The 57,671-nt window shown below is 31.3% G+C and carries 54 protein-coding genes (2 of these 54 only partly in view); 24 read left to right on the top strand and 30 right to left on the bottom strand.

The window, feature by feature from the left end:
* The 6 genes from BN3657_RS03670 to BN3657_RS03645 form a co-directional block, all read left to right on the top strand.
* Positions 1–225 carry the 3' portion of a DUF2232 domain-containing protein gene (locus BN3657_RS03670; protein ID WP_062551820.1) on the top strand. 693 nt of this gene lie to the left of the window's left edge, so the window shows 225 of its 918 coding nt (coding positions 694–918); the start codon falls outside the window, past its left edge; the stop codon is at positions 223–225.
* 11 nt (positions 226–236) lie between these two features.
* Entirely contained in the window at positions 237–2,234 is a 1,998-nt protein-coding gene (locus BN3657_RS03665) for a DHH family phosphoesterase (RefSeq protein WP_062551819.1), read from the top strand.
* A gap of 1 nt (position 2,235) precedes the next feature.
* Entirely contained in the window at positions 2,236–2,685 is a 450-nt protein-coding gene (rplI, locus tag BN3657_RS03660; RefSeq protein ID WP_062551818.1) for a 50S ribosomal protein L9, read from the top strand.
* A 5-nt stretch (positions 2,686–2,690) separates the two neighbouring features.
* A complete protein-coding gene (gene dnaB / locus BN3657_RS03655; RefSeq protein WP_062551891.1) occupies positions 2,691–4,052 on the top strand; it encodes a replicative DNA helicase in 1,362 nt (453 codons plus the stop codon).
* 89 nt (positions 4,053–4,141) lie between these two features.
* Positions 4,142–5,017, top strand: a complete 876-nt coding sequence (locus BN3657_RS03650) for an undecaprenyl-diphosphate phosphatase (RefSeq protein WP_062551817.1) — start codon at positions 4,142–4,144, stop codon at positions 5,015–5,017.
* 7 nt (positions 5,018–5,024) lie between these two features.
* Positions 5,025–5,819 carry a carbon-nitrogen hydrolase family protein gene (locus BN3657_RS03645; protein WP_062551816.1) on the top strand — a complete coding sequence of 265 codons (795 nt, stop codon included), beginning with the start codon at positions 5,025–5,027 and terminating at the stop codon, positions 5,817–5,819.
* 93 nt (positions 5,820–5,912) lie between these two features.
* Here the strand turns inward: BN3657_RS03645 and BN3657_RS03640 are convergent, their stop codons facing one another.
* Together BN3657_RS03640 and BN3657_RS03635 are read right to left on the bottom strand one after the other, a co-directional pair.
* A complete protein-coding gene (locus BN3657_RS03640; RefSeq protein WP_062551815.1) occupies positions 5,913–6,554 on the bottom strand; it encodes an SdpI family protein in 642 nt (213 codons plus the stop codon).
* The gene (locus BN3657_RS03635) at positions 6,544–6,822 is read right to left on the bottom strand and encodes an autorepressor SdpR family transcription factor (protein WP_062551814.1); all 279 of its coding nucleotides are present in this window, start codon (positions 6,820–6,822) and stop codon (positions 6,544–6,546) included. Before BN3657_RS03635 ends, BN3657_RS03640 begins: the two co-directional genes overlap by 11 nt.
* A 274-nt stretch (positions 6,823–7,096) precedes the next feature.
* Between BN3657_RS03635 and BN3657_RS03630 the strand changes: the two genes are divergently transcribed.
* From BN3657_RS03630 to BN3657_RS03620, 3 genes are all read left to right on the top strand, one after another.
* Complete coding sequence (locus BN3657_RS03630; RefSeq protein ID WP_019138995.1) at positions 7,097–7,846, top strand: IclR family transcriptional regulator; 750 nt, start codon at positions 7,097–7,099, stop codon at positions 7,844–7,846.
* Positions 7,847–8,138: 292 nt separating this feature from the next.
* Entirely contained in the window at positions 8,139–9,371 is a 1,233-nt protein-coding gene (locus tag BN3657_RS03625; RefSeq protein WP_062551813.1) for a Fic family protein, read from the top strand.
* Between the two features lie 94 nt (positions 9,372–9,465).
* A complete protein-coding gene (locus tag BN3657_RS03620) occupies positions 9,466–11,352 on the top strand; it encodes an ABC-F family ATP-binding cassette domain-containing protein (protein WP_062551812.1) in 1,887 nt (628 codons plus the stop codon).
* A gap of 316 nt (positions 11,353–11,668) precedes the next feature.
* Here the strand turns inward: BN3657_RS03620 and BN3657_RS03615 are convergent, their stop codons facing one another.
* Together BN3657_RS03615 and BN3657_RS03610 are read right to left on the bottom strand one after the other, a co-directional pair.
* Positions 11,669–12,307 (bottom strand): aspartate/glutamate racemase family protein, encoded by a 639-nt coding sequence (locus tag BN3657_RS03615; protein WP_062551811.1) that lies wholly within the window; start codon positions 12,305–12,307, stop codon positions 11,669–11,671.
* A 1-nt stretch (position 12,308) separates the two neighbouring features.
* Positions 12,309–13,190 (bottom strand): diacylglycerol/lipid kinase family protein, encoded by an 882-nt coding sequence (locus BN3657_RS03610; RefSeq protein ID WP_062551810.1) that lies wholly within the window; start codon positions 13,188–13,190, stop codon positions 12,309–12,311.
* A 92-nt stretch (positions 13,191–13,282) separates the two neighbouring features.
* Here BN3657_RS03610 and ypfJ point away from each other — a divergent pair, with 92 nt between their 5' ends.
* Both ypfJ and BN3657_RS03600 read left to right on the top strand, forming a co-directional pair.
* Positions 13,283–14,119: a KPN_02809 family neutral zinc metallopeptidase gene (ypfJ, locus tag BN3657_RS03605; protein WP_062551809.1), complete on the top strand. Its 837-nt coding sequence runs from the start codon at positions 13,283–13,285 to the stop codon at positions 14,117–14,119.
* Between the two features lie 96 nt (positions 14,120–14,215).
* Positions 14,216–16,045, top strand: a complete 1,830-nt coding sequence (locus BN3657_RS03600; protein ID WP_062551808.1) for an LTA synthase family protein — start codon at positions 14,216–14,218, stop codon at positions 16,043–16,045.
* Positions 16,046–16,048: 3 nt separating this feature from the next.
* Here the strand turns inward: BN3657_RS03600 and BN3657_RS03595 are convergent, their stop codons facing one another.
* On the bottom strand, positions 16,049–16,945 hold the full coding sequence (locus BN3657_RS03595) for a DUF368 domain-containing protein (RefSeq protein ID WP_062551807.1): 897 nt from the start codon (positions 16,943–16,945) through the stop codon (positions 16,049–16,051).
* Between the two features lie 119 nt (positions 16,946–17,064).
* Between BN3657_RS03595 and BN3657_RS03590 the strand changes: the two genes are divergently transcribed.
* Positions 17,065–18,414 (top strand): DUF438 domain-containing protein, encoded by a 1,350-nt coding sequence (locus BN3657_RS03590; protein ID WP_062551806.1) that lies wholly within the window; start codon positions 17,065–17,067, stop codon positions 18,412–18,414.
* A gap of 41 nt (positions 18,415–18,455) precedes the next feature.
* Here the strand turns inward: BN3657_RS03590 and BN3657_RS08490 are convergent, their stop codons facing one another.
* Entirely contained in the window at positions 18,456–18,599 is a 144-nt protein-coding gene (locus tag BN3657_RS08490) for a hypothetical protein (protein WP_154664285.1), read from the bottom strand.
* 201 nt (positions 18,600–18,800) lie between these two features.
* Here BN3657_RS08490 and BN3657_RS08485 point away from each other — a divergent pair, with 201 nt between their 5' ends.
* Positions 18,801–18,950, top strand: a complete 150-nt coding sequence (locus tag BN3657_RS08485; RefSeq protein WP_154664284.1) for a hypothetical protein — start codon at positions 18,801–18,803, stop codon at positions 18,948–18,950.
* 56 nt (positions 18,951–19,006) lie between these two features.
* Here the strand turns inward: BN3657_RS08485 and BN3657_RS03585 are convergent, their stop codons facing one another.
* Complete coding sequence (locus BN3657_RS03585) at positions 19,007–19,729, bottom strand: hypothetical protein (protein WP_062551805.1); 723 nt, start codon at positions 19,727–19,729, stop codon at positions 19,007–19,009.
* Positions 19,730–19,822: 93 nt separating this feature from the next.
* Entirely contained in the window at positions 19,823–20,554 is a 732-nt protein-coding gene (locus BN3657_RS03580) for a hypothetical protein (RefSeq protein WP_062551804.1), read from the bottom strand.
* 194 nt (positions 20,555–20,748) lie between these two features.
* Between BN3657_RS03580 and BN3657_RS03575 the strand changes: the two genes are divergently transcribed.
* On the top strand, positions 20,749–21,099 hold the full coding sequence (locus BN3657_RS03575; protein ID WP_019139008.1) for a phage holin family protein: 351 nt from the start codon (positions 20,749–20,751) through the stop codon (positions 21,097–21,099).
* A gap of 51 nt (positions 21,100–21,150) precedes the next feature.
* Here the strand turns inward: BN3657_RS03575 and BN3657_RS03570 are convergent, their stop codons facing one another.
* From BN3657_RS03570 to BN3657_RS03500, 15 genes are all read right to left on the bottom strand, one after another.
* The gene (locus BN3657_RS03570) at positions 21,151–21,330 is read right to left on the bottom strand and encodes a hypothetical protein (protein ID WP_062551803.1); all 180 of its coding nucleotides are present in this window, start codon (positions 21,328–21,330) and stop codon (positions 21,151–21,153) included.
* Positions 21,331–21,453: 123 nt separating this feature from the next.
* Positions 21,454–21,759 (bottom strand): DUF4298 domain-containing protein, encoded by a 306-nt coding sequence (locus tag BN3657_RS03565; RefSeq protein WP_019139010.1) that lies wholly within the window; start codon positions 21,757–21,759, stop codon positions 21,454–21,456.
* 113 nt (positions 21,760–21,872) lie between these two features.
* Complete coding sequence (locus tag BN3657_RS03560) at positions 21,873–22,268, bottom strand: pyridoxamine 5'-phosphate oxidase family protein (protein ID WP_062551802.1); 396 nt, start codon at positions 22,266–22,268, stop codon at positions 21,873–21,875.
* 113 nt (positions 22,269–22,381) lie between these two features.
* Complete coding sequence (locus tag BN3657_RS03555) at positions 22,382–26,050, bottom strand: phosphoribosylformylglycinamidine synthase (protein WP_062551801.1); 3,669 nt, start codon at positions 26,048–26,050, stop codon at positions 22,382–22,384.
* Complete coding sequence (gene purF / locus BN3657_RS03550) at positions 26,040–27,401, bottom strand: amidophosphoribosyltransferase (RefSeq protein ID WP_062551800.1); 1,362 nt, start codon at positions 27,399–27,401, stop codon at positions 26,040–26,042. Before purF ends, BN3657_RS03555 begins: the two co-directional genes overlap by 11 nt.
* 432 nt (positions 27,402–27,833) lie before the next feature.
* Complete coding sequence (locus BN3657_RS03545) at positions 27,834–30,476, bottom strand: S-layer homology domain-containing protein (protein ID WP_062551799.1); 2,643 nt, start codon at positions 30,474–30,476, stop codon at positions 27,834–27,836.
* Between the two features lie 158 nt (positions 30,477–30,634).
* A complete protein-coding gene (locus tag BN3657_RS03540; protein ID WP_062551798.1) occupies positions 30,635–31,954 on the bottom strand; it encodes a M18 family aminopeptidase in 1,320 nt (439 codons plus the stop codon).
* 18 nt (positions 31,955–31,972) lie between these two features.
* Complete coding sequence (locus tag BN3657_RS03535) at positions 31,973–33,409, bottom strand: APC family permease (protein WP_062551797.1); 1,437 nt, start codon at positions 33,407–33,409, stop codon at positions 31,973–31,975.
* Between the two features lie 543 nt (positions 33,410–33,952).
* A complete protein-coding gene (locus BN3657_RS03530; RefSeq protein WP_062551796.1) occupies positions 33,953–34,357 on the bottom strand; it encodes a hypothetical protein in 405 nt (134 codons plus the stop codon).
* Between the two features lie 19 nt (positions 34,358–34,376).
* On the bottom strand, positions 34,377–35,978 hold the full coding sequence (locus BN3657_RS03525) for a potassium/proton antiporter (RefSeq protein ID WP_062551795.1): 1,602 nt from the start codon (positions 35,976–35,978) through the stop codon (positions 34,377–34,379).
* Positions 35,979–36,102: 124 nt separating this feature from the next.
* Complete coding sequence (locus BN3657_RS03520; protein ID WP_019139026.1) at positions 36,103–36,384, bottom strand: hypothetical protein; 282 nt, start codon at positions 36,382–36,384, stop codon at positions 36,103–36,105.
* Positions 36,371–37,573, bottom strand: coding sequence for a pyridoxal phosphate-dependent aminotransferase (locus tag BN3657_RS03515; protein WP_062551794.1), 1,203 nt, complete (start codon positions 37,571–37,573; stop codon positions 36,371–36,373). Before BN3657_RS03515 ends, BN3657_RS03520 begins: the two co-directional genes overlap by 14 nt.
* 26 nt (positions 37,574–37,599) lie before the next feature.
* Positions 37,600–38,556 carry an ATP-binding protein gene (locus tag BN3657_RS03510; RefSeq protein WP_062551793.1) on the bottom strand — a complete coding sequence of 319 codons (957 nt, stop codon included), beginning with the start codon at positions 38,554–38,556 and terminating at the stop codon, positions 37,600–37,602.
* Positions 38,531–39,544 (bottom strand): DnaD domain protein, encoded by a 1,014-nt coding sequence (locus BN3657_RS03505; protein WP_062551792.1) that lies wholly within the window; start codon positions 39,542–39,544, stop codon positions 38,531–38,533. The genes BN3657_RS03510 and BN3657_RS03505 overlap by 26 nt, the downstream gene beginning before the upstream one ends.
* Positions 39,545–39,547: 3 nt before the next feature.
* Entirely contained in the window at positions 39,548–40,120 is a 573-nt protein-coding gene (locus BN3657_RS03500) for a GNAT family N-acetyltransferase (protein ID WP_082676817.1), read from the bottom strand.
* Between the two features lie 213 nt (positions 40,121–40,333).
* Here BN3657_RS03500 and BN3657_RS03495 point away from each other — a divergent pair, with 213 nt between their 5' ends.
* The 8 genes from BN3657_RS03495 (at position 40,334) to BN3657_RS03460 (ending at position 47,778) form a co-directional block, all read left to right on the top strand.
* Positions 40,334–40,816, top strand: coding sequence for an Lrp/AsnC family transcriptional regulator (locus BN3657_RS03495; RefSeq protein ID WP_019139031.1), 483 nt, complete (start codon positions 40,334–40,336; stop codon positions 40,814–40,816).
* Between the two features lie 29 nt (positions 40,817–40,845).
* A complete protein-coding gene (locus tag BN3657_RS03490; RefSeq protein WP_019139032.1) occupies positions 40,846–41,550 on the top strand; it encodes a response regulator in 705 nt (234 codons plus the stop codon).
* Complete coding sequence (locus BN3657_RS03485) at positions 41,550–43,358, top strand: HAMP domain-containing sensor histidine kinase (protein ID WP_062551790.1); 1,809 nt, start codon at positions 41,550–41,552, stop codon at positions 43,356–43,358. Before BN3657_RS03490 ends, BN3657_RS03485 begins: the two co-directional genes overlap by 1 nt.
* On the top strand, positions 43,339–44,679 hold the full coding sequence (locus tag BN3657_RS03480) for a hypothetical protein (protein WP_062551789.1): 1,341 nt from the start codon (positions 43,339–43,341) through the stop codon (positions 44,677–44,679). The genes BN3657_RS03485 and BN3657_RS03480 overlap by 20 nt, the downstream gene beginning before the upstream one ends.
* Positions 44,680–44,683: 4 nt before the next feature.
* Entirely contained in the window at positions 44,684–45,532 is an 849-nt protein-coding gene (locus tag BN3657_RS03475) for a two-component system regulatory protein YycI (protein WP_062551788.1), read from the top strand.
* Positions 45,533–45,579: 47 nt separating this feature from the next.
* On the top strand, positions 45,580–46,365 hold the full coding sequence (locus BN3657_RS03470) for an MBL fold metallo-hydrolase (RefSeq protein ID WP_062551787.1): 786 nt from the start codon (positions 45,580–45,582) through the stop codon (positions 46,363–46,365).
* A gap of 23 nt (positions 46,366–46,388) precedes the next feature.
* Complete coding sequence (surE, locus tag BN3657_RS03465; RefSeq protein ID WP_019139039.1) at positions 46,389–47,135, top strand: 5'/3'-nucleotidase SurE; 747 nt, start codon at positions 46,389–46,391, stop codon at positions 47,133–47,135.
* A gap of 163 nt (positions 47,136–47,298) precedes the next feature.
* The gene (locus BN3657_RS03460) at positions 47,299–47,778 is read left to right on the top strand and encodes a DUF4825 domain-containing protein (RefSeq protein ID WP_062551786.1); all 480 of its coding nucleotides are present in this window, start codon (positions 47,299–47,301) and stop codon (positions 47,776–47,778) included.
* Between the two features lie 79 nt (positions 47,779–47,857).
* Here the strand turns inward: BN3657_RS03460 and mgtE are convergent, their stop codons facing one another.
* The 4 genes from mgtE to BN3657_RS03440 form a co-directional block, all read right to left on the bottom strand.
* Positions 47,858–49,186, bottom strand: coding sequence for a magnesium transporter (gene mgtE, locus BN3657_RS03455; protein ID WP_062551785.1), 1,329 nt, complete (start codon positions 49,184–49,186; stop codon positions 47,858–47,860).
* A gap of 331 nt (positions 49,187–49,517) precedes the next feature.
* A complete protein-coding gene (gene tnpA, locus BN3657_RS03450; protein ID WP_062551533.1) occupies positions 49,518–49,973 on the bottom strand; it encodes an IS200/IS605 family transposase in 456 nt (151 codons plus the stop codon).
* Positions 49,974–50,128: 155 nt separating this feature from the next.
* Complete coding sequence (locus BN3657_RS03445) at positions 50,129–50,692, bottom strand: helix-turn-helix domain-containing protein (RefSeq protein ID WP_062551784.1); 564 nt, start codon at positions 50,690–50,692, stop codon at positions 50,129–50,131.
* 290 nt (positions 50,693–50,982) lie between these two features.
* Positions 50,983–52,227: a helix-turn-helix domain-containing protein gene (locus BN3657_RS03440; RefSeq protein ID WP_230204180.1), complete on the bottom strand. Its 1,245-nt coding sequence runs from the start codon at positions 52,225–52,227 to the stop codon at positions 50,983–50,985.
* A gap of 112 nt (positions 52,228–52,339) precedes the next feature.
* On the opposite strand from BN3657_RS03440, the gene BN3657_RS03435 reads away from it, so the two are divergent.
* Both BN3657_RS03435 and BN3657_RS03430 read left to right on the top strand, forming a co-directional pair.
* Positions 52,340–53,671 carry a YjiH family protein gene (locus tag BN3657_RS03435; RefSeq protein WP_062551782.1) on the top strand — a complete coding sequence of 444 codons (1,332 nt, stop codon included), beginning with the start codon at positions 52,340–52,342 and terminating at the stop codon, positions 53,669–53,671.
* Between the two features lie 48 nt (positions 53,672–53,719).
* A complete protein-coding gene (locus tag BN3657_RS03430; RefSeq protein WP_062551781.1) occupies positions 53,720–54,397 on the top strand; it encodes a flavin reductase family protein in 678 nt (225 codons plus the stop codon).
* A gap of 609 nt (positions 54,398–55,006) precedes the next feature.
* Here the strand turns inward: BN3657_RS03430 and BN3657_RS03425 are convergent.
* The 3 genes from BN3657_RS03425 to msrB all read right to left on the bottom strand — a co-directional run.
* Positions 55,007–56,410 carry an alanine/glycine:cation symporter family protein gene (locus BN3657_RS03425; RefSeq protein WP_062551780.1) on the bottom strand — a complete coding sequence of 468 codons (1,404 nt, stop codon included), beginning with the start codon at positions 56,408–56,410 and terminating at the stop codon, positions 55,007–55,009.
* Positions 56,411–56,421: 11 nt separating this feature from the next.
* Positions 56,422–57,354 (bottom strand): glutaminase A, encoded by a 933-nt coding sequence (glsA, locus tag BN3657_RS03420; RefSeq protein WP_230204179.1) that lies wholly within the window; start codon positions 57,352–57,354, stop codon positions 56,422–56,424.
* A gap of 276 nt (positions 57,355–57,630) precedes the next feature.
* On the bottom strand, positions 57,631–57,671 hold the 3' end of the coding sequence (msrB, locus tag BN3657_RS03415) for a peptide-methionine (R)-S-oxide reductase MsrB (RefSeq protein WP_062551779.1). Its footprint extends 901 nt past the window's final position; 41 of the gene's 942 nt are visible here — the last part of the coding sequence; its start codon lies beyond the right edge, outside the window; its stop codon occupies positions 57,631–57,633.

Below are 57,671 nucleotides of genomic sequence, written 5' to 3'. Positions count from 1 at the left end.
GGACCATCAGGATCTGTGTTTATAATTAATCTTATGAATCTAGTGTTTTTTATGCTCTATGTGTCTGGTCTTGCCATTGTAAAATATTACATGACAAGAATGGGACTAAAAAACTTTTTACAATATCTTTTAATAGGGCTAACTTTCACACTTTCATCACTACAAATTTTTGTAATAATCCTTGGTGGCATTGATCAAATTATTAACTTTAGGAAAATTAAATAAGTGAGAATACTATGAAAAACAATTATAAAATCAATGATTTCCTTCCTTATTTTATCTTCGGAATAATACTTGTTCTTGTACTTTTGTTTTTAAAACCTATAATTGGGATTATATCCTTCTTTGGTTTTAGCTATGTCACTTACTTGGCATATTCTAAGATAAATAAGAAAAATGAAGAAAATCTTAAAAATATTGAAAATTTAAATGAGAGATTTGACTCCCTGACTAAACAGGCAATCTTTGACATGCCCTTTCCCCTTGTCGTAACAGATGAAAAGGCAAAAATACTTTGGTATAACACTCCTTTCATTAATTTATTTAATGAAGAAACTGTCTTAGATGGTGACCTTGAAAATTTAGTTGACGATATAGATATATCAAATATCTTAAAAAGTGAGGGCAAAAGAACTATTCCTGTTGAAATAAATAAGAAGTTCTACAATGTATTCACAAATATCGTGGAAAACAAATCTGAAAAAAGAGATGGGAAATCTGTCCTACTTTATTTGGTGGACAACACTGCCTACCAAACTTTAAAAAATACCTATATCGATGAATTTGCCATTGTGGCAAAGGTGGAAGTTGATAACTTTAGTGAAGCTATAAGTTCTGCTCCATCAGAAATAAGACCCCTTCTCGTTGCAGAAATTGACTCAACTATTTCTTCTTATTTTGAAGAATACGATGCTCTTGTGAAAAAATCTGACGAAGATCTTTATCTTGTTGTAATGAATTACAAATCTCTAAGGGCAATAAAGGAAAAGAAATTTGATATACTTGACGATTTAAGGGACTTAAACAATGGAAATTCTATTCCAATTACCTTATCAATTGGTGTTTCATCTCAAGGACTTAATTTCAAAGATGCCTACATCGAATCAGATTCATCACTAGATTTGGCACTAGGTCGTGGCGGCGACCAAGCTGTCGTAAAGGTTGAGGACAATTACGAATTTTTCGGTGGAAAATCAAAGGCTGTTGAAAAGAGAAATAAGGTAAAGGCAAGAGTAATTGGAGAAGCCCTAAAACAATTAATAGATAGATCCGAAAATGTCTACATCATGGGGCACAAAAATCCAGATATGGATGCCATTGGTGCTGCTATTGGCTGCCTAAGAGCAACTTTAAATAGAAATAAGGAAGGCTTCATTGTCTTAGAAAAATCTAACCCTTCCATTGACAATTTAATTGACAGGATGAAAGATGAAGAGCCAGAAATTTATGAAAAAGTAATTTCTAGGGAAACTGCAATAAATAGGATAAAGCACTCTTCTCTTCTTGTACTTGTAGATAATCACAAGCCATCTTTTACTGAATGTCCAGAACTTTTGGAAAAGACAAATCAAATTGTAGTTATTGACCACCACAGAAGAGGAAAGGAATTTGTTGACAATCCAGTCTTATCCTATGTAGAACCCTATGCTTCTTCTACTTGTGAACTTATAACGGAAATGCTCACTTATATGTCTGATGATTTAAATCTAACTCATTTTGAGGCAGATGCCCTTATGAGTGGTGTTGTTGTAGATACTAAAAACTTCTCCTTCCAAACTGGAGTGAGAACCTTTGAAGCTGCATCAGTTTTAAAAAGAGCTGGAGCAAATATGATAAAAGTAAAGGCCCTTTTCCAAGATGACCTTGATACTATGGTTTACAGGGCAGAAGTAATTCACAACACAAAAATGATTCACGACAATATTGCTGTTTCAAGATTTGAAAAAGAAGCCAACAACTCAGTCCTTGTTGCTGCTCAAGCAGCTGATGCCCTACTTGATATAAATGGAATTGATGCATCCTTTGTTCTTACAATAAATGATGGCAAGACTCACATATCAGGTAGGTCTCGTGGAGAAGTTGTTTCAGTTCAACTTATCTTAGAAAAAATCGGTGGAGGTGGTCATTTAAATATGGCAGGTGCCCAACTTGAAACGACTGACTTAGATGAAGCTGAAAAGATTTTAACAGAAGCTATAGACGAATATTTAATTGAAAATAAAAGCGAGGAATAACATGAAAGTAATTTTAATCAAAGACGACAAAACTTTAGGTAAAAAAGGAAGTATAGTTAATGCAAAGACAGGCTATGCTAGAAACTTCTTAATTCCAAGAGGAGTTGCCATTGAAGCTACTCCAGAAAACATGGAAACTTGGGAAAAAAATAGAATTGAAGAAGAAAAATTAGAAAAAGAAAATCGCGCCAAGGCAAATGAAATCAAGAAAAAAATTAGTGAAATAACTTTAACTATTAAGGCTAAAGCTGGAGAAGGTGGAAGACTTTTTGGTGCCATCACTTCTGCTGACATTGCAAAAAAATTAAAACAAGAACACAAGATTGATGTTGACAAGAAAAAAATCGAGCTAAGCGAAAATATCAAGGAAGCTGGCATGAAAAACATTGACATCAAACTTTATCCAGATGTAGTTGCAACTCTAAAGGTTAATGTTAGACCGGAATCTTGATTGATATGGACGCTAATGGAGAATTAAATTTAAATTCTGTTTCAAATATAAAAATGCCTCCCCACAATTTAGAGGCAGAGGAGTCAGCTCTTGGATCTATGATGCTTTCAAAGGAAGCCATTACAACTTCTATTGAACTTTTAAAAATAGAAGACTTTTACCAAGAAGCTCACAGAAAAATTTATAATGCCATTTTAAATATCTACAACAGAAATGAAGCAGCTGATGTAATAACTATTGCAGAAGAACTTAAAAAAACTGACTCTCTCGATGAAGTTGGTGGTATAAGCTATCTAGCAGACCTCTCCTCTAACGTGACGGCAGTTTCAAATATTAAATACTACTGCAATATTATAAAAGAAAAGGGAATTTTAAGAGAGTTAATAGATTCATCTGATAAGGTCATTTCAGCTGCCTACTCTCCTGATGCCCGGGCAGATCTTATAATTGAGCTGGCAGAAAAATCTGTCTTTGATATAACTCAAGACTCGACAAAAAATGGACTTATAAATATAAAAAGTATTGCCCTTGACTCCTTTTCTGAAATGGAAAAAAAGGCACAAAATCCAAATGCCTTAACAGGACTTACAACTGGTTTTGTGGACCTAGATAGAAAAATCTCTGGACTTCAAAAGTCTGATCTAATTTTACTTGCGGCAAGACCTTCCATGGGTAAAACTGCCCTCATGGTAAATATTGCAACTAATGCCGCCCTAAGAGGTGGAGCATCTGTCGCTGTATTTTCTCTAGAAATGAGTAAAAACCAACTCTTCCAAAGAATTATCTCTTCCACTTCTCATGTGGATTTGCAAAAAGTAATAAGCGGTAATCTAAATGAAGAAGAGTGGACAAAAATTATAAACACAATGCCAATTGTATCAAATTTAAAAATAGAAATTGATGATACTGCAGGCATATCTCCTCTAGAATTAAAGGCAAAGTGCAGGAGAATGAAGGTGGAAAAGGGACTTGATTTAATAGTAATAGACTACTTGCAACTTATGCAAATGTCATCAAGATCAGAATCAAGACAGCAAGAAATTTCTGCCATATCAAGAAATTTAAAGGCCATTGCCAAGGAATTGGAAGTCCCTGTCATTGCCCTATCTCAACTTTCTCGTGCCCCAGAACTTAGAACTGATCACAGACCAATCTTATCAGACCTTCGTGAATCAGGTGCCATTGAACAAGATGCAGACATTGTAATGTTTTTATACAGAGATGAATACTACACAAAGGAAGAATCTGAAAAACCAAATGTCGGCGAAGTAATTATTGCTAAACACAGAAATGGTCCTACAGGAACTGTTGAGTTGATGTTTAAAAAAGAATTTACAAAATTTTTAAATTTACAGAGAACTGAATAAAATTTTAAGGCTCTTGTCATTGGCAAGAGCCTTTTATTTTTGTAGCCACAAATGTTATAATAGGCTTTGACAAAATAATGGAGGTAAATATGATAATAGACCTATTAAAAGTAATCTTCCTTGGAATAATCGAAGGACTTACAGAATTTTTGCCTGTATCATCAACAGGCCATTTAATAATAGCAGATAGTTTTATAAAACTTGAACCCAAGGCTTTTTCCAATGCCTTTAGTGTAATAATTCAGCTTGGAGCTATTTTAGCCGTAGTTTATTTATACTTCTATGACATAAATCCCATTGCTAGAGGAAAACTTGCTCCAGTAATTGGAGAAGAAAAGTATAATGAACTAAGTTTTAAAGAAAAATTTAAGTACAGAGATCTTGAAACTATGAGGTTAATAGCAAAAATAATTGTGGGATTTTTACCTGCCGCCTTCTTTGGATTTTTGCTAGACGACTTCATCGACAGCCATCTCTTTAACCCAATTACAGTTGCCATTGCCCTAATTTTTTACGGTATAATAATTATTATTATGGAAAAAAATAACAAGGACAAAGCCTTTAAATATGAAAGCCTAAATGATATTGGACTTAAAACAGCACTCTTAATTGGATTTTTCCAATGTCTTGCTATGGTTCCAGGAACATCTCGTTCAGCTGCAACTATAATTGGTGCAATGATCCTTGGCTGCTCAAGAACAAGTGCCGCAAAATTTTCCTTTTACCTTGCAGTCCCAACTATGCTTGGAGCAACTACTCTTAAAATTTTAAAAATGGGATTTTCCTTTACAGGATGGCAATGGTTTTTAATCCTAGTTGGCGGAGTAATTTCCTATATCGTAGCCCTTGTTGTAATCAAAAAATTCTTGGGATACATTCGTGAACACGACTTCATTCCCTTTGGCTATTACAGAATTGTGCTTGGCATAGTAGTTTTATGTCTTGCCTTTTTCAATATAATTTGAGGTGACTATGAAAGATTTTAATGTTGGAATAATTCAATTGCCTGCAAAAGGCGACAAAAAAGAAAATTTAAAAACTATGGAAGAATATGTATCTCGCGCAAAAGAAAAGAATGCCGATTTAGTTTGTCTTCCAGAAATGTGGAATTGTCCCTACCAAAATTCTTATTTCACAAAATTTGCAGAAGAAGACTTTGGCGAAACTTATGAAAAAATGAGTAAAGTCGCAAAAGAAAATGGGATATACCTAGTTGGTGGTTCTATACCAATTAAATCAGAAGGTAAAATATACAACAGATCCTATGTCTTTGACAAGTCTGGCAGAGAAATATACAGATATTCAAAAATAAATCTCTTCGACATTGAAGGCTACAAGGAATCTGACACAATTTCCGGTGGCAAATCCCTTGGAGTTTTTGAAACAGAATATGGAAACTTTGGACTCGCCATTTGTTTTGACTTGAGATTCCCAGAACTTTTCCAAACTTTCCGAGACTATGGAGCAGAAGTAATCTTTTCACCTTCAACTTTTATGAAAAAGACTGGAGAAGCTCACTTCCATCTATTAAATAGAGCTCGTGCAGTGGACACTCAGTGCTATATTGTCTCCCCTACTATAGCAAGAGATGATGAGCTTTCCAAAAATGCCTATGCCCACTCCCTTATAGTTGATCCAAGTGGAAAAATTGAAGTGGACCTTGGAGAAGAAAAAAATCTTGCAGTTTTAAAATTAGAAAAGGAAAAAGTAAAAAGAGAAAGAGAAAAACTTCCCCTAGAAGTATCAAGAAAAAATAGAAAGTTATAATTACAAATAAAATTTTATAAAAAAAGAAACTCTTGCAGAATTTTTGCAAGAGTTTTTTTACGCCTTAAAAATCTATAAAGACTTTTTTATTTTTTAAATTCCTTTAGTGTATAGATAGTAAGAGTATACTGCTGGAATTATTGCACCAAGAAAAAGTGGGACTAAAAATACAATTTCACTTTTTAAAAATACTGAAAGAATAAGACAAAGTCCAATTATTACAAAGCAAATTCCACCAAGCCTGTGAGTTCTTCTCCAGTTCTCGTCACTGTTGAGGGTCCAAGGGAGTTTTATTCCCATGGTGTAATTTCTCCTAGTCTTTGGAAGATAGTTGCCAATGGCAATAAATAATAGTCCAACAAAAACTGGAATTATCACTGACACATTTACATCCCTTCCCAGTCCAACCATGACTGTTATAGTGTAGACCACTAGCATTATAGCTGGCATGGCAAGCTTGCTAAGTGTCATTAAGAAGTTCTTTTGCTTCTTATTTCTTGGATCGTTGTCAAGCATAAAGCACATGAAGATATTCATGACTACAAGAAATCCATGTGTCAATACCATGGCATCAAACTTTGAGCTGTAGTCGTCAGCTTGTCCCCTAAAGTCCCAGTGAGTTGGAAGCTCTGCTGGCATTTTGTTATAAAACAAGAGATTAAAAATTACTAAAATTGCAAAAGATGCAATTATTGAAATTATGCTGCTTTTTCTAAATCTAAATTTATTTTTCATCTGCTCCTCCTTTGAAATTGGCAATCCATGTAAGTATTTCTTCGAAAACTGAAGTGTTTAGTTCATAATAAATATAATTTTTTTCCTTGTCCTCGTAAATTAAATCCTGGTCCTTTAAAATTTTTAAGTGGTGGGAGATTGTAGCCTTAGACAAGTCAAATTTTTCTGCAATTTCTCCTGCATTCATGCGACCAGACTTTCTCAAAATATTTAATATTTCTAATCTCACAGGGTCAGACAAGGCCTTAAAGGTGTTAGAAAATTTCACCTAATCCCTCCTTTTTTTAACCTATTTCGATAATTATCTAAATACTTAATTCAATTATATTAAAATAATTTTTATTGTCAATACTATTTTGTTATTTGTCTAAATAGTTTTTAATTCCAAAAATTTTTATATTTAAATAAATATTTTACTTTTATAATTTAGTTTTTGACTTATAATATTAAAAGACTTTTAATTATCTTATTTAAAAACAAATTATTTCTTTTAGTGAAATACTTTCCATTATGTGGTATAATTTTAGCTGGAAGGTGAAATTATGATTCAAAGTTTAGTTAAAGCAGCAAATGTTTTAGACATCTTAAAAAGTGAAAATAGAGAACTTACAATTGCAGAAATTTCTGAATTTTTAAATATACCACCAAGCACAGCTCACAGAATCTTATCCACATTAATAGATGTTGGATATGTATCAAAGGACGAGAGAACCCACTTATATGGTCTAGGACCTGCACTTATTCCCTTGGGGATAAAGGCATCCTCAAAGTTAGATCCACAAGCTGTAGGAAAATTAATCTTAGAAAAGTTATCTGATCTTACAAGGGAAGATTCTTATTTTATAATCAAATCAGGAGATAAGGGTCTACTTCTTTCCAAGGCTGAAGGCAAGCATTCCCTAAAGATTGTGGAAAATTTTGGCATAGAAATTGATCTTCACAAGGGTGCTATTAGAAAAACTATCCTCGCTTTTCAATCTGATGACTATATTAATTATTACTTAAAAAGGGATCTTTCAGATTATTTAAATTCGCCAGTTGATAAGGACCAATTAAAGAAAGAGTTAATGCAAATAAAAAATCAAAAAATTTCTGTATCGGATTCAGAATATATTGATTCAGTTATTGGAATCGGTGCTCCAGTCTTTAATTATAAGGACCAACTTGTGGGATCAATTGGGGTTGTAATACCAAAGGAGAGAATCACAGAAGAGTCTAAAAAAGAATATATGGAGGCAGTCAAGAGCTGCAGCGTTGAATTTTCCAAAAATTTAGGATATTCGGAAGCTTAAAGTTGTGTCAATCTGGCACAGCTTTTTTATTTGTTTAAATTTTTTATATTCTTAAAATTTTGTAATTTTTAATTTTTTTATGATGAATTTAGAATATAAAATTAAAATTCTCTTATTTTTTTATTTTATAATTTAAAGTTTTTAGAATAAAATCAAATTTTGGCATTTTTTTGATTTTATTTTTTATAAAATGCATAATAAAATCAAATTTTGATGTTTTTTTGATTTTATTTTGTTATAATTTATTGAAATAAATAAAATTTAATGTTTTTTTGATTTTATTGGAGGATTTATGGATTATTTATACACTTTATACTACAAAAATAAAAATGAATATGAAAAAATTTATAAATCTAGAGTGAATTTTAGTGAGACTTTAAATACTAATCTGTTTATAAAACCTTATAGGGAAAATTTATCTTTTCAACTTTATTATGTCTTCAATAGAGAAACGTCAAATCTAATAGACTTGATAAATCAAAATAATAATACTTTAGAAAAATTAAATGATGAACTGCCAATAATTGCTAAAAGTGCAAATTTATTGGATATCATATCAAGTGAATTGAAAAGCACTAATGATCTTGAAGGTGTAAAATCCGAGAAAAAAGAAATAATCGAAACTACAAGAAATATTTTAAATTCAAAAAATCCTAAAAAAATAAGACTCACTAGCATGATTAAATCCTATCTCTTGCTCTTAAATGAAAATTCTTTGAAAGTCCCATCAGATTTAAAGGATATTCGGAAAATTTATGACGAGATAACTAAGGGTGAAATTGAGGAAAAAGATGCGCCTGATGGTAAATTTTTTAGGTTGGACGCTGTCTACGTTCAAAAGAAAAATTCTGTTTCAGGTGAAATAATACACACAGGAATAATAGGCGAAAATAAAATAGAAGATTCTATGTCAAATCTTTTAAATTTTTTGTTAAACACTGATTTAGATTTACTCATAAGAGTTGCCATTTTTCACTATTATTTTGGATATATTCATCCCTTTTACGATGGAAATGGTCGCGTAAATAGATTTATTTCAAGTATCTTTATTAGGAGCAAGTATTCTTATTTAACTTCTATGTCACTTGCTCGTGGATGCTGGATAAACAAGAATTCTTATTACAAAAGTTTTCATATAACTAATTCAAAAATAAATAAGGGTGAACTAAATTATTTTATAGATGAATTTTTAAAAACTTTAATAGCTGGTCAAGAGGATATTATTTTTAATTTGTCTAATAAAATAGAAAATTTGAATATTGCTAGAAAGTGTATTGAAAATAATAGCTCAATTTTAAATAGTAAGTTAAAAGAATCCATCCTATTTCTACTCTGTCAAAATTATTATTTTGACAACAATAAGGGTCTCACACGAGATGAAATATTTGAATATACTGATGATTTTAAAAATAAAAACAAAAAAATAAGGGAATTAAAGGAACTTGAAAAAGATGGTTTTATAAAAGCTATAAAGGAAAGACCTTTAATTTATACTTTGAATCAAAATTTTATAGAAAATTTATAAATCTAAGACTTGCTGTTGCAGGTCTTTTTTTTATCAATAGCCTCTGTCTTTTAAAGGACTTAATAATTTGATAAAATGTAGCTAGGAGGTCATTATGCCAATACTTAGTTTAACAAATATAAAAAAATCCTACATTGATGAAGAAACTATTAAAGATGCAAACTTAATAGTTGAGGATAAGGATAAAATTGGCCTTATTGGAATCAACGGAAGTGGCAAGTCCACTCTTTTTAATATAATAACAGAAAATCTCTCCTACGATGATGGGGAAATTTTTAGAAAAAAAGATTTGAAAATCGCTTACTTAGAGCAACAATTAAGCCTTCACCAAGAAGGCTCTATTTATGATAATTGCCTTTCTATTTTTGAAGACTTAATTGAACTTGAAAAAAATCTTAGACAACAAGAACACATAATTGCAGAAAATCCAGATAACTTAGATGAAGAACTTATGAAGTACCAAAGACTTCAAGATGAGTTTCACAAAAGAGATGGATATTCTTACAATTCAAAAATTAGGGGAACTTTAATAGGTTTGGGTTTTTCAGAAGAAGACTTCTCCAAGGATATTTCCACTCTCTCTGGTGGACAAAAATCTCGTGTAGCTCTTGCCATGCTATTACTTCAAGATGCAGACCTACTTCTTTTAGACGAACCTACAAACCATCTTGATATTGATGCAATTTCTTGGCTAGAAAAATATTTAAAAGATATAGACAAGGCTATAATTGTCATAAGTCACGACAGATATTTTTTAAATAATATTGTATCTAAAATTGTCCTGCTGGAAAATGGGGCTACAAAAACTTATAAGGGCAACTACGATAACTATATAAGACAAAGAAAAAAGGATTTTGAAGTCTTAAAAAGACAATATGAAGATCAACAAAAAGAAATAAAAAGACAAGAAGAAATTATAAAGAGGTATATGAATCTTGGCCGTGACAGATTTATAAAACAAGGAAAAAGTCGAAAGAAAATGCTAGATAAGATGCAAAAAATCGATATGCCTTCCTCTAACAAGAGAACCAAACTTTCCTTCACACCTAAAAAAACTTCTGGCAGAGATGTTTTAGAAATTAAGGACCTCTCAAAATCTTTTGGCGATCACTTAGTATTTCACGATTTAAATGCCTTTGTCTACAAAAATGACAAAATCGGTTTAATCGGTCCCAATGGTGTGGGAAAATCCACCCTCTTTAAAATTATTGCAAAAGAAATTCAAGAAACTTCTGGCGAAGTAAAAATTGGATCTAATGTCGATATAGCTTTCTTCTACCAAGAATTGGACAACTTGAGTCTTGATAAAACTGTCATGGACGAAATATGGGACGAGTTTCCAAAGCTTGAGCATTTTCAAATAAGAAAATATTTAGCTGAATTTCTCTTTGTTGGCGACGACATTTTTAAAAGTGTAGAAGAACTTTCTGGTGGAGAACGTGGAAGATTATCTCTTTTAAAAATTATGTTAAAGGGAGCAAACTTCCTTGTCCTTGACGAACCTACTAACCACCTTGACATTGACTCAAAGGAAATCCTCGAAGATGCTCTCTTAAAATATGAGGGCACAGTTTTATCTATATCTCACGACAGATACTTTTTAAATAAAACTGTGGATAAAATTTTTGAAATGAAAGAAGATGGAATCAACACTTTTCTTGGCAACTACGACTACTATCTTGAAAAGACAAGTGAGAGTGAGCCTGAAGAGGAAAATTTCAAGACAAAAACTGAAATTGAAAGAGAAAAAAGAGAAGAGAGAGAAGAACGCAAAAAAAATAAGGTCCTTCGCAAGAAAAAAGAAAAAGTTGAAGAAGAAATTGCCACAATTGAAGAAAAGTTATCCACAATTGACTCTAAACTTGCAGACTCTAACACATACAGCGATTATCAACTAGCAAACGATTTATCAATAGAGCGTGAAAGCCTTGCAAATACACTAGATGAGCTTTATGAAATTTGGATGGAATTAGAAGACTAACTAAAAAGTTATAAAATTTTTCTCCACAAGCCTACTTGTGATATAGACTTTATCCCCAAACTTATACACATTATCCACAAGTATATAAACATTTGTCTTGAAAAGTTCTGCACAATTCATTCACATTTTGAAAAAATTATCATAAAACAAGAAATATTTGTAATTTTACAAGATTTTTAAGGAAATTTTATAAAAATTATACAATCTTATCCACAATTTCATAAAAGTTATCAACTTTTGTGGGTAAAAAAAGAAAGAGCTGTGTAAAAGCTCTTTTTTTGTTCCTTCTATTAAAGTTTGTGGATTTGTAATTATTTTAAATTCTCTTTATCATATCCTCAGCTGGATCCAGAATTTCTATATCAGTAAGATCTTGAAAAACATCTTTCATGTAGGGAAAATGAGTACAAGCGAGAATTATCCCATCTGCCTTATTTTCCATGCCATTAAAAAATCCAAAGAGGTCTTTAAGATTTAACTTATCCACAATTTTTTCTGGAGAAGTCTTCTTTTCGATTTCTTCCACAAGATTTAGAAATCCAAGAGAAATTGTGTCCCTAAAGTAATTTTCTGAAAGAATCCTGTCTATTTCATGGGCTGATTTTGAATTTGCTGAGAGGATTATTATCTTCTTATACTTTCTATCTAAATTTTTATAAAAATCCAAGGGACTTATAATTTGGATAGCTTGACGGCGAGATAGACTCTTAATATCAACAGAAGCAGAAAGAGAATTGCAATAAATAAAAATTTTTTCTGCACCCTTATTTTTGGCATCTTTTATTTTTTCTTCAACAATTTTTGTCAGCTCTTCTCTGGAATAATATTGAAGAAGAGATTGATCCTTTGGATTTTTTGAAATTGGATAAGCAATTGTTTCAAATCCTTTTGATTTCAAAAGTTCTTCACCCATTTTTGTGTCTGTAAAAGTGCCTGCAAATACTCCTATTTTCATTTTACACTCCTTTAAAATAAATCCACTTTAATTTTTTCTCCAAGATTTTATATTTAATTTCTCTTGACCTATAAATTTCTCCATCTATATTGTATAAAAATTCTCTATCTGATGAAATTGTTCCTTCTTTTGTGAGAATTTCCCTAATTCCACTTTTACCAAGATGATTTCCCTTTCTATAGGCTAAAAATAATTTTATAATTTTAAAAGCTGTCATCTCTTCTGCCAAAATTAAATTTAAAAGTCCATCATCTAATCTAGCATCAGGTGCTGGATTAAATCCATTGCCATAGTAAGACCCATTACAAAGGGCAGAAACCAAAAATTTACCTGAAATTTTTATCTCTTGGTCTTTTTCATTTAGGGCAGAAATTTTTAAATTTACATTTTCTAAATTTTTTACACTTTTTACCACTCCATAAAGGTAAGCAAGTTTGCCATATAGTTTCTTTCTTTTTATGACATGGTAGGTGTATTTTAAGACATTGGTGTCAAAACCAAGACTCGTCACATTTATGCAAATTTTATCGTTTACTTTTATTAGGTCAATTGGTGAAATTTCATAATCAAAAATATTTTCAATTTTAAAATTTTTATAATTAAAATTTCTAGAAAAATCATTTCCTGTTCCGCCAGGTATAAGACCAAGGGCAGTGTCGCTTCCAGCTAAAACTCCTGCAACTTCAGACAAGGCTCCATCACCAGATTTTATAAATAAAATATCGCCACCCCTATCTCTAAATTCTCTTGCAAAAGAAATAGTGTCGCCCTTTTTTCTAGTAATTTTGACTTCATCTTTATTAAAATAATTTAAAATATTTTTCTCAAATTCTCTGTCACGAGACCTTCCAGATTTGGAAGATATTATAAATAATTTTTTCATAATTTCACCACTTGTATTTTATTATATTAAATCTAAAAAAATTTTCCAATATTCTTACATAAATTTGGGTAAAATAGCTTTGGAGGGATATTATGAAATGGCAAGGAAGAAGACAAAGTTCAAATGTATCAAAATCTAAGGGTGGTGGCGTTGCCCTTGGTGGCGGAGGCCTTATTCTCGCTCTTATAGTTTTTTTAATCACAGGAAGTCCTAGAGATGCTATTAGGACAGGGCTTGGTACTGGAAACCAAGGAACAAATCAAGAATACGAACTATCAGCAAAAGAGCAAGAGCTCTATGATTATTCTGCCGTAGTTTTAGCAGACACTGAAGACGCTTGGCACGAAATCTTAAAAGATGAAGGAATTGAATATAGAGAACCAAAATTGGAAATCTTTAAGGGTCAAGTAAAAAGTGGATGTGGAATTGCAAATTCAGGTATGGGACCTTTTTATTGCTCGAGAGACGAAACCCTTTACATGGATCTATCCTTTTATGACAGCTTAATAAAAGACTTTGGTGCAAAGGAAGGCGACTTCATCTTATCTTATGTTATAAGTCACGAAGTTGGACACCATGTACAAGAAGTAACAGGCATAATGAGTCAATATCAAGAACTTGCTAGCAAAATGTCAGAAAAGGAAAGGAATGCTCTTACTGTAAGGCTTGAATTGCAAGCAGATTATCTCGCGGGAGTTGTGGCAAGATATCAAAAGGACAAGGGTTATCTTGATCCAGGCGACATGGAAGAAGCCATATCAACTGCTTGGTCTATTGGGGATGATGCAATTCAAAAGAAAGCACAAGGTTATGTTAGACCAGAATCCTTTACTCACGGCTCTAGTGAAGAAAGAGTTCGTTGGTATAAAAAAGGCTATGAAACTGGCAACTTGTCACAGTGGGATACCTTTAATGCAAAAAGTTTATAAATTATAATTCCAACCTTAGGGTTGGTTTTTTATTGCTTAAAAAGTCATCTTAATTTATAATTTCTTTAAGCTATTTTATTTTAAGGACATGAAAAAATGGAAAAATACTACAAAAATCTAACAAAAATTTTATTTTTTATAATAAACCTTATTTTTTATAAGACTTCTATAGGAAGCCCCACAAGTGATAAGGAACTTTACATATTGATTTTTTCTATAATTTTGACATGTCGTCTAGATTTCCTTTTTATAAATCTCTATCCCAAGAAAAATTATAAATATATACTTACCAGCCTTCTTGTTCTTTTTAAAATTAGCCTTTCAATTTATTTTAGAGAATTTCATTCCTTTAATATCTTCGAAAGAATAGGACTTGCAAGAGAAGCTACTGGCGTAAGTTCAGTTATCTTTAAAGACTTTTCTTTTGCCTATCTCTTAATGATTTTGTTGGGCTTTGCCCTAATATTTTTAATAAATAAATATTATGAGGAAGAAGATTTTAATAAAGAAATATTTTATAAAAAACTGGGAATCTTTTTTGCCCTTTTAATACTTCCAGGACTTTTTATAAAATCCATAAGACCAACTGAATTTTACACTTCTACTTTTCTAGGACCCATTTATTCGAAAATACAAGAAAGAAAAGATAAAAAGTCCTTAGAAAAAACTGACATAAAAAAATATTTTAGCTCTCGTCAATTAAAAAATAATGAATTTACTGGACTTGCAAAGGACAAAAACATAATCTTTATCCAATGTGAATCCTTACAAAATGCAGTCATAAATAAAAAATATAATGAAAAAGAAGTAACTCCTTTTTTAAATGAGCTTATAAATTCTAAAGGCTCTATTTACTTTGACAATTATTATGAACTTCTTGGATTTGGCAATACCTCTGATGCAGAATTTGTATCCATGTCTTCAGTTTATCCAAGTCTAAAGGGGCAAGCTTATTCAGTTTACCATGGCAAAACTTCCTATGCTCTTCCCACTCTTGCAAAGAAAATGGGCTACGAAAATATAGCTATGCACGGGAACACAGGAAAATTTTATGACAGAGAAAATATTTATCCAAAATTTTCCTTTGACCATGTTTTTCTCGGTGAAAGTTATGACCAAAGTGACAAAGTTATAATGGGCTTATCTGACAAATCTTTCTTCGAGCAGTCTTTTAATTTTTTAAGAAAATTTGACAAGAAGGGCCAAAAATTTTTTGCATTATTAGTCAGCATGTCCACTCACACTCCCTTTAATTTGCCAGAAAATTTAAGAAGCATAGAAAGAGAAAAAGATGATGACACGGATTTTGTCTACAATTATGTAAATTGTGCTAACTACACCGATAAGGCCTTAAAAGACTTTGTAGAAGAATTAAAAAAATCAGGCATCTTGGATAAAAGCATGCTTGTGGTTTATGGTGACCACCACGCTTACACCTTAAACAACAAAAAAAATAAAGAATCCATGGAAAGATGGCTGGGAAGAGATGTAGATTTTGACGACATGATGAATATTCCCCTTATTATTTATATTCCAGGCTATGAAAAAAATATAAAAAGAAATAATATTGGATCACAAGTTGATCTCTATCCCACAATCCTAAATTTAATGGGATGGGACAGGAGCAATATCCCATGTTTTGGCATTGACCTTTTGGGATCTGGCAAAGATGTTGATGAAAATGTAGTTTATCCTCAAACTTATCTTTTAAAGGGATCTTTTATCACTAAGGACAAACTCTTCGAATATTCTCGTGACGAAATTTTTGAAAATTCTAGATTTATTGATAGAAAAACTAGAAGACCTCTTCCCTTAGAAGCTGCAAAAAATGAAGCAGCTTGGGCAAAAATCTCCCTTGACTATTGTGAAAATTTAATGACAAATGACAATTTAAGAGAACTAATAGAAAAAAATAAAGAAGACTGAGAATTAATTTTCCCAAGTCTTCTTTTCTTTTTTTATCCTTATAATTCTAATTACTTCTAGGACAAACAAAATAAATATCCCAATAATAAATCCAGAAAGGCTAAAATTATCAAAGTTTAAGGGCAAATTTTTACCCACAGTTGTCGGACCCATTATAATTGCAAAAAGGGAACCCACAATCATACCGAGAATGAGATAAATCATCTTGTCCCTGTTCTTTCTCATCTTCTCTCTTATAATTCTTATGGACATAAATATTCCAAAGATAATGCCAAGGCTCATTACAATTATTGGCAAGATTTTTTCAAAATTAAATCTCATTACCTCTCCAAAAGCTTCAACTATTGGAATATAAACTCCTGCTATCAAAAGAATTGATGAACCAGAAATCCCTGGCAAAACCATGGCAGAAATAGCAAAGGCTCCCGCAAAAAATAAGTAAATGTAGTCAAACATATTTGGATTTATAAGATCAAAATCTCCAATAAGTCTAGATTTTTCCTTAAAATAAACCAAAAAAACTACAATAATTATTCCAATAAAAATAAAATAAAAATCTTTTTTGTTTTCTCTTAAAATTTTCTTCTCACTTTGAATTAAAAAGGGAAGGGACATGAGAGTTAGTCCGAGAAAAACTGATGACATAAAATAAATTTCCCTTTGGAATAATTCTGACAAGAAAAAAATACTTAAAAGTAGTCCAAAAATCCAACCAAGTCCCAAGTTAAATAGGTACTTGAAAGAGTCCCATCTTTTTCCCATTTTCCCTTCAAAAAATTCGTGCAAATTATCTATGAATTTATCATAAAATCCCAAAATAAAGGCAATAGTACCGCCGCTTACACCAGGTACAGAATCGGCAAGAGCCATGACCATTCCATTAAAAATATTTATTAACATATTTCCTCCATTTATCTATGATAACACTTATGGATATATTTTATTATTTATTTGATTAAATTTAATAAATCTTTTCTAATAATGGGTATAATATGCCTAACAAAGTTTTAGGAGGAAGTATGAAGAACATAAACGTAGACGAACCTGTAGCAAATCTCATTGAAAAATTTCCAAATTTAAAAAACATTTTAAAGGATTTAGGTTTTATTGAAATTACTAATCCCCTAGCCCTTCCTACTGTTGGAAAAATGGTTTCAATAAAAAAAGGAGCCAAAATAAAAAATATAGACTTGGATTTAATTAAAGAGAAGTTGAGAGAAGAAGGCTTTAATCTAGTTGATGTTGAAAATGTTAGTGATGATTCCAAAGAAGATAATGATAGACTTAGTCTCTTAAAATCCTATATCGAAAGACTTTCTAAGGGCGAAGACTTGGAAGCTGTTAGAAGTGATTTTGTAAAAAACTTTAAGGATGTCTCCTCAAAGGAAATAGTTGATGCTGAACAAGAACTAATTATGAGTGGCCTTCCCCTAGAAAAAGTCCAAAAACTTTGCGACATCCATTCTGCACTTTTCCACGAAAGTAATATTGTAGATGAGAGTCAAAAGGATTTGGAAAAAATTCCAGGTCATCCTCTAAATATCCTAAGTGCAGAAAATAAAAAAATTAAATTTTTAGCTGACGAAGTCAAAAATAGCAAAGACAAGTTAGCTAAGATAAGAGAGCTTTTAAAAATAAATTCTCATTACGGCAAAAAGGCTGGACTTATTTATCCTCTTTTGAAAACTAAATACGATATTATTGGTCCCAGTGATGTTATGTGGGCTGTCGATGATGAAATAAGAAGTGACCTGTCACATATTGTAAAAACAAATTCTTATAATGAGGAAAACTTAAATAAGGTTTTAGATAGGATCTATGAAATGATATATAAGGAAGAGAATATCCTCTTCCCACTTTTAAAAGAAAACTTCACAGAAGAAGAGTGGAATAAAATCTATGGCGACTTCGGAGAATATGGACTAGACCTAGTGGATGATGTCCCCCTTTGGAAGGACTACAAACCCAAAGAAATCCTACCAAAGGAAGAAAATTCTTATGGAAGTCTTGAATTCGAAACTGGAAGTTTAAAGATAAAGGAAGCCCTTCAAATTTTTAGGACCATTGATGTCGAGCTAACCTTCATAGATAAGGATGACTTTGTTAGATATTATTCTGAAGGAAAGGACAAAATTTTTCCTAGACCTAAGTCTTGTTTAAATAGAGATGTAGCTTCTTGTCATCCTCCAAAAGTTGTTCCAATGGTGAAGTCCTTGCTTGATGATTTTAAGAGCAAGAAGAGAGATCGTTTAGTTATATGTAAAGACATTAAGGGAAAGAAAATCTTAGTTAAGTACCTTGCAGTTTATGATGAAGCTGGTGATTATCTGGGTACTTTGGAAACAGTTGAGGACATAAGCCACTACTAATGAAATGAAAAAAGAAGCCACATTGAAGTGACTTCTTTTTTTTAATCTTCACATCCAATTACTTCTCTATAAATTTCCTCTGCCCTGTCCATATAAACGTCAGATAGGCTTGCAAGGAAAATTGGTGTGCAGAGGAAGAAAGCAACAAAAGCCATAACCATGCCATTAAAAATATTTATTAACATATTTCCTCCAGTCCTTTTATGATAACACTTAATTTTTAAAAATAAAAAAATCTTGGAAATTTTTACAAATATTTAATAATTTTTATTATTAGTAAATCTGTTTATTTTTTGTGGAAATAGGCTATAATTAAATTAAGTAATTAAAATATATTTATATTTTATAGAGAAACTCTTTAATATTAATTCCAAAAAGGAGGAAAAATGAAATACAAAGATATTATAGAAGACTTAGTTTGTACAGGGCTTGGTGTCATACTTGTAACTTGGACAAAGGATCCTTTTTTAAGTATTTTTATTCTTTTAATACTTCTTGTGATTTATAAATTAATTAGAGCTTTTTTTTCTAAATAATCTAACTTTCTACATAAAAAAATCCACTACATTAAGTAGTGGATTTTTTATAAGCCTTATATAACTTCTGTATCTTCTTTCATGTCATCATAAATACCTTCGATATTGTCCAAGTATATATCAGAGAGCCTTGCAATATAGTTTGGCCCCATAATAACAGCTGCAATTGCTGCAACTACCAAGGCAATAAAAGATATTGTTAAAATCCCTGACATACTTTTTGCAGGTATTATTATAATAATTGCCACAATTAAAGAAATAATTGTAACCTTAAAAACCTTTAAACCCATTATAAAAGTTTCAGAAAATAGTTTAAATCCTAATTTAATTATAAGTTTTAAACACTTAAAAAATGGCAAATCTCTATATCTCATATCTGCCATAACAAAATTTGAATAAGCAAAAATAAGTGAAAGAAATACTGTAACCAAAATATATAAAATTGAAATGAATACAATTCCTCTCATTCCAGCTGCAGCAAGATCAGCTCCAGTTAATGAAGTTAAAGCTGAAAAAATAAGCGCAGCTGCACTTATAAGACTAACTAAAATATTCATCAAGAAGACTTTTCCCGTCATTGTCTTTATTCCTCTAAAATACTCGCTAAAGCTACCTTCTCTATTATATAAAAGACCTCTACAAATTATGTAATTAATAATCCAAGCAAATATCGTTCCAATTACAGTAAGATTTCCATCATAAATATTTTCAAAAACCCCAGCTATAATTCCACTTAAAATCATTAAAAGGATAACTGAACCGTAATTAAATTTTCTCATTGTGACCTCCTATCTATGTCTGTTTTTATTTTAACACAAAATATATTTTAAAAACGAAAAAGCCACTGTAAAAAGTGGCATTTTTTTTGATTTTTAATTTTCTTCTTCTATTACTTCTCTATAAATTTCTTCAGATCTTTCTACATAAATATCAGAAATTCTCGCACTATAAGTTGGTTGACACAAGAAAAATCCAATAGCTGATATTACTCCAAAAAATATTGCTAAGATAGTAAGAGCCTCCATTCCTTGTAGAATAAAAATTAGCGAAATGAAAGTAACTACACCACATATTAGACTTATCTTAAAGACATCTAAAGCAGCCATAAAAGTCTCTTGAAATAATTTTGTTCCTGCCTTTACTATGAGTTTTAGACTGTCAAAAAAGGAAAGGTCCCTGTATCTCTCATCTGCCATGTAAAAATTTAAATAGGCAAAAATAAGGGATAGAAAAACTGTCACTAAAGAAGATAAAATTACTAAACTTGTAAATACCTTTGGGTTACTTACTTCGTAGTTATTAGTAAGTAAAAATCCTGCACCAGACAAAAGCATTGCCAAAGTAAGTAGGGCAACAGTTATTGCTCCCACTAAAAAATTCATCAAAAAGACCTTGCCTGTCATAGTTTTTATTCCCCTAAAATATTCAGAAAAGCTGCCTTCTCTATTATAAAGAAGTCCCCTGCAAATTATGTAATCAGTTATAAAAGTGACAATCCCTCCAAGAACTGATAAATTGCCATCAAAAATATTTTGCACGAACCCAACAAGTATTGAACTTACAATAAGTATTAAAATAATTGAGCCATAGTTGTATTTTCTCACAATATCATCTCCTTAATCTTTAAAACAAGTATAACACAAATAATTATCTCAATAAACAATTCCCACTAACTATTCTAACTTGTTAAATAATTAAAATTATACTTTAATTTATGCCAATATTAAAATAGAAAAGCTTTTATAAAAAATTTTCTTTGGGGTATAATAGAAATAGACGATACATAAAGGAGGAAGACATGAAAAAAATATTTGGTGCTTTAGTTGCAAACTTTTTATCATTTTATTTACTAGATTTAATGTTTAGCAATATATATTTTCAAAAAACAAGTGCCTTTGTGGCTATGGCAATAATCTTTTCACTGGTAAACTTGACAATAAAACCAATCCTAAAGGTTTTGTCATTTCCAATAACAGTTGTGACTTTGGGTTTATTTTCCCTAGTTGTAAACGCAGTAGTCTTGGAAATTGCCTTTAACTTAGTTTCAACCGCATCCATAGGAAGTTTTGGAACAGCTTTTTGGGCATCTATAGTCCTAAGTTTTATTAACAGTGCAATAAGAGAACTTTTAAGCAAAAACTTTAAGTAAAAAAATCCGCAGTTGTGAACAGACACGACTGCGGTTTTCTTTTCTAAAATATCAATAAATAACTAAATTGCCCCCATCCATATACATATAGAAAGTGTCGTAGTCTTCTTCTGGACTGCCCTTTAGAGAATAAATAAAATCATCTATCTTATCCATTACATCCTGATTGATTTCTAAATCATCGTACAAAAAATTAATTCCCTCAACTATAATTTTATTTTTTGATGCCATATTAAGCTCCTTTCATATCTTCTCATTATAAAAATAACTTAATAGGAGAAAATATTATATTGAGTTTTTCTTTCTATAATTATTAAAAAAATCCTGAAGCCTATTACAACTTCAGGATTTTAATTAACGATATTTTAAAACTTCAGTGGCAAGTTCAAGCATTTCTATTGCAACATTGAAATTTTCACCAAAAAGGTCAAAAACTGCATCTTCAGAAAGAACTCCACATGGAAGATCTTCTGGAAGTTCTCCCCTGTCATATCTTTCCAAGTCTTCAAAATAAACTTCAGAACTATAATAATCGCTAAGTTTTCTATATTCCTCTTGATGAGCCTCAAACTTTTCAATTGCGCCCCTTAGATTTTCAATTAAATCGTTGTGATCATTTAAAATCTTTTCCATCTCAGTAATTCTCTTAACAGGATCCATAATGTCCTCCTTTTAATAATAAGATAAATCTTCTGCGACTTTAATTATAATACAAAAATAGACTTATAAAAAGAAAAAATCAAAGTTCATATAGAAAAATCAGCTTTAAAATTTTAGATTTCCACTACTTCTCTATCGCCAGCAAAGGTTGAAAATACTGCTTTTCCTTCTTTAAGATATAGGACAGTCATTTTGCCATCGTCTGCATAGTACATATTTTCAAGAGCTTTTTTATTTTGATTAATCATTTCTTCTCTTACTTCTTTCCTGTCATCTTCCTCAAGAACAGCACTAAGCCTTATCCAAGTTTTCCCATCAAAGGCTGATATTTCTACCTTAGGATTTTTCTTTATTTGTTTATAAACTTCTTTTTCTTTAGAAGTAACAAGATATAATTTATCTTCAAATTTAGCTAGTGCACCAAAGGGTCTAACTCTAGCTTGATCATTATCTATTGTTGCAAGATAAAAAACTCCAACTTTTTTTAAGTAATCATAAATTTTATTCATAAAAATCCTCCTTTATTGTTTCTTACCCCAAGAGTCCTCTTTAACACAAATCTTACTAGTCTTTAAAATAAAAATAGGAGAAGCCCTAAGCTCCTCCTAAAATTTTAATTTTATCAGTCTTCTTTAAAGAATTCTACACCTGCAGTGAATATATCTTCAAGTTCCATGTCAAATATGTTTTTAAAAGTATTTTCAACAAATCTTTCGCTGTGGCCCATCTTTCCTAGGATTTTTCCATCTTCTGACATCAAGGCTTCTACATTTAGAAGTGATCCATTTGGTGCATCGGCATAGGACATTGCAACTTGTTCTTTTTCTAAAATGTCTTTAATCTTTTCTTCACTTGCTATAAATCTTCCTTCTCCGTGAGAAATTGGAACTTTGTAAGTTCTTCCTTCTTGAAGTTTTGCAAGCCATGGTGAATTATTTGACATAACAACTGTGTCAACTACTCTAGCTATGTGTCTTGAACAAGTGTTATATGTTAGAGTTGGGTCATCTTCTTCAAGGTCCTTAATTTTTCCATAAGGAAGTAGTCCTGTTTTAACTAGAGCTTGGAAGCCGTTACAAATTCCAAGGATTAGTCCGTCATTGTCTTCTAATAATTTTTCTATTGCATCTTTTACTTTTTCAGATCTAATTACATTTGCAATAAACTTACCTGATCCACCTGGTTCATCTCCAAGTGAAAATCCGCCTGGGATTGCAAGTATTTGTGAATTTGAAATTTTTTCTGCAAATTCTTCAATTGATTCTTGAAGGCTCTTTTCGTCTTTATTTCTAAATACAAGAACTTCAGCTTTTGCTCCAGCTCTTTCAAAAGCTCTTGCTGTGTCATATTCTGAATTTGTGCCAGGGAAAGCTGGTATAATGACTTTAACTTCGTCAACTGGCTTTTTGGATTTCATCCTTCTCTTTGGAGCTTTCTTTTGTTCAAATTTTTCAAGTTTATTTGAATCAATTGGCTTAAAGATTTTATCCATTGTGTTTAGATATGCTTTTGAAAGTTTTTCTAGGTCTAATTTTTCTCCATTTACAAGCATTTCTTCTTCTTTAAATTCACCAAGTTTTTCTATAAAGTCCCTATCTTCAAGGTATTCTACTATAAAAGATCCGTAAAGTGGTGAATATAAATCTTCTAATTTTATGTCAAATCCAGTATTATCTATTGCCATTTCAAAAATTTGTGGAAGGCTTCCCTTGTGGTTAATTGCTGCTGCAGAAATTATATTTCCTTTTTCAATTTCTTCTTGAAGTTTTTGGAAGTTTGCTTTTGCCATATCAAGGTCAAGCGCTCCAATAGAATCTCTATTTGTCTTTATGATACCAATTTTTCCTTTTCCCTTAAATTCTGGACTTATGATATTTTTTGCATCAACAGTATTTACTGCAAAGGAAATTAGTGTTGGAGGAACATTTATATCTTCAAAACTTCCACTCATTGAGTCCTTGCCTCCAATTGGAGGTGCTTCGAAAAATCTTGATGCTTTTAATGCTCCAAGTAGTGATTTAAGTGGTTTTGACCAAGATTTTTTGTTGTCCATTTTTTCATAAAATTCTTGGAAGGAAAGTCTTATGCCAGATAGGGGAGCACCTGCAGCTACAAGTTTTGCTATAGATTCTATTACTGCATAGTAACCTCCAAGATATTGTGATTCAAAAGATAGCTCAGGGTTAAATCCATAGGACATGACTGATGCAGTTTTGGACTCTCCATCATCTGTTGGGATTAGGGCTGCCATAACTTGTGCTGGTGTGTTTTGTTTTTTTCCACCAAGTGGTTGTAAAACAGTTGCAGCTCCAACTGATGAGTCAAAGAGTTCAATCATATTTTTCTTAGATGTTATATTTAAATCTGATAAATATTTTTCAAGATCTTCTAGTCCATCTTTATTTTCCAAAAATTCTGGAAGGTCTTCTGAAACAACTTCAACTTCTTCAAATCTCTTGGCACCTGTTTGATTTACAAAATCATAGCTCATGTCGCAGATAAGATCATCTTCATAGTACATTTTAAGTCTATTATCGCCAGTAACTCTTGCAACAACTGTTGCTTCTAAGTTTTCCTTGTCAGCAAGTTCCATGAATTTATCTACATCATCTTTAGCTACAACAACTGCCATTCTCTCTTGAGATTCTGAAATTGCAATTTCTCTTGGTTTTAATCCCATGTATTTTAATGGAACTTTATCTAATTTTATTTCAATAGAGTCTGCAAGTTCGCTTATGGCAACAGAAACTCCACCTGCACCAAAGTCGTTACATTTTTTGATTAATTTTGCTGCCTTTGGATTTCTAAATAATCTTTGGATTTTTCTTTCTTCTGGTGCATTACCCTTTTGAACTTGGGCAGATTCTGTTTCAATAGAGGAAACATTGTGAGATTTTGATGATCCAGTTGCTCCACCAATTCCATCTCTACCAGTTCTTCCACCAAGTAGGATTACAATATCTCCTTCACTTGGTTCGATTCTCTTTACATTTTCAAGAGGACATGCTGCTATAACTGCGCCAGTTTCCATTCTCTTTGCCACATAGCCTGGGTGATACAATTCATCAACAAGACCAGTTGCAACTCCAACTTGGTTTCCATAAGATGAATATCCAAGAGCTGCTTCTGTGACAATTTTCTTTTGTGGAAGTTTACCTTCAAGAGTTTTTTCTATTGGAGTGAATGGATCTCCTGCTCCTGTTACTCTCATAGCTTGATAAACATAGGATCTTCCAGAAAGTGGATCTCTTATGGCACCGCCAAGACAAGTTGAAGCTCCTCCAACAGGTTCAATTTCTGTTGGGTGATTGTGAGTTTCGTTTTTAAACATAAGTAGATAGTCACGTTCTTCTTCTTTTCCATCTACTTCTACTTTAGCCTTTATTTTTACAGAGCAAGCATTTATTTCTGATGAAACTTCTAAATCATCAAGTTTGCCATTTTTCCTAAGTTCCTTGGATAAAATTGTTCCAAGTCCCATAAGAGTAATTGGCTTTTTGACATCTAAGTCTTCTCTCATCTTTAGGTAGTCATCAAAAGCTTTTTTAATTTCCCTATCAAGTTCTGTCACTACATTAAAATCAACATCAAGTTCTGTGTTAAAGGTTGTGTGTCTACAGTGGTCAGACCAATAAGTGTCTATTATTGCAACTTCAGTTTCATTTGGATCTCTATTTTCAGATTTAAAATAATCTTGCAAAACTTCCAAATCTTCAGGACTCATGGCAAGAGATTTTTCTTCCACAAATTTCACAAGACCTTCTTTATCAAGTTCATTAAAACCATCATAAACTAGATTTTCGTGGTTTTTCTTTGCATCTTCACGAAGTTCAGTTTCCTTGTAAACATCAACTTCTTGAGAATCAACTGGATTAATCAAAAAGGCTTTTATCTTTTCAAGTTCTTTTTCATTAACTCCACCAATATCATAAACTTCTGTCACCTTTGCCCTGATTTTTTCATCAGTAAAAAGTGCAAGAGTTTGAACAAGTCCATCTTCTCTATTGTCAAATTGACCTGCTTGATATTGAATTCCTATTGGATTTTCAAAAGAATCTTCTAATTTTTTATAATCTTCATAATAAACTTCTTCTACTGGAGCTTCATAAAAAACACTTGCCATAGTTTTTTCAAGAGTTTCATCTGATACATCTATATCGTATCTCCTGTAAGTTTTAATATAAGTAGGCTCGATGCCAAGAGAATTTTTAATTTCTTCTCTTAGGGCCTTTGATTGGTGGTCAAATTCATTTTTCTTGCAGATATAAATTCTTTTAACATTATTTTTCATCTTCAATTAACTCCTTTGGCTCAACTGCATAATTGCCATTAAAGCAAGCTTCGCAGAAATTATTTTCTTTCATCAAAGTTGCATCTAACATTCCCTCCATAGATATAAAGGCAAGGGAATCTGCACCTATTTTTTCTCTCATTTCTTCAACAGAATAGTTTGCAGCAATGAGTTTTTGTCTTGATGGCGTATTTATTCCATAATAACAAGGATATTTTACTGGAGGAGAAACAACTCTCATGTGGACTTCCTTGGCACCAGCTTTTTTCATTCTCTTTATCAAATTCTTGGAAGTTGTTCCTCTTACAACAGAATCATCTACAAGGATTATTCTCTTGTCCTTTAAAACTGTTTCAAGAGGATTTAACTTTAATTTTACAGAAAGCTCTCTTTCTTCAGCTGTTGGCTTTATAAAAGTTCTTCCCATATACCTATTTTTTACAAGACCTTCTGCAAAAGGAATTCCAGATTCTTGAGCATAACCCATTGCACCAGGTGTTCCTGAATCTGGAACAGCAATAACAAGATCAGCATCAACAGGTGCTTCCTTAGATAAAATTTCTCCGCATCTTCTTCTAAAATTATATGAGTTAACTCCATCTAAATTTGCATCAGTTCTTGCAAAATAAACATATTCAAAGATGCAGTGTTTTCTTTCAGCCTTTTCAAAAAAATCAGAATGGATGCCCTTCTTGTCGACAACAACAATTTCTGAAGGTTCAACATTTCTTATAGCATCAGTTCCAATTATTTCAAGAGGAGCATTTTCTGATGCAATTATGACTTCTCCATTTTTTGCTCTGCCAATTAAAAGTGGTCTAAAACCATTGGGGTCACGAAAAGCAACTAACTTATCTTCAAAAAGCATTACAACACTGTAAGCTCCCTTTATCCTTGCCATAGTTTTTTTAACAGCTTCAATAATGTCACCTTGGTAATACTTGGCAACGAGAGAAAGAATTACTTCTGTATCAATTGCAGTTTGAAAAAGCATACCTTCATCTTCTAGTTCAGACCTAATTGATTCATGATTTACAAGATTTCCATTGTGAGCAAGGGCAAATTCCTTGTTCTTAGAAAAAGCAAGAAGTGGTTGTGAATTATATTCATAAGATCCACCAGCTGTTGCATATCTGACATGACCAATTCCAATATTCCCCTTTAACTTTAAGAAACTTTCATCATCAAAATTATCATAGACAAGTCCCATACCCTTATCTAAAACCATATTTTCTCCATTAAAGACACAAATACCTGATGCTTCTTGTCCCCTGTGTTGAAGAGAATTAAGTCCGTAAAATAATTTTTTGCTCACATCATTTTGTGAGTAAATCCCTATAACTCCACACATTAGTCTTCCACCTCATTCTTCCAATAATAAAAATCTTCCATTCTTCCTCCAATTAAAAAAGCTCATCAAAAAGATGAGCTATCAATATCTGTATGTGAAAAATTAGTCGCAAATATTGCGTTTCTAAGTCCGTAATCTCTATGTATAAAAACTTTTGAAAACACAGGCAAGAAAATCATAAAATCAACTAATCCTCCAATTCATAATAAAGTAATTATATCATAAATAGAAAAATTTGTAATAATTAGCTTTAAATTTAGAATAAATTTCATTATGTTTTTAAATAATTTTTTCCTCTAGCAGAAATCCCAATAAACTTATCCATAAAATCAATCTAAAATATATTTTAGCAAACTTAAAAACTTTTTATATTTCTAAAGCATAAAAAAGAGCAGACCTAAGTCTGCCCTAAAAAAGTATTTATTTAAATTATTAGAGTAAATTTACAATTACCCTTGAGATTTCACCTCTTCTAATATTTTCTTTAGGGTCAAATCTTCCATCATCTCTTCCTTGGAAAAGTCCTCTGGAAACAGCTTTTTTGACCTCTGTTTTTGCCCAATTTGATATTTCATCTTCGTCTTTAAATTTAATATCCTTAAATTCTTTCCTATTAATGCCTAATTTTTCAACATATCTATTTAAAATAGCTGCTACTTCTTCTCTTGAAATTTCTCTATTAGCTTTAAATTCACCATCATCATATCCATAGATAATTCCAATTTTGCTAGCCCAGACTACATATCCCTTGTCTTTGTTATTATCTAAATCTTTATAGATGTTTTCATTGTAATTTGATGGATTGACATCTTGCATCTTTGCAAGTGCTTTTACAAGTTCTAACCTAGTTGCATTTCTATCTGGATAAAACTTTCCAGCATCTAAATCCATTAGCTTTTTATCTAAAACTTTTTCTATAAATTCACTAGCCCAGTGATTTTTGTAATCTCTTTCTTCTATATTTTTTGTTTCATAATTTTTATCTAAGATATTATTTTTATTCTTTGAAGATAGAGAATAGGTCACATCTACTGGATAAGTTTTTTCATGATGATGTCTTATAAAGATGCTATCAATTTTATTTTCATTATCCTTATATTTAGCATTATCATCTATTTCTGTCCAAGGAATTTCACTTTTGTTTTCCTTTTTATCGTCTAGCTTATCTTCTCTAGGATATATTTTTGCAAAATTAAATCTGTCCCTAAAGTTAAAGTCAATTAAATCATCATTTCCCTTGCCAGACATATAATTTACATCAAAGAAAGTTTTTTCACTTTCATCAAGACTTGCTGCATAAGGAGAATAAGTTTTTAAGAAAATTTTGTTGTTATCTTCGTCAAACTCTGCGTATTTAAAGAATCCATTTCCTCCATTATAGGAAAATTGATAGTCAGCTAAAACAGTTAGGACCATTTTATTATTGTCATTTTGATAGATCTTGTTTCCTGCCCCGTGATAGTGTCCAGATACTGTCATAAAAACTTGATCATACTTCTTTATAATATTCCAAATTTCATCGCCAACTTTTGATAATTGTACTGAAGATGGTTCTGTGTAGGAGCAATCAACTATGTTATGACTGACAATAATTGTTGGGTTTTCTCTATTATTCTTTAAAATATTTTCAAACCACTCTTTATCTCGTCCCAGGTCATACCAGGAAAGTCCTATCATAAGATATTCATAGGAACCTGCTCTTACCTTCATGTAAGAAGATCTTCCAGAAGGAGAATCATTTACTAAATAAGTTGCTTTTTGTAAAAATTCTGAATTTTTTCCAAAATAATTGGTATAAAATAAATCTTGTGGTTTATTATTGGGATTTAAATAAAAATCTTTGTCGCCATATTTATAGCCAGCTTCTGGTAAGTAGTCGTGATTTCCAGGGATAATCAGAGTTTTTAAATTAGAATCTGCAAGTTTATAAAAAATATTTCTAGAATCTTTAAATTGTTCTTCTGAATCAAAATCTTCGACTATGTCTCCTAGATGAGCAACAGCTTTTATATTTCCCTTATTCGCATCATTTATAAGTCCTTCAATCGCTGTATTCATTACATCTTTTCTAAATTTTACTGTGTTTTGAGTGTCTGGCAAAAATACAAAATTGTAATTATTTTTATTTTCTAAAGAAAATTCTCTATTTGATCCAAAATCTCCAGCAAGAACTTCAGGATTTTTTACTATCCATTCACTTTTATCAAGTTCTCCTCTTGAAATTCTTATAGTTTCTATATTTCCATTTAAAAATTTATCCAAACTTTGACTTCCTTCTTTCCACCAAGAAGAACCAATTCTAAATCTTCCGTCCTTAGGATCAGCAAAAATTCCCTTCATTTCTCCACCGTCCTTAGAATTGTAATTTCTAAAAGATTCAGCTCCATTTAGATATGATTTAATATTTCCCTTGTCATCACAAGTTATGGCAATGTGATACCATTGTCCACCCTTATCCATGGCAACAGACCACACAGATGAATCCATCATGTGTGAGTCGTTCTTATTTACTGTTAAGTACTGCACTTCTTTACAATTTGAAACTGCTATTGATGTTGAACCTAATTGTGGTTCATCCATTGTTTTAACATCTTCTGTCTTGTCAATTTGTCTTGCCATAATCCCCATCCATTCATCTTTACTAGTCCAATCCTTAGGCAAATAATATAAAATCTCAATAGTATAACCTTCTTCAAAAGTTTCCTTATTTATTGCTGCATCATTATTAGTAATAAAATCAGCTCCCTTATCTTTTGCAAGTCCAGCAAATTCAATTGATCCCTTTCCATTAACGGATTCATCAGAAAACTTTAAAAAATCTTCCCAATTTTCACTAGACTTATCTTCTGTCAAATGACTCTTTGAGTAAGTTTGCATTAACAAGTCATTATTATTGCCACTGACATCTTTAATCTTTAAAGTTCCATCACTAATAGAACCAGTAGAATTTTCTTTATTAAAATCCCACTCTGCAACTACTTTTGATTGTGCAAATATTCCACTTGGAATAAATGATACAAACAATGCAACAAATAAAAATAGTGACAAAAAACTTCTTCTCAAATTATTTTTCACTTTTTTAACCTCCTCATTTTTCCATGGGTAATTATAAAAAAATAATATTTATATTGAGATTATAAAAAGTAAAAGCTATGTAAAATTTTATTTCAACAAAAAAAGAGCAGACCTAAGTCTGCCCAAAAAAGTATTTATTTAAATTATGAATTTAAATCTTATTCGATGGAGATTTTTGATGCTCCTTCTATTTTTATATTTGAGTTGTAATATTTTGTAAGTGCCTTAACCATATAGGCTGGATCCTTTGCTCCAGCTGTTTCATAGTTGGAGTGCATTGCAAGTTGTGGTAGTCCTATATCAACTGCGTGTAGTGAAACTTGTGTATTTGATAAGTTTCCAAGTGTTGATCCACCTTGCATATTACTTCTGTTGGCAAAGTGTTGAACTGGCACATCAGCAAGAGCACAAATCTTCTTAAATACTGCTTGTGAAAAAGCGTCTGATGTGTATTTTTGATTTGCAGCTTCTTTTATTACAATACCTTCATTCATGAAAGTTCTGTTTTCATCGTCAGTTAATTCCTTGTGGTTAGGATGAACTGCATGAGCATTGTCAGCACTTACAAGGAAAGATTTTGCAACTGCCTTGTGATACTCTTCTTCTTCAAAGCCAAGGGATGCATTTAGTCTTTTTAATGTGTCTTGTAAAAGAGTAGACATAGCGCCTTGTTTTGTGTTGGATCCAACTTCTTCGTTGTCGAAGCAGCAGTAAACATTTACTGCCAAATCATTTGATCCTTCTATAAAGGCTTTAAGTGAAGTGAAGGCACATTCAAGGTCATCAAGTTTTGGTGATGATACAAATTCATCTTTATAACCCCAAATTTTCCCTTCTTGTCTATTTACAAGGAATAAATCTTTAGAGATAATTTGATCTTCATTAACTCCAAGTTCTTCTGCTATCATCTTGTTGTAATCTCCAACTTTCATTGCTCCTGTTGTAAATAGTGGAAGTAGGTCAACTTGTCTATTGTAGTTGTAGCCCTTATTTACATCCCTATTCATGTGGATAGCAACATTTGGAATAATTAAAAGATCTTTATCGATATTTAGTAGCTTTGAAACTATAGCTCCATCTTCTTCTACTAAGACTCTTCCTGCAAGTGTAAGTGGCTTGTCAAACCAAACTGAATCAATTGGTCCTCCATACACTTCCACATTTAGTTTTACATAGTCCTTTGGTCCTTCAAGCTCTGGCACACTTTTTACTTTAAAAGTTGGTGAATCAGAGTGAGAAGCCACAAGTTGGTAGTGGTAGTCTGATAAGTCACTACCCACTTTAAAGGCAATTATACTTGAGTCATTTCTTGTTGTGTAATAATTTTTGCCCTTTTCAATATTCCAGCTTTCGCCTTCTTTTAATTCTGTAAAATTTTCTGCGTCAAGGTATGATTTCACAGTGTCAACTGTGTGGAACATACTTGCGCTCTTTCTAATAAATTCTAACAATTCTTTTGAAGTTTCTAAATAATTCATACTTCCTCCTTTTAGAATTTAGCTAAGTTTTTTATCTTCCTTTGCTCTAATCATTGGTAAAATTACTCCAAGTGCAACAAGTACAAGTGGTGTAATTACGTTAAGTGCCATTTGCATTGGGTCATCTGAAATCATACCAAGTATACAACAAGCTGCTGTAACTATGAAGCACCAGAAGCCAAAGAATAAAGCAAGGCCTTGTTTACGAGTAAAGTAGAAGTCTCTTTCTACATCGCCTCTGTTCTTTCTCAAGAAAATATATGCCAAGAATACCCATAAATAACGAAGTGGCATTGTAATTGAGTTAAGTTTTGTAAGTTGTCTTAATACTGTTGCAGCACCTGGCACAAGAATTTGTGCAAGGATAATTGAACCAGCAAGAACAATTATAAGTTTAATACCATTGATGTAAGCTCCATATTTATTTTTCTTTAGAAGCTTTCTTGGAATGTATTTATTTGTCTTATCATCATCAAGTAGCATTCTTAATGGTGCATCAATACTTACAACAAGTGTAGAGAATTGACCAATAGTGTTACATAAAGCGTAAACAATCATAAGTGCATTTCCAAGTCCATAATATTCCCCAACTTTTTGGAATGCCCAATAAGCACCATTAGCTGCATAAGAGTCAAAAGTTGCTGGATCTGAATTAATAATAGCAGGATCAAACATCATTCCCATAGCAATAGTACCAAAAATAGCTGAAATAATTACCATTACAGCAGCAAAAATCATTGCTTTAGGGAATTGCTTTGAAGGGTTACCTTCCAGGTTGTTTACATAAGGACTCATCTTTTCAATACCACCAACGGCAAATACAAGAATTGATAAAGAAGTGAAATACTTCATATCAAATGTTGGGATTAAATTATTAAGAGACCAGTCCATAGCTTGGTAACCACCATTTGGATTGATCTTTGGTGCAGCAAGCATCATTAAAATATAAAGAATACCCATAACAAACATACTTGAACCTGCAATAGTTGCAAGGTTTTTAAGTGGGTTAAGTCCCCTACTTGCTACCCAGCAGAAAATTAAAAATACTGCTAGAGTTGCGATTTGTACATAAACAGTTGGTAGTGAGTCATAAACTTCTGCGTTTTGGAAGAACATCCAGCTCATTGCCTTTAGTCCACCAGAACCCTTAGAAGCGATGTAGGTAATGTGACATGCCCAATAAGTCCAACCTGCGTAATAAGCTAGCTTATCGCTAGAAGTTGATCTTATCCATGATGTAACTCCACCACCCTCATCCTTGAAGGCTGAACCAAGTTCCCCAACCATTAGAGCGTTTGGAATAAAATAAAGTGCGAACATTAGGATCCATGAAAATATTACTTGAATTCCGTTAAAGAATACGAAACCGTTAACAACATTTCCAAAACCCCATAAAGTGGAAAATGCCATAAAAGCCAGCGCATTCCACTTAATTTTCTTTTGTGAATCTTGCATTTAAACTCTCCTCTCATAAAAATAATTGCATGATTTAGTTAATTATAACCTTAAAAAAATAAGTCGTCTAGTGAAAATAAGAATTTATAAAAACATTTTTCTTGCTTGCTTTTTTGGATTAACGCTTTAAATCGCTTTATAAATAAAGTTTTATATCCCATTAAATACAAATCTATATTGGTTTTATGTGAGAAATTATTATATTTATAAAAAATTCCATAATTTTAACAATGTCTTAAAAGTACAATTTTTCAGAATTTTATTTGGTATTTTTATAAAAAATATTTTTATCTTTATAAAGTTTTCTCAATAAAAAACCCCTAAATCCTATGATCTTTTCCATAAATTTGGATGAAATGTCATAGGATTTTTAGGGGATGAATTTTAAATATTACTTTTAAAAACTTTTTCTTCTTTATTTAATAAAAATTTTCTTATTTCAATTTTTCTTCTCTGTAAAATTCCAAGTTGGATTACTCTTCTCTTCAAATGGTTTAAATTTTTTATTACACTAATACCATTATTTTTTTAGTCAAGGATTTTTTAATTTATTTTTTCTAAAATTTCATGGACCCTATCTCTTAAATCAAATAAATTTTCTCTAATTTCCTTGATTTCTCTATTTACACGAAGGTCTGTAAAAATATTATCAAAAATTATATCTACAAAAAAATCATAAGTTGAATCAGGAATTTCTTCGTCTAAATTAATTCTTATGTCATATAATTCTTTTTTTGCTCTTTCTAATTTTTCCCTTATAATTTCTAGACTTCTGTTTATGTCTTTTATTTTCCCTCTTTTTATAAGACCAATTATTCCAGAGTCAGCAAAGATGTCTGCTATTCCCCATCTAGATGCAGATTCTGTCAATCTTATAGTCTTATCAATTTCATTTTCAAGATCTATTAGGGCTTCTTTCGCTTCTCTTAATTCTTTTTCTTCTGACATAATTTCCTCCATTCTAAAATCAGTCTGGATCCTTAATTTTTTTTATTTCCCTAGATATAATCGCCCTATCTCCTGAATTTAATAGGGTTTCTCCTCTTGGAACAATTATATCTCCATTGGGTCTTTGAACCATAATTATAAGTTCATCTTTTCCCATGTGAAGATCTTTTACTCTTTTGCCTGCCCACTTGTGACTCTCAGAAATTTTTATCTCAAGTAAATCTTCTCCTGTGTAATCGAAATAAGTTTCTCCTCCCAAAACTAAAATGTCTCCATCTCTTAAATATGTGTTACCTCTTGGGACAATACTGGTGTTATCTCTTTCTATTTTTGCAATAATTAGATTAAAGGCAAGTTCAATATCTGATATTTGTTTATTTACCCAAGGAGATAATTTCGTAACACGAGTTCTTATAAAGCCTATATCTGTTTTATCTGAGTAATAATTAAAGGTCCTTAAAATTGTGTCATCTGGATCGTACATGTCAACTTTTTTTGTAATAAAGGGAAGGGCTGTTCCCTGGATTAAAAGTGAAAAGATACAAATTACAAAAACTATGTGGAAAATATCTATGGATAATTTTATTCCGCTATTTATAACCATAATCGCAAAGGCAATAGCAGCTGCCCCTCTTAGTCCTGCAAAAGAAATTATAGCTAGCTGGTTTTTCTTCATTTTAAAGGGCGCCATTAGTCCAAAAACTGCTAGTGGTCTTGCTACAAAGAGCATAAAAATTGCTATTAGAAAACCTATTGGCAGGGCCTTAATTATCAGGTGAATATCTGATAAAAGTCCTAATAAGAAAAACATGGCAATTTGAAAAATGGACGACAAGCCATCATAAAAGAAAACTACATCTCTTTTTTTCTTGAATTCGTGGTTTCCTATATAAATTCCCAAGACATAAAGGGCTAAAAATCCATTTCCTCCAAAGATTTGTGTAACTGCATAAGTTCCTATCATCATAGTTGCCAAAAATACTGAGAAGAATCCATCTTCGTCAAGGGATAATTTTTCTATAATTTTTATAAAAATATATCCCAGCAAAAATCCGCCAGCTAAGCCCATTAAAACTTGCTGCAAGATAATGATAGGTATTGACACACTATAGCCTGACAAAATTGAAAAAATTACATAGGCCATTGTATAAGCTGTGGGGTCATTGGATCCACTTTCTATTTCAAGTAGAGATGCCGTCTTGTATTTTAAGTTTAAGTTTTTTGATACAAGTATATTTGATACAGAAGCGTAATCAGTTGATGCTACAACTGATCCAAGGAGCATGGATTCTAAAAAATCAAATTTCAAAATATAATGACAAAATAGTCCTGTTATAATTGCCGTTGCAAAAACTCCAAGGCTTGCAAGAATTATGGATTCCTTTGCCCTCTCACGACCCATATTCCAGTTAGTTCCAAATCCACCGTAAAAAATTATTATCATAAGTGCTATTGTGGCAATATTTTCTGCAATTTTAAAATTATTAAAATCATATCCCAAGGCAGAAAAAACAACACCCAACGCCAAGAACAAAAGTAGGGCAGGAAGACCGGACTTGTTAGATATTTTTGTAGCAATCATTGCCAGCAAAAGAATTACTGTTATAAGTAATAGATTCATAAATTCTCCTCTTTCTAATTTTAAAATCTATTTTTAAAAAAGGAACTGCCAAAAGACAGTCCCTAGCTATAATGTGATTATACCACATCTATTGTATTAAAGTGTAAAATCATCTCTATATGTTTTAAATCTTATTAGCAGATTTAAAAATATAAAATAAAACTCCTGTTAGTGCATAAAAAGCAATTAGACTAAAGAAAAGTCTTTTATTCTTGCTGATAATTGCCATAATTAGAGTTAAGACAATTATAACAAGTGCTAGGACAATTTGAAGAGTCCTAAGACTTTGATTTATTGCTCCCTCACTTGTCCTTATATATTGATTTGCAAGGACAGATATCATTATAAGAGTTACCAGAAAAATTATTGTTTTTTCTAAAATCTTTAAAATCTTATCTTTCTTCATTTTCCCTCACATAGGCTTCTATACCTTCTCTTAAAATTCTCATGCTCTTTCTAAGATCATCAACATTTAGGACAAAGGCAAGTCTTACCATTTGCTTTCCATCTTCCTTATTTTTGAAAAATCCTGCAGCTGGAGCAAACATTAGGCTTTCTCCATCAATATCAAAGTTTTCTATTAGCCAAACTGCAAACTTTTCTGTATCGTCAACTGGAAGTTTAGGCATTACATAAAATGCTCCCTTTGGTTTTTCCACTGTTACTCCAGGAATGCTAATTAATTCTTCATAGATGACATCACGTCTTTTTTGATATTCTTTATTTACTTCTTCAAAGTAAGATTTATCAATACCATATAATTTTGCTGCAGCCATTTGTTCAAGAGTTGGAGCTGCAAGTCTACAGTTGCAAAGTTTATTTATTGCATCTTTAAATTCTTCATTTTTTGATGCAATTGATCCAATTCTTGCCCCACAAGCACCAAATCTCTTTGATATGGAGTCAATTAAAATTAAATTTTCTTCTATTCCTTCCACTTCTCCAAAGGATTTATAAGTATTTCCGTCATAGACAAATTCTCTATAAACTTCATCTGCAACAATAAATAAGTCGTGTCTTTTTGCTACATCTACTATTCTTAAAATTTCTTCTTCAGAATAAAGAGCTCCAGTTGGATTCGTTGGATTTGAAAGAAGAATAGCAACAGTTTTGTCAGTGATATTTTTTTCAATTTCTTCAACTTCTGGAAGGGCAAAACCCTTTTTAGGATCAGTCTTAAAAGCTTGAAGTTCAACTTCTAATTGTTCAAAGACTGTCATGTAGTTTGTATAAAAAGGATCTGTTGTCAAAACTTCGTCACCTGCATCGCAAATTGATTGGAAGGTAAATAATAAAGCCTCGCTGGCACCATTTGTGATGTAAATATCCTTAGCATCAAATTTTATATTTCTATTTTTATAATAATTTGCAGTAGCTTCCCTGAGTTCTACTAGACCTTGAGCGTGAGCATAAGGAAGTGGTCCCTTTTCTAAATTTTTAAAAGTGTCATAATAAACATCTGGCACATCAATATCTGGTGCCCCAATATTTAGAGCATAAAGCTTTTTGCCTTCAGCTTTTGCCTTATCTGCATATGGTGTAAGCTTCCTAACTGCTGAATATTCTACTTTTTGAATTCTATTTGATAATTTCATTTTTTCTCCCTTCAATCTGTCTATAGCTATTGCCATCTTAAATCTGGTCCAAAAAATTTAATTGGAACGAATTTTTGGAAAACTCGTGAAAAAACTCTGTCAGTGTAAGTTTCCGACAATTCTTTTGGCGATAAATTTGTGGAAATCAAAGTTTTTTTACCACGCAAAAGTCTTGTATTTATAATATTAAAAATCTCTGAAGTTGTAAAAGAATTTACAAATTCAATTCCAAGGTCATCAACTATTAAAAGATCTGCCTCAAAATAAAGATTGTACTTGTCATCATCTATGTTTTTAAATTTTCTGTCTTCTATTGTCTTTAAAATTTCGTAAGCTGTCTGATAGATCACTATTACATCACTTTTTATAAGTTCAGCTGCAATACAATTTAATAAAAAAGTCTTGCCCTGACCTGTGGGACCCCAAAGCAAAAGATTTAAATCATTTTTTTCATGAAAATCTCTAATATATTTTTTAGAAATTGCCAAGATATTTGTCATATTCTCTCTAGGGGACATTTGATATTTTTCATAAACTTTTTCTGAAAAAATATTTAAATCAAACTTGTCAAAATTTTCCCTATCAAGCATATAAGAAATTGAAGACATGTCATATAATTCTGAGACAATTAATTTCTTTAAACAGTGGCATTTTTCATCATCTTGATTTATACCTGTGTCATGACAGTCCTTACAAGTGTAAATTTCTTCAAGATAGTCTCTAGGATATCCGCTTTTCTCTAAATAATCCATCTTATTTATCTTTAAATTATAAATTTTTTCTGAAGCTTCAAGTGATTTATCTGAATTTGGGTTTTTTATTTGATTAATCGATTCTCTTAGGGCAATATCTCTTATTAAAGCATCAATTTGCCTTATTTCAGGAATCTTTTTATAGACTTCTTCCAACCTTTTTTCATGGGTTTCAGAATTCTTTCTCCTCAAATTCTCATAATAATTACTTATCTTGGCTGTCAGTTCCATAATCAACACCTAGCTTTTTAAAGCCCTCTCTTTGTTTTCTCATAGCAACATCAAAGAGGTCATCTTCTGAATAATTATCTGTGATTTGCTTGAAATTGTGAAAAGCTGTTGGCTTTCTCTTCTTTTTCTTTTGATCCTTCTCCTCAATTTCTTCCACAGAAGTAATATTCAAATCCTTCCATTTCATTAGGATGGCATCAACATAATTTACATTTGGTTTAGAAATTTTGGAAGTCCTCTTACAAGCTTCAAGGACTAAATCCTTGGAAAAATTAAATTCATCAAACCAAGAATTTATAATGTTAAAGTCAACTTGACTAAACTTCTTGTCGACTCCAATATACCTCATGATTTTTTTATATCTATAATATTTTACATCATGTTCAATATATGACCTTTCAACATCTTCCATGGTCCTTATATTATCTCTTGACCAGTTTCTCACAACTTTTTCCACATAAGAAATATTATAAATTCCCTTGATTTCTGTTGTGTAGAAAAAGGCCTCTTCTATTAAGTCTGCTGGCATATTGTATGCTGTAATCCAATTTATTATGTCTATTTTTTTCATTGGAGCTATGGGTTCTCTCATTAAAAACTCAGCCCTTGTAAGTAAATTTGCATAAGTTGGATTTGCAACAATATCAGAATATCCTCTGTCTTTTTTCTTTTCCTCTTCCTTTAAATTGTAGACATTTTTAATATAAAGTTCCTTCAAATTTACAAACTTAACCTTGCCATCTTCTATTTCAACTATACCCATCTTTTTCCAGTAATCCCAAGCTCTTCTGACATCAGACTCAAGAATACCTAGATAGTCAGCTATATTTTCGTCACTAATATCACTTCTATTTTCTTTTGCAAACTTGTAGCCCAAGAGATAAACTTTTACAAATTCTCCATTAGCAGCAGGCATAAAGTCATTTAAAAAAATATTTTCAATGGAAGTTTCTCCAAGGTCGTATTTATTTTTTTCAAGTAAAAACATATTTCACCAATCTCTTTCAAGGTCTAAGTCCATCCTTATGGCGTAATTAAAAGTTCTATTTAAAATAACTTTAAATGAAGACTTATTTTCATAAAAATCAGGAATTTTTTCATTATAATTTCCATTGGGAAACTTCATGAGAAACTTATTTTTCTCTTTAAAGCCAAGTTCTTTATAAACTTTTATTGCCCTTTTGTTGTAATCAGCTGCAAACAAAATTATCTTTTTAAAGCCTCTTTTCTTTAAGTAATTCAAAAAGAGCCTAAGTATCCTTTTTCCAATTCCCCTATTGATATAGTCTGGGTCAAGGACCACGCCAAGCTCTGCTTTTTTTAGGATAGTATTTATATTTTTAAGAGACAAATAGCCAATGATTTTTTTGTCCATTTCTATTACAAAATATTCTGAAAAAGGCCTTCTTGTCTTCCACTTAAACCATTCTATTATATCTTCTTCTGACTCTTCTATAAAATTATACTCCAAAAAAAGAGGTGATTTATGGCGTCCCCAATTTTTAAAAGTATAAACATCTCTCAAGTTCATCTTTCTAAAACTAAGACATGGATAATTTTCCATAAGAGCCTCCTTAGAATTCATTATATACTATTTTGACATGTCTATAAAGAACTATAAGTTTTTTTAAATTAAAGTGACTTTATATCTTTTTATTCAAAAAGAAATATTTTTATTTTTACATTGTTTAATTATATTTAATTTTTTTCTATTTATGTTAAAATAAAGTAAGGTTAATAAAAAAAATTGTACAATTCGTAACAGGGGAGAATTTTTATGAGAAAAAATGACAATTTAGATGAAATTGATATCGAGATACTAGAACTCTTGAGAAAAAATGGTCGCATGAGCCACGAAGATATTTCAAAAAAATTGAATCTTACAAGACCTGCTATTCATAGAAGAATATATAAGATGGAGGATGCTGGTTACATCAAGGGCTATAAAGTCCTAGTTGACTGGCAAAAAATCGGCTACAATGTGGACACTTATGTCCTAGCCAAGGTCAATACCAATGACTTTAAAGGACTTATCTCAAAAATTATGGAGATAAAAGATGATAAATTTAAAATATTTGAATGTTATAGGGTTACAGGTGAGCACTGTATTATGCTCAGAATAAAAACTATAAACACTTCAGATTTAACTAGATTTTATGATATGATTTTACAAATCGATGGAATACTTGATACAAAAACTCTTCTAATCCTTTATTCTGAAAAGGGAAATGACGAAATCTTTACAAGAATTGAGGAATAGTCAAAAGAGTTTACACAAAGGATGGTTTTATGGAAGAGAAAATACTCGTAGTAGACGATGAATCTGCAATTTCTGATATTATAAAGTTTAATTTTGAAAAGGAAGGCTACATTATGGAAACTGCTGACAACGGCAGAGATGCCATAAGTCTTGCAGAAAAAAATAATTACGACTTGATCCTTCTAGATATAATGATGCCAAAGTTAAATGGTTTCGAAGCATTAAGGGAAATTAGAAAAAATTCTGATGTACCTGTAATTATGTTGACAGCAAGAGAAGACGAAGTGGATAAGGTGCTTGGTCTCGAACTTGGTGCAGACGATTATGTTGTCAAGCCCTTCTCTATGAGAGAGCTTCTAGCAAGAGTAAAGGCAGTTCTAAGAAGATTTGATGGTCAAGACAAAAAAGAAGATGACTCTTCTATCTTAAAGGTCATGGATCTTGAAATTGATCTAAATAAATACCAAGTAAGAAGAGGTGACGAAGTTGTTGAACTTACCCTTCGTGAATTTGAACTTCTAAAATTCTTAGCATCATATCCTGGAACAGTTTTTTCAAGAGAAGAACTTCTTGAAGAGGTTTGGGAATATGAATATTATGGCGATATAAGGACAGTTGATGTTACTGTTAGAAGACTCCGTGAAAAAATAGAAGATGAGAAAAAAGGCTTTAAATACATCAAGACTAAAAGAGGAGTTGGATATTTCTTTGCATCAGATAATGGTGAAGGCTAATGAATCACTCTATTAAATCTAGATTTATTTTAATTTATGTTGTTCTTGTACTAATTTCTATGTTTATCGCTTCTACTTTTATAATAGATAGATTAGAAAATGTGCAAATAGAAACAGCAACAACATCTATGGTAAAAACTATGGATACCCTTGCCACAACAACATCTGCTTTTTTTAAAGATAATAATTATGAAACACTACCCCAGCTTGATGAAACTCTAAAAGACTGGGGTATTTCCAGTGAAGAATCAGCCTATATAATTTCACCTGAAAAGGCTCCAAAAATCCTTGCTAGCACAAAAAATATTTCTACAAAGGAAAAAGAAGATGCCTATTCCTTAAAATTTATTGAACCAAAACTTGTTATGGATGCCCTATCTGGCAAAACTCGAGAAAAAATTGTGGAATACAAAAACGAAGGAAATGTAGAAAAACACATTGCCAGACCAATTTTATCTGGAGATGGAAATATACTTGCAATAATTTACATGACAAGAAATTTAAATTCAATTTATTCTGTAATTGACGATTCAAAAATTATAATTACTTATGCAACTTTAATTTCACTTATAACAACATCAATTCTCGGTTATTTTATTGCCAATTCTATAACAGGACCTATTCGTTCCTTGACTAAAAAGGCTAAGGCCCTTGCCAAGGGTAATTTTAACCAAAGTGTTGAAATAAAAAGCAATGATGAAATTGGTGAATTAGGTATGATGTTTAATTTCTTGACTAAGGAACTTCGTGAAACTATAGAAAAAATGGATCTTGAAAAATCAAAGTTAGATACCATCTTTAACTATATGGCTGAAGGCGTCATTGCTATTGATAGAAGTAACAAGCTAATTCACGCAAATTCCATAGCTAAAAAGATTTTAAATATTTCAGAAAAAGACTTCAACAGAGAAATTAATTTAAAGTCAATTAATTTATACAATATTGACTACAAAAAGGTCGAGAGTCTAAAGGGAGAAGAGCTTACTAAGATTTCTGATACTTTTTATAAAATTAAGTATGCTCCCTATAAGTCCGATGCTTTTATAAATTCTGGTCTAATTATAGTTTTGCAAGACGTAAATAAGGAGCACATGCTTGATATAATGCGTAAAGAATTTGTGGCAAATGTAAGTCACGAATTAAAAACTCCTATAACTACAATAAAATCTTACACAGAAACTCTTCTTGATAGCGAACTTGATAGACAGTCTGAAAAGAAATTTTTAAGGGTAATTGATAGGGAAAATTCTAGAATGTCTAGAATTGTAACAGATTTACTTTCTCTTTCCAATATTGACTACAACAAGGACAAGGTAAACTTCTCGAATTTCGACACTTATGAGTTTATTGACGAGGCAATTGAATCACAATCTTTACTTATAAATCAAAAAAATCACAAGATTGAATTAAATATTGCCATGGACGTAAAAGATATCTATGCCGACAGAAATGGTGCAGATCAAATTCTTACAAATATTATTTCCAATGCCTGCAAGTACACACCAGACAATGGAAAGATTTCTATTGATGCTAAAAATAAAAATGATTTTGTAGAAATAAAGGTAACTGATAATGGAATTGGAATACCAAAAGAAGACTTGCCAAGAATAACTGAAAGATTTTACAGGGTTGAAAAGGGAAGAAGCAGAGAAATGGGTGGAACAGGACTTGGCCTTTCTATTGCAACAGAAATGATAAAATCCTTTGGGGGAAATTTAAGTATTGAATCTGTTTTTGGAGAGGGAACCACAATTACTCTACTCTTTAAAGCCAGTGAGGGTGATAATTATGAAGAAGAAGTATCCTAAGTCACTTTCTACTTTTTTAATATTTTTCTTAATTCTCTTGCTTGTACTTCAATCAAAAAATCTTTGGCTTTCCTTTGATGGAAAAACTGAAGATGAAATACAAATTGGTGATGTTGATGAGTTTTTGCAAGAAATCTTGACACCTCAAAGGATAATTGCAAACCTTGGAGATAGACAGCACTACATGACAACTGATCTTAGACCTTATTGGAAAATGACTGGAGAAAATATTTCTGAAAAACTTCAAAAGGCAACTTCAGAAAATTTAAAATTAATTGATACTGAAGAGTATTTAAATCTTCAAAAGGAAAAATCCTTAGTTTTTAAATTTAATTCTCCTTTATCAGGTTCAGTTTTTGTAAATCTCATAGGTGACAAGAGAAACAGCAACGACATAAATTTAAGTGTCGATTCAATTTATATATCTGATCTTGGAGAAATTTATATTAGCGGAAGCAAAAATTTTTACAAACTTGTGGATATAAAAGTAGATTTTGAAATTGATGAAATTTTAAAAGAAGTAAAAGCCAAGGGAATTAAAGCTGTGAATTTTTATGAGGCCTATGGTATAAAAAAAGATATTTATATTCCAGATGAAGATTATCTTTCTCTTCAAAAGGTATCCTATGTTTCTGGACTCTACAATCTTGAAGAAAATAAAAAATCAAATCTTGCCGAAAGATTTTTGGGTATTCCCATTGACTTTATTAGAGAAATGACTGTGGACGGTAAAAATACTTATGTCTACGAAAATGAATATCTATCTCTTTCAAGCGACGGGATAATAGAATATTCCCTTGAATCTAGTTTTGATGTTAAAACAAGAGATTTAAACAAGTCCCTTGATCGTGCTATTGAATTTATTGCCCAAAAAACTGGAATTAGTTCTGGTATTTATCTTGAAAAAATAGAACCATGTAACTACAACGACAACTTGGGATATAGGTTTTTCTTTAACTTAAAGGAAGGTCAAATACCTCTAGTTCTACCATCAAAAGACCACAGTTTTATAGAAATTGACGTCTATTCTGAATTTGTAAAAAATTATAGGGAATACTACATTCGTAAGGACAACAACCCAATTTACAAAAAAGAAAAAATTTATATAGAAGGTATTCATAAGATTTTAAAAAAGAACAGGAAGGTCTTTGATTACAAAGCTGTAATGGACATTTTATCTTCCATTGACAACTTAAATCTAGTTTATCTTAGTTTTAATAATTATGAGGCTGAGGAGCCAATGCTAGTTTTTGAAATGGCATACATGGGAAGCATGTACTACTTCAACACTGAAGATGGAAGGCTAATGATGGTGAGGTAGGCTTATGGATTGGAAAAAAGTTAAAAAAATTTTAATAATTGCCCTAATAGTTGCCAATGTAGTTTTATTTTGCTACAGCCACTACAACAATTTTAGGCTTAGAAATGAATCTACTAGAAGGGATTTTGTAAAAGAAGTAACTGCCCTCTTAGCAGAAAAAAACATAAGTCTTGATACAAAAATCCCAAGATCAATTAAAAAACTTCCTTCTGTTTTAGTTTCTTTTGAGACTTCTACAGAAGAAGATATAAAGGAAAGGTATTTTGATGGCAGGGGAAGTGTGCAAAGACCTAGTACAGACCTTGCTGAAATATCCTTAAATGATGAATATATAAATCTAGTTAATGGTAGAAGAGTCTACTATGAAAATAGAAAATCTGAAAATAATTACGATATAAAAAATCTTGAAGAAGCACAAAAAATTGCCACAAAATTTTTACTTGATAAAAAATATGACACAAGAGATATTTATCTAAGTTATTATGAAGAATCTGATGGAAAATATATTCTAAATTACACTAAAATTTTTGACAATATACCTGTAGAATCTTCCTACACCAATTTTATAATAGATAAAAGGGGAGTCATGTCCATGGATAGACTGTGGCTAGAGGCCCTCGATAAATCTGAGCAAAAAATATTTTTGACACCTGCTCCAAGAGCCCTTTTATCTCTTATAAATAAAAGTGATTATTACAACAAGACCATAGAAAAAATCACGCCATGTTTTTACTTTAATCCAGAAGACCAAGGTTATATTGAAGACATCACTCGTGCAGTAAACGGTCGTGCCATTCCTTCTTGGAAAGTTAAATTTACAGATGGTGAATACACAGTTCTATCGAATTACTGAACTTAACAATTTTAAAAGCCTATGTTAGAATATGTGTGGAGGTTTTTATGAAATTTTGCTCTTTGGCAAGTGGCTCAAGTGGCAACTGCCAATATGTTGAATATAAAGATACAAAAATTATTATAGATGCTGGACTTTCTGGCAAAAAAATCGAAGAAAACTTGGAAAAAATTGGTGTTAAGGCCAGTGAAATTGACGCTGTATTTGTGACTCACGAGCACATTGACCACATAAAATCTGTGGGAGTTTTATCAAGAAGACACGATTTAAAAGTTTTTTCAAATATGATGACTTTAGATGGCATGCTTCCTACAGTTAAAAAACTCGATCCAAAGAATACTTTTATTTTTGAAAATGGAAAGAGCTTCACTTTTAAGGACCTTGAAATTATGCCCATATCCACTTTTCATGATTGTGCAAGTGGTTGTGGATTTGTAATAAAAGGAAATAAAAAGATTTCTCTTTTAACTGATACAGGGTGGGTTAATCAAGATGCCATGGAAAAAATGGATGGTTCAGAACTTTTTTATCTTGAATCAAACCACGATGTAGATATGCTCGTTCATGGAAGCTACCCTTATCCAACAAAACAAAGGATACTTTCTACTAAGGGACATCTTTCAAATGAAAATGCAGCAGAAGTTCTTTCAATGATTTTGAAAAAGAAACAAGAGCAAGTTCTCTTAGGTCATCTTTCCACAGACAACAACTTGCCAGACTTGGCACTAAAGACAATTAATGATACCCTTGCATCGGAAAATAAAATAGAAAACACAGACTACAAAATTGATGTTGCACCTAGATTTGTGCCATCAGAAGTCTATGAACTTTAATAGAATTTAAAGGGAGGAAATATTTGAACATACTACTTACAAATGACGATGGAATAAATGCAGAAGGCATAGAAATCCTAGCAAGAGCCCTCATAAAAGAAGGACACAAGGTCACAATCTCTGCACCAAATGTTGAAAATTCTGGTAAATCTCATGCTATTACCTTTAAGAGTCCACTTATGGTTCAAGAGACAAAATTAGAAGGTCTTGAAGAAGTTAAAAGCCTTTGCGTTTATGGAACACCTGCTGATTGTGTAAGAGCAGCAGTCCATTTATTAGACGAAAAATTTGACTTTTGCTTTTCAGGTATAAACTCTGGATTTAATGCAGCAACAAATGTCCTTTATTCAGGAACAGTTTCTGCAGCAATTGAAGCAAATTTATTTAATATTCCTGCCATTGCTGTGTCAGCTCAGTGGATAAAGGGTCATTCAAAATTTGAAACTGCAGCAAAAGTAGCTGTAGATGTCTTTAACAAAATAGAAGATTTAAAAAGGATTCAAGTTTTAAATATAAACGTGCCTTACCTTGATTATGAAGAGCTAAATGGAATAGAAGTTTGCAAAGTTGGAGCTGACGTTATGTCTATCTACGACATATCAGAAGAAGGCGAAGGCTATAATATGAGATTAAAGGGCTTCCCTAAAGAAAACAACGACAAAGATTCTGACATCCACTATCTAAAAGAAGGCTACGCAACTCTAAGTCCTCTCTTGTACGATGTAACTAACTTAACTCTTATAAATGAATTGAGAGAAATGTTAAAATAATTAGTCCTCGAAAGGAAAAATCGTGAATTACAAATTTACTTTATTATTTTTAATTTTTTTAATCTTTGGAATATTTTTTAGAACAATAATGTAAATAAAAGAATTTAAAAAGTCCTAGTGACTTTTTATTTTTTTGTTATAATCTAATAAAGAGGTGATGAATTTGAAAAAATTACATATAATATTTGCCCTTATCCTAATTTTATCTGCTTGTCAAACTAAAAGGGCAGAAAGCCTTTATAATTACAAAACAAACTTTGTTGGTGATAACTCCAAAGTTTCACATATAATATCAAATCAAGATTACCCAAAGGGTTTTGAAGTGGGAGCAATTGAAATTCTTTCAAGAAAATCTCCCTATGGTATTAAAGTCTTTGTAAAAGATACATCAAATATAAAAAGAGAAGATATTTTTAAAAATGCCATAACAAGTTTTGCCCTAATAAAAAATCTGGACAGAATTTATTATGTGGAAAGTGGCAGAGATTTTGAAGAGGAAAAAAATAAAGAGTTAAAAGATAAGATTTTTATTTTTTATAGAAAAGAAATAGAAGAGATCTTGGAAGAAAAAAATACTAGCCTTGAAGAGATTTCAGAAAATAAAGAAAATTTTGAAAACTTTATAAATAATTGGGATAAATAAAAAAGAGAAGGTTTAAATGATTTAAAGTCCCTAAATAAAACTTATGGGAATCAAATCAAAATATCCTTCTCTTTTTATTTTAAACTCCTATTAGGATTGTCGCTATTTCAAAATAAACAAATAATACTAAGGTATCCACAATTGTTGTAATAAGTGGTCCTGCCATTATTGTTGGGTCAACATTAATTTTTTCTGCAATAAGTGGCAATATTCCGCCAATAATTTTTGATAAAACTATTGTAGTTAAAAGAGTGACAGAAACTGTTAAAGTTACTCCTATACTTACACTATCTAATATGGACATTCTCACAATATTTACAATTACAAGAATTACTCCAACTATTAAACCTATTCTAAGTTCCTTAAACATAACTTGAAGAAATTCTTTAAATTCAATTTCTCCTGTATAAATACCACGAATAACTGTTGTAGAAGATTGCGTTCCAGCATTTCCACCTGAGTCCATTAGCATTGGTATATAAGCAGCCAATGCAACACTTGAAGCCAGAAGTGCTTCATATTTTTTTATAATAAAACTAGTAAAAGTTGCTGTCACAAGACAAATTATAAGCCACATTGTCCTGTCTTTTGCAAGTTTTAGGACTGACTTGTCCCAGTAATGTTCTGGTGAAGATTCACTAATACCGTGGATGTTACCCAAGTCTTCTTCATACTCTTCATGCATTACGTCGATTGCCCATTCTGCTGGCACAATACCAATAAGTCTTCCTTCAGAATCAGTTACAGGAATTTCTGATAAATCATACTTATGTGCCAACTTTGCAACAAGTTCTTGGTCATCCGTTGCATATACACTGGCATTTATTGGGTGCATAAATTCTTCAATATCATCAGTTTTATTTCTATTACGAAGAAGGTCTGCCAAGTTCGCATATCCAATTAAAACTAAAGATTCATTTGTAACCCAAACTTGTTCTAGCCTATCTGCATCGAGATCAGAATGAATAATTTTTTCAAGAGCTTCTGTTGGAGTAGTTGTATTTTTCACAAATATAAAACCAACTGACATAATAGAACCAACAGATTCCCTTGGATATCCCAAAAGTTCATTAATAATCGGTCTTCTGTCTTCTTCTATATATTGGTTCATAAACTTTCTTACCATGTTGGCAGGAAGTTCTTGCAAAGTATCTACAACTTCATCTTCTTCCAACTCTTTCATAAGACTCATAATTCTATCTTCAGAAAGTGAACCTATAATCTCGATTTTCTTCTCTCTAGGCAAAAGTGAAAAAGCATCCGCCAAGAGGTCCTTATTAAGAAGTTTTATCCAAATTGCAATATCTTCTTTTAAGAGGTCTTCTAGTCTTTCTGCAATATCAACAGGATCCATCTTGTTGATTCTGTTTTGCAAGTTTTTTAACCTTTCTCTATCTAAGTTGTTCATGTTACCTCCTTATTCTTTAATGATTTTCTGCATAAAAAAATCCGCTGTCTAGGCGGTAAAGAGGCACACTTAAATAGACTTACAATATGTAAATCACAAAACTTTCTTTATCGCATAGACTTATACATTTAATCCAGGGTCGACTGGTATCCATACAAACACCTCCATATTTGTTATTTTAACATATAAGAAACAATTAGACTATTTTTAATTTTCACATAATAAAAATCCACCGGCGTAGCCGGTGGTTTTGCTTTTGCGGTCCAAAGGACCTTTTTTGCTAGCTGCGTCTCAAGGACGCTTGTGGTTTACCACTTGCAATTACTACTAGCTAACCCCTAAAGGGGTCTGTGTTGTCCATTGTTATCTGACCACTTAATTCATCCTCTTTAAGTTGGTTATGAATATACTCTTTTATTGCTTTTGTATTTTTTCCTGCTGTATCTACATAGTATCCTCGGCACCAAAATTGCCTTCCTCTGTATTTGTATTTTAAGCTACCCCACTTATCGTATATCATAATACTGCTTTTGCCTTTTAAAAATCCCATAAAACTAGATATACTCAATTTTGGTGGTATTTCTAACAACATGTGCACGTGATCTGGACAAACTTCTGCTTCTATTATGTTAACTCCTTTCCAGTTGCAAAGCTCTCTTAATATTGCACCTATTTCTAATCTTTTGCTTCCGTAAAATACTTTTCTTCTATATTTCGGAGCGAACACTACATGATATTTACAATTCCATTTTGTATGTGATAGACTATGTGTATGATTTAAATTCATAAAAAACCTCCTGTTATTTTTGTGTTCTGGTAAACCACAATTTATTTTAACATGGAGGTCTTTTTTTATTAGTTTTTCATCGCTAAAGCTAAATTGAACCCCTGGTCTAACCAGGGGTATTCTAATTACAAAAAAATCCACCTCTTTTGGTGGATCTAGTTTTTCTTTTTAATAATGTAATAAAAGACTATTATGGGAGATGCCATGTAGATTACTGGAAGAACAAGTTTTGAGAACACATTGTACTCCAAACCTTCCAACTTTTCTGCCACATCTTTATATGCTTGTGGAAAAGATATTAGTGCAATTATCATGTAAATTGTTAGGATTAAATAGGGCATTTCACTGGGATCTTTTTCCAAAAATCTTTCTATAAAAAGAAAATAATAGACAGAAAAAAAGAAAATTCCTATAAATAAGAGACAGGCATAGATAAAAATATCCCAAATTCCCTTAAAAACCATTTTTTTCTTGTTTACTTTTTTTATATTTTCTTCTTTTTTGTCTTTTTCTTCGATTTCCTCTTTATTATCACCAATAAAATATGCCATTTCTACTCCAAAGACCTCTGAAAGCTCCCTTAGATTTGTCATAGTTGGCGTTGATTTTTCTGTTTCCCACTTTGATATGGCTTGTCTTGTAATTCCAAGTTTATTTGCCAGTTCCTCTTGTGATAATTTATTTTCTTTTCTCATGGATTTTATTTTTTCGCCATACATGTGTCCATCTCCTTGTAGTTTTTCTTTAACAAATTAATATTCATCTTTTAATTTAAAATTAATCTCACTTATTTTTTAACAAAATTTAAAATAAAGTTTTAAATAGCATATTAATTTATAATTTAATATAACAAAAAAACATAAGCACCACAAGCAAATAGAGGGCAACTTTTGGTTGCATCAATCTTTTTTTAGCTTTTTTCAAAAATTTTTTAGTTTTAATAATAGACTTAAATAAGTAAAATCTATGTTTTTGAAATTCACATCTTAACCTAAATAATTTATATAAATTAATTTTTATTATTTTTCCTATATTCTTTTGGACTTATATCAAAGGTATCTTTAAAAGCCTTGGAAAAATATGAATAATCGTTAAATCCAACTTCAAGAGAAATATCGTATATGCTTTTGTCAGAATTTTTTATTAATTTTTCTGCCTCATTTATTCTCACACCAATTAAATATTTAGAAAAATTAATCCCCATTTCTTTTTTAAAAGTTCTTGAAAAATGACTTTTGCTATATCCTGCCACCATAGATATTTCATCAAGACTAATGTCTTTCATAAAATATTTTTCTATGTAGGCTTTAGCATTGTTCATGGCAAGTTCGTGTTCATCTTCTCTTTCAAGTCCCGCGCTAATGATTTCAATTGTGCTTTCAATAGACTTTTTTATATCATCAATGTTATTGGAATCGACTATTGTTTCTATGCTCTTAACTGTTATAAGAGAAAGGTCTGACTGTAAATTCCCCCTGCTAAAATAATTAATAATTTCTACGAGGATCCTAATTACATTGGATTTTATGTATTCTTGAGTCATGTTCCTAGATACCATATCTTCTAATATTTCATCGACAATTTCAAAAGAAGCAAGTCTATCTTGAAAACCAATTTTTATTAAAAGTTCATAAATTTTTTTATCGATTTGTGACTTATGATTTTGATCTACTGTTACGTCCCTAGGACTTGGCCTCAATATTTTTCCCCTTCCCTTGTTAAAAATATTTTCGAGACAGTTAAAGGATTCTTCATAACCCTTAACGAGATCCTTGTTGTTTCTACAATATGAACTTATTCCAATGCTCACAGTGTGGGATATGTGTTTTTTTAATTCACAAATAATTTTTTCTGCAAGTTCTTGACTAAGGAAATAAGCATCTTCTTCATCCCTTCCCTGGCAATCTAAAAAGATAATTATCTTGTCTGTTCCAGTAAGAGTTGTTGAAATAGTCTTGTAGTCTTTTATGATTTCTCTTGTGTAATCTAAGAGTTTTCTCTTTATATTATATCTATAGTGGTTGTCACGATTCCTACAAATTTTCCAAAAGTCATCATACATAATTGTAAGTATGTAATTTGTTTCTAAATCAAGTTGATACTTACTAAAGCTAGACTTAAATAATTTTGCCCTAGACAAATCACCATAAATCAGATTATGTATGTATTCTTTTGTAATTATGTCGTATAAAAGTAAGTTTTCTTCCAATTTTATTTCCTTTCTGTAAGTTAATACAGCTAATTTTAATCGCATCACTTTATCATAATTACATTATAAAGCAAAAACTTCAAAATCCAAAGCAATATATTCCATGTATTAAGTCTCGGGAAAAGCTTATTATGTAATCAACAAAGGAGGAAAATCTATGAAAGAAAAAACAATACATAGAGAAGAAAAACTTTACAAAGATCCAATGCTACTCTTAAAGTTTATAATTCTCAGTGCAATTGGAATCTTCGTCTTTTTTATACCAATTAAAGTCAATGGTTCTTCAACAATTCCACTAGAATATGTTATTTCATTATTTATAAACAACTTGCCTAAAGTTGCTACGGCTTATGCCTTTATAATAATAATGATTGGAGCTTTTAGACCTTTTGTAAAAGGAACTTGGAAAGCTGACAAGGTGACAATTATATTCTCTTTCACAAAATTAATCGGAGCATTTTTCACACTTTACTTATTTTCTGGTTATGCACCAGAAGCAGTTGCAAGAGATGACCACGGTCCCTTCTTATTTAATTCATTAGCTATTCAAGTTGGTACACTTATTCCTGTTTCAGCAATTTTTATAACTTTCTTGATGGATTATGGATTTATTGATTTTATAGGAAACTTTTTAAGACCTATAATGAGAACTGTTTGGAAAACTCCTGGCAGAACTGCCGTAATAGCAGTCGCTGCTTTTATGGGATCCACTGCAGTTGGTGTCATGATGACTGACGATCTATACAGAGAAAGAAAATATACTCAAAGAGAAGCTATAGCAGTAGTAACTGGTTTTACTACAGTTGCTATATCCTTCTTAATTGTTATTGCTAATACAACAGACCTTATGGCATATTGGGGTGAATATGTTTTTTTATCACTATTTGTTACTTTTGCTCTAAGTGCAATTACAGTTAGAATTCCACCAATTTCTACTGCACCAAATAGATATTACAAAGACATGGAAGGCTATCCTGAAGAAAAGCTCGAAGGAAATTTATTTACAGCTTCTCTAAACGAAGGCCTTACACTTTGTAAGGAAGCTGGCCCAGTTATCCCAAGAACTACAAAAAATGTTCTTGACTCATTTAATCTTGCTTTTGAAGTATTGCCAAACTTTATGTCAATTGGTTTAATTGCACTAATTATTGCAAACTACACTCAAGTGTTTGACTATTTTGGATATCTATTATATCCACTAACACTTTTACTTAGAATTCCTGAACCACTACTTGCAGCTAAAGCAGCTATGCTTGGTCTTGCTGAAATGTTCTTGCCAGTAATGGTTATAACAAAGGCACCTCTAGTTACAAGATTTATAATCTCTGTAATGAGTGTTGCTCAAGTAATTATGTTTTCAACTACAATTCCTACAATTGTAGCATCTGAAATAGAAGTTTCTATTAAGGACTTAGTAATAATATGGTTTGAAAGAACTGTACTTTGTTTCTTAATCACTACGCCTATTGCATTTTTGTTAATCAAATAATTAGATAATTTATTGTAACTAAAATTTTAATTGAAAAGGAGATATATTATGTTTTACGAACCAAAGAAAAATAACCACGGACTAAAGAAAAACCCATTTAAATCATGTACAGTACCAAGAGTAATTGGTTGGATATCAACAAAAAATGGAGACGGTACAGATAATATTGCACCATACTCACAATTTACAAACCTAACTTTTGATCCACCACTAGTATTATTCTCAGCTAACCAAAATGTTTTTGACGACAGAAAGAATACTGTTAAAAACATAGAAAGAACTGGAGAATTTGTTTACAACATGGTATCAGAAGACTTAGCAGAAGCTATGAATAAATCATCTATTGCAGAACTTCCAGAAGGTTTCAAGGATAAATTTGAATATTGTGGACTAGAAAAAGCAGATTCTGAAATTGTCGATGTAGCAAGAGTCAAAGCTTCACCTGTTCAATATGAAATCAAATATGTTCAAACTATTAGACTTCCTGGTGTTGACACAATTAACACTATTGACATCATCATTGGAGAAGTTGTGGGAATTCATATTAAAGACGAATTTATAACAGAAGAAGATAAGGTTGATGTAACTAAAATTAGACCAGTTGCAAGACTTGGTTACTTTGATTTTACAGTTGTAGATAACTCTTTCACAATGGACACACCAAAGATCGACCCAGCTAAACAAGCTCTAGTTGACAAGGGACTTGAAGGAATTGCTGGTAAATAAAAAGAAAAGTAAAGGGAAATAAAGTAAATAAAACAAGAGCGTAACTAATTGCGCTCCCTTTCTTTTATAATTCTCGCAAAACTCATGGCACTTTGTCATGAGTTTTTATTTTTCATTTTTTGGATTTATTTTTACAAGCTATAGTGTTTAAGATAAACCAAAAACTTACTTTCTATTATTTAAAATAAATTTAAAACTTGTTTTCTGTAATTTAAATATAATTAAATTTTAAATTTCATTACTTCTAATAATCTCCAAATCTTTTTAACATAAATTTTTAAAATTTTCCTTAATCCACAATAATTAGGCTAAGACTGATTTTATTATGTAGAATACTTTTAGTAATATATAAAATAAAAATAAGAAACCATGACAAGAATAAAGTGAAATTATTATCTTCAAAGTTAATTAATATAACAACAAATTTTTAACCTTAATAGATAACTTTCAAAAGTCAAATAAAAATTTTTTTGGCAAAAGAAAAAGGATGTTAACTAAATAATATAGCTAACACCCTTTTAAGTTTAAATTAAATTGTTTTGTGCTCCTTTTATATGAGCACATCAAATTTATTTTTATATTTTAATTATTTTTATCCTTACACTTATATTATTTCCAGTAATCTAATTTTGAAGTGTCAATTCCAATTGCATCTGCTTTAAATACTGGGTTTTTGCCTTCAGCTCTTTGTTTCTTGTAATCTTCAAGAGCTTTGAGTGCAATGCTTCCAAGATATAAAATTGATGGAATGTTAATTAAGCACATAACTCCCATTAAGAAGTCTGCTATATCCCATGCAAGTGACATTTCAATTCCTGCTCCAACAAAGATTAATAAGATTGCTATAATTCTGTAGCAAAGCATAAATGTCTTTGAAGGTGTTTTTTTGTTAAGGTAAGTTAAACAAGAATCAACGTAGTATAAGTTTCCAAGTAATGTTGTGAAAGCAAATAGGGCAAGTGAAATTGTGATAAATAAGTTACCATATTTTCCAAATACTGTAGAAAGTGATGCTTGAACAAATGGTGCTCCTGCTAAATCTTCAGTTGGAGCTATTCCTGATGAAAGTGACATAAATGCAGTTGCAGAACAAATTACAATTGTGTCTAGGAATACAGAAATCATTTGTACTAAACCTTGTTTTACAGGGTGAGAAACTGATGCTGATGCTGCTGCGTTTGGAGCAGAACCCATACCAGCTTCGTTAGAGTAAAGGCCTCTCTTAATACCTTCTACTAAAGCTGAACCTGCAACTCCACCAAAGATTGCCTTAAAGTTAAATGCATCTTTAAAGATCATTCCAAACATTGCTGGAATATTTGTAATATTGATAACGATCATTACAAGAGCCATAATTACGAAAATAACTCCCATGATAGGCACTAGTAAAGATGTATATTTTATAATTCTCTTTCCACCACCAAGTACACAATATCCTGCTATTATTGCAAGAACTGCACCTATAATCCAAGAAGTTTTTCCTGGTACGTAGAAATCATAAACTCTAAAAGAGTCTTGAAGGTTAAAGGATGCAAGCATATTAAATCCTACTGCATAAGTTGCAATAAGAGCTATTGCAAATAGAACTCCAATTCCTCTTGATCCAATGGCATTTTCTATGTAGTAAGAAGGTCCACCATAGGATACTCCATCATCTCCACGTTTTTTATAAATTTGTGCAAGTGTTGATTCTATAAATGCTGAAGCACCACCAATAAGTGCGATAATCCACATCCAGAATACTGCACCAGGTCCACCAAGGCAGATTGCGTTTGCAACACCAACGATATTACCAGTACCTACTCTTGATGCAGTTGATACCATAAGTGCTTGGAAAGAAGATACATCATCTTTTCCTTCTGGTTTTTCTTTGATAACTTTAAATGCTTCACCTAATAAATTAAATTGTATAAATTTTGTTCTGATTGTGAAATAAAATCCACAGGCAAGCAATACAATAATTAATATTGGATAATATAAGACGCCATTGACGGCTGATAATAATTCTCTCATTTTCTACCTCTCTAATAAATTGATAAGTCTAATTCTTGCGATAAATGTTCTAACATTCTAACTCCACTATAAGAGTTACCATGCTTGTCAAGTCTTGGAGCATAAACTGCAAGACCTGTTTTATTTTTTGATGCAGTTACAATACCGCCTCCTACTCCAGATTTGGCAGGTAGCCCAACTCTTATTGCAAAATCTCCTGAATAGTCATAAGTACCACAAGTTGCCATAAGTGATCTTAAAACTCTTGCTTCTCTTGAAGTTATGATTTCTCTACCTTCAGTGTCAACACCGTTATTTGAAATAACATAGGACATATGAGCTAGGTTTTCTGTATTAACAAGAATTGAACAAGCTTTAAAATATGTATCCAAAACTTCTTCTACAGGTGTGTCACTTGGTAGAAGTTCTCTTGATAGCATTAAATAGATAAGTGTCCTATTTGTGAAAGAAGATTCTTTTTCTGACTGTGCAATTTCTCTACTGTAATCAACGTCTTCTCCCAAAAACTCGCTTGCCTTTTCAAGTATTACATCAAAAGTTTTTTCTCTATAAACATTATATAAAATAGCTACTATAATAATTGCTCCGGCATTGATAAAAGGATTAACTGGAATCCTTTTTTCAGAAAGTTCTAGTTCAATGACACTGTTAAAAGGTTTTGCAGATGGTCTTACTCCAACATATTTTTTCAATTCAGCAACCTTGTAATTTTCCATTGCTAGAGAATAAAGAATTACCTTTACAATTGATTGAATAGAAAATCTAACTTTAGAGTCACCAACACTGTGAAGCTCACCATCTTCGATTGTAGAAATTGCAACCTTATTGGCATTAACTTTTGCAAGTTCAGGAATATAATCTGCAACATTACCTTCATGTAGGTATTTTCTGCCTAAATTAAGGGCTTCTTCTAAAATTTCTTCTGTATAAATTATTGTTCTCACCTCCCTTTTTATATTTGGAATTGTTTTCCTTGTGTTAATAGATTATCATATCAAAAAATCTTTTTCAATCATTATTTCTCAATTCTATGAGGATGACAAGTAGAGGAAATCATTTTTATTATCTAGCAAACATTGTTTTTTATAAATGAAAATATATAAAAAAATATATTAAAGTACATAAAAAAGAGACCCTTTGGCTAAATTTAGGTCTCTTAAAATATTAATAATAATTTTTAATATATTTTAATTTATATAAGATATATTTTATTTATTAAATTATTTTACAAAAATTTTGTATTCACCATATCCTTCTTCAT

This window comes from Peptoniphilus phoceensis, assembly GCF_001517665.2.
In the GTDB taxonomy this organism is placed as follows: Bacteria; Bacillota; Clostridia; order Tissierellales; family Peptoniphilaceae; genus Peptoniphilus_A; species Peptoniphilus_A timonensis.
The sequence above is the reverse complement of the archived record's forward strand: the minus strand, read 5'-3'. Positions and strand labels throughout refer to the sequence as shown.

Bases quoted from the DNA above. Each gene is read 5' to 3' on its own strand.
- BN3657_RS03665 (WP_062551819.1), top strand. From the start codon at position 237: ATGAAAAACAATTATAAAATCAATGATTTCCTTCCTTATTTTATCTTC.
- rplI (WP_062551818.1), top strand. From the start codon at position 2,236: ATGAAAGTAATTTTAATCAAAGACGACAAAACTTTAGGTAAAAAAGGA.
- dnaB (WP_062551891.1), top strand. From the start codon at position 2,691: ATGGACGCTAATGGAGAATTAAATTTAAATTCTGTTTCAAATATAAAA.
- BN3657_RS03650 (WP_062551817.1), top strand. From the start codon at position 4,142: ATGATAATAGACCTATTAAAAGTAATCTTCCTTGGAATAATCGAAGGA.
- BN3657_RS03645 (WP_062551816.1), top strand. From the start codon at position 5,025: ATGAAAGATTTTAATGTTGGAATAATTCAATTGCCTGCAAAAGGCGAC.
- BN3657_RS03640 (WP_062551815.1), bottom strand. From the start codon at position 6,554: ATGAAAAATAAATTTAGATTTAGAAAAAGCAGCATAATTTCAATAATT.
- BN3657_RS03630 (WP_019138995.1), top strand. From the start codon at position 7,097: ATGATTCAAAGTTTAGTTAAAGCAGCAAATGTTTTAGACATCTTAAAA.
- BN3657_RS03625 (WP_062551813.1), top strand. From the start codon at position 8,139: ATGGATTATTTATACACTTTATACTACAAAAATAAAAATGAATATGAA.
- BN3657_RS03620 (WP_062551812.1), top strand. From the start codon at position 9,466: ATGCCAATACTTAGTTTAACAAATATAAAAAAATCCTACATTGATGAA.
- BN3657_RS03615 (WP_062551811.1), bottom strand. From the start codon at position 12,307: ATGAAAATAGGAGTATTTGCAGGCACTTTTACAGACACAAAAATGGGT.
- BN3657_RS03610 (WP_062551810.1), bottom strand. From the start codon at position 13,190: ATGAAAAAATTATTTATAATATCTTCCAAATCTGGAAGGTCTCGTGAC.
- ypfJ (WP_062551809.1), top strand. From the start codon at position 13,283: ATGAAATGGCAAGGAAGAAGACAAAGTTCAAATGTATCAAAATCTAAG.
- BN3657_RS03600 (WP_062551808.1), top strand. From the start codon at position 14,216: ATGGAAAAATACTACAAAAATCTAACAAAAATTTTATTTTTTATAATA.
- BN3657_RS03595 (WP_062551807.1), bottom strand. From the start codon at position 16,945: ATGTTAATAAATATTTTTAATGGAATGGTCATGGCTCTTGCCGATTCT.
- BN3657_RS03590 (WP_062551806.1), top strand. From the start codon at position 17,065: ATGAAGAACATAAACGTAGACGAACCTGTAGCAAATCTCATTGAAAAA.
- BN3657_RS08490 (WP_154664285.1), bottom strand. From the start codon at position 18,599: ATGTTAATAAATATTTTTAATGGCATGGTTATGGCTTTTGTTGCTTTC.
- BN3657_RS08485 (WP_154664284.1), top strand. From the start codon at position 18,801: ATGAAATACAAAGATATTATAGAAGACTTAGTTTGTACAGGGCTTGGT.
- BN3657_RS03585 (WP_062551805.1), bottom strand. From the start codon at position 19,729: ATGAGAAAATTTAATTACGGTTCAGTTATCCTTTTAATGATTTTAAGT.
- BN3657_RS03575 (WP_019139008.1), top strand. From the start codon at position 20,749: ATGAAAAAAATATTTGGTGCTTTAGTTGCAAACTTTTTATCATTTTAT.
- BN3657_RS03570 (WP_062551803.1), bottom strand. From the start codon at position 21,330: ATGGCATCAAAAAATAAAATTATAGTTGAGGGAATTAATTTTTTGTAC.
- BN3657_RS03565 (WP_019139010.1), bottom strand. From the start codon at position 21,759: ATGGATCCTGTTAAGAGAATTACTGAGATGGAAAAGATTTTAAATGAT.
- BN3657_RS03560 (WP_062551802.1), bottom strand. From the start codon at position 22,268: ATGAATAAAATTTATGATTACTTAAAAAAAGTTGGAGTTTTTTATCTT.
- BN3657_RS03555 (WP_062551801.1), bottom strand. From the start codon at position 26,050: ATGAAAAATAATGTTAAAAGAATTTATATCTGCAAGAAAAATGAATTT.
- purF (WP_062551800.1), bottom strand. From the start codon at position 27,401: ATGTGTGGAGTTATAGGGATTTACTCACAAAATGATGTGAGCAAAAAA.
- BN3657_RS03540 (WP_062551798.1), bottom strand. From the start codon at position 31,954: ATGAATTATTTAGAAACTTCAAAAGAATTGTTAGAATTTATTAGAAAG.
- BN3657_RS03535 (WP_062551797.1), bottom strand. From the start codon at position 33,409: ATGCAAGATTCACAAAAGAAAATTAAGTGGAATGCGCTGGCTTTTATG.
- BN3657_RS03530 (WP_062551796.1), bottom strand. From the start codon at position 34,357: ATGTCAGAAGAAAAAGAATTAAGAGAAGCGAAAGAAGCCCTAATAGAT.
- BN3657_RS03525 (WP_062551795.1), bottom strand. From the start codon at position 35,978: ATGAATCTATTACTTATAACAGTAATTCTTTTGCTGGCAATGATTGCT.
- BN3657_RS03520 (WP_019139026.1), bottom strand. From the start codon at position 36,384: ATGAAGAAAGATAAGATTTTAAAGATTTTAGAAAAAACAATAATTTTT.
- BN3657_RS03515 (WP_062551794.1), bottom strand. From the start codon at position 37,573: ATGAAATTATCAAATAGAATTCAAAAAGTAGAATATTCAGCAGTTAGG.
- BN3657_RS03510 (WP_062551793.1), bottom strand. From the start codon at position 38,556: ATGGAACTGACAGCCAAGATAAGTAATTATTATGAGAATTTGAGGAGA.
- BN3657_RS03505 (WP_062551792.1), bottom strand. From the start codon at position 39,544: ATGTTTTTACTTGAAAAAAATAAATACGACCTTGGAGAAACTTCCATT.
- BN3657_RS03500 (WP_082676817.1), bottom strand. From the start codon at position 40,120: ATGGAAAATTATCCATGTCTTAGTTTTAGAAAGATGAACTTGAGAGAT.
- BN3657_RS03495 (WP_019139031.1), top strand. From the start codon at position 40,334: ATGAGAAAAAATGACAATTTAGATGAAATTGATATCGAGATACTAGAA.
- BN3657_RS03490 (WP_019139032.1), top strand. From the start codon at position 40,846: ATGGAAGAGAAAATACTCGTAGTAGACGATGAATCTGCAATTTCTGAT.
- BN3657_RS03485 (WP_062551790.1), top strand. From the start codon at position 41,550: ATGAATCACTCTATTAAATCTAGATTTATTTTAATTTATGTTGTTCTT.
- BN3657_RS03480 (WP_062551789.1), top strand. From the start codon at position 43,339: ATGAAGAAGAAGTATCCTAAGTCACTTTCTACTTTTTTAATATTTTTC.
- BN3657_RS03475 (WP_062551788.1), top strand. From the start codon at position 44,684: ATGGATTGGAAAAAAGTTAAAAAAATTTTAATAATTGCCCTAATAGTT.
- BN3657_RS03470 (WP_062551787.1), top strand. From the start codon at position 45,580: ATGAAATTTTGCTCTTTGGCAAGTGGCTCAAGTGGCAACTGCCAATAT.
- mgtE (WP_062551785.1), bottom strand. From the start codon at position 49,186: ATGAACAACTTAGATAGAGAAAGGTTAAAAAACTTGCAAAACAGAATC.
- tnpA (WP_062551533.1), bottom strand. From the start codon at position 49,973: ATGAATTTAAATCATACACATAGTCTATCACATACAAAATGGAATTGT.
- BN3657_RS03445 (WP_062551784.1), bottom strand. From the start codon at position 50,692: ATGTATGGCGAAAAAATAAAATCCATGAGAAAAGAAAATAAATTATCA.
- BN3657_RS03440 (WP_230204180.1), bottom strand. From the start codon at position 52,227: ATGCGATTAAAATTAGCTGTATTAACTTACAGAAAGGAAATAAAATTG.
- BN3657_RS03435 (WP_062551782.1), top strand. From the start codon at position 52,340: ATGAAAGAAAAAACAATACATAGAGAAGAAAAACTTTACAAAGATCCA.
- BN3657_RS03430 (WP_062551781.1), top strand. From the start codon at position 53,720: ATGTTTTACGAACCAAAGAAAAATAACCACGGACTAAAGAAAAACCCA.
- BN3657_RS03425 (WP_062551780.1), bottom strand. From the start codon at position 56,410: ATGAGAGAATTATTATCAGCCGTCAATGGCGTCTTATATTATCCAATA.